This is a genomic window from Tabrizicola caldifontis (assembly GCF_004762095.1).
GTDB lineage: Bacteria > Pseudomonadota > Alphaproteobacteria > Rhodobacterales > Rhodobacteraceae > Tabrizicola > Tabrizicola caldifontis.
The window spans coordinates 280,603-333,208 of record NZ_SIJH01000001.1 but is presented as its reverse complement, the minus strand read 5'-3'; the positions used below and the strand labels follow the sequence as shown (position 1 = coordinate 333,208).

At 65.5% G+C, this 52,606-nt stretch carries 50 protein-coding genes and 2 tRNA genes; 31 read left to right on the top strand and 21 right to left on the bottom strand.

Going from position 1 to position 52,606, the window contains the following annotated elements:
* A partial coding sequence (locus tag EYB42_RS01575) for a YgjP-like metallopeptidase domain-containing protein (protein WP_205909941.1) occupies positions 1-493 on the top strand: 493 nt, incomplete at its 5' end.
* Between the two features lie 276 nt (positions 494-769).
* On the opposite strand, the gene EYB42_RS01570 is transcribed toward EYB42_RS01575, so the two are convergent.
* A tRNA-Ser gene (locus tag EYB42_RS01570) sits at positions 770-859 on the bottom strand.
* 183 nt (positions 860-1,042) lie between these two features.
* On the opposite strand from EYB42_RS01570, the gene EYB42_RS01565 reads away from it, so the two are divergent.
* From EYB42_RS01565 to EYB42_RS01535, 7 genes are all read left to right on the top strand, one after another.
* Positions 1,043-1,918 (top strand): DUF2059 domain-containing protein, encoded by an 876-nt coding sequence (locus EYB42_RS01565; RefSeq protein ID WP_167850877.1) that lies wholly within the window; start codon positions 1,043-1,045, stop codon positions 1,916-1,918.
* A gap of 185 nt (positions 1,919-2,103) precedes the next feature.
* On the top strand, positions 2,104-2,544 hold the full coding sequence (rplU, locus tag EYB42_RS01560) for a 50S ribosomal protein L21 (protein ID WP_135447414.1): 441 nt from the start codon (positions 2,104-2,106) through the stop codon (positions 2,542-2,544).
* A gap of 6 nt (positions 2,545-2,550) precedes the next feature.
* Positions 2,551-2,820 carry a 50S ribosomal protein L27 gene (gene rpmA / locus EYB42_RS01555; protein ID WP_135447412.1) on the top strand — a complete coding sequence of 90 codons (270 nt, stop codon included), beginning with the start codon at positions 2,551-2,553 and terminating at the stop codon, positions 2,818-2,820.
* Positions 2,821-2,997: 177 nt separating this feature from the next.
* The gene (locus EYB42_RS01550) at positions 2,998-3,549 is read left to right on the top strand and encodes a GNAT family N-acetyltransferase (RefSeq protein WP_135447410.1); all 552 of its coding nucleotides are present in this window, start codon (positions 2,998-3,000) and stop codon (positions 3,547-3,549) included.
* Positions 3,550-3,816: 267 nt separating this feature from the next.
* On the top strand, positions 3,817-4,839 hold the full coding sequence (obgE, locus tag EYB42_RS01545) for a GTPase ObgE (protein ID WP_135447408.1): 1,023 nt from the start codon (positions 3,817-3,819) through the stop codon (positions 4,837-4,839).
* Positions 4,827-5,957, top strand: coding sequence for a glutamate 5-kinase (gene proB / locus EYB42_RS01540; RefSeq protein ID WP_135447407.1), 1,131 nt, complete (start codon positions 4,827-4,829; stop codon positions 5,955-5,957). Before obgE ends, proB begins: the two co-directional genes overlap by 13 nt.
* Before the next feature lie 79 nt (positions 5,958-6,036).
* Positions 6,037-7,296 (top strand): glutamate-5-semialdehyde dehydrogenase, encoded by a 1,260-nt coding sequence (locus tag EYB42_RS01535; RefSeq protein WP_135447404.1) that lies wholly within the window; start codon positions 6,037-6,039, stop codon positions 7,294-7,296.
* On the opposite strand, the gene EYB42_RS01530 is transcribed toward EYB42_RS01535, so the two are convergent.
* Positions 7,286-7,882 carry a histidine phosphotransferase family protein gene (locus tag EYB42_RS01530; RefSeq protein WP_135447402.1) on the bottom strand — a complete coding sequence of 199 codons (597 nt, stop codon included), beginning with the start codon at positions 7,880-7,882 and terminating at the stop codon, positions 7,286-7,288. The two genes, EYB42_RS01535 and EYB42_RS01530, sit on opposite strands and share 11 nt — an antisense overlap.
* Before the next feature lie 50 nt (positions 7,883-7,932).
* Between EYB42_RS01530 and EYB42_RS17530 the strand changes: the two genes are divergently transcribed.
* The 3 genes from EYB42_RS17530 (at position 7,933) to EYB42_RS01515 (ending at position 9,816) form a co-directional block, all read left to right on the top strand.
* Positions 7,933-8,091: a DUF3553 domain-containing protein gene (locus EYB42_RS17530; protein ID WP_240783929.1), complete on the top strand. Its 159-nt coding sequence runs from the start codon at positions 7,933-7,935 to the stop codon at positions 8,089-8,091.
* A 121-nt stretch (positions 8,092-8,212) separates the two neighbouring features.
* On the top strand, positions 8,213-8,995 hold the full coding sequence (locus EYB42_RS01520; RefSeq protein ID WP_135447398.1) for a GNAT family N-acetyltransferase: 783 nt from the start codon (positions 8,213-8,215) through the stop codon (positions 8,993-8,995).
* Entirely contained in the window at positions 8,992-9,816 is an 825-nt protein-coding gene (locus EYB42_RS01515) for a lysophospholipid acyltransferase family protein (RefSeq protein ID WP_135447396.1), read from the top strand. The genes EYB42_RS01520 and EYB42_RS01515 overlap by 4 nt, the downstream gene beginning before the upstream one ends.
* Positions 9,817-10,000: 184 nt before the next feature.
* On the opposite strand, the gene EYB42_RS01510 is transcribed toward EYB42_RS01515, so the two are convergent.
* Positions 10,001-10,621 carry a thiamine phosphate synthase gene (locus EYB42_RS01510; protein WP_135447393.1) on the bottom strand — a complete coding sequence of 207 codons (621 nt, stop codon included), beginning with the start codon at positions 10,619-10,621 and terminating at the stop codon, positions 10,001-10,003.
* A 137-nt stretch (positions 10,622-10,758) separates the two neighbouring features.
* Here EYB42_RS01510 and EYB42_RS01505 point away from each other — a divergent pair, with 137 nt between their 5' ends.
* The 9 genes from EYB42_RS01505 to EYB42_RS01465 all read left to right on the top strand — a co-directional run bounded on the left by EYB42_RS01505 (position 10,759) and on the right by EYB42_RS01465 (position 20,390).
* Positions 10,759-11,496, top strand: a complete 738-nt coding sequence (locus EYB42_RS01505) for an RNA methyltransferase (RefSeq protein WP_135447391.1) — start codon at positions 10,759-10,761, stop codon at positions 11,494-11,496.
* 605 nt (positions 11,497-12,101) lie between these two features.
* Positions 12,102-13,343, top strand: coding sequence for a lytic murein transglycosylase (locus EYB42_RS01500; RefSeq protein WP_135447389.1), 1,242 nt, complete (start codon positions 12,102-12,104; stop codon positions 13,341-13,343).
* 247 nt (positions 13,344-13,590) lie between these two features.
* Entirely contained in the window at positions 13,591-14,760 is a 1,170-nt protein-coding gene (gene ctaA / locus EYB42_RS01495; RefSeq protein WP_135447388.1) for a heme A synthase, read from the top strand.
* On the top strand, positions 14,757-16,226 hold the full coding sequence (locus EYB42_RS01490) for a carboxypeptidase M32 (protein ID WP_135447386.1): 1,470 nt from the start codon (positions 14,757-14,759) through the stop codon (positions 16,224-16,226). Before ctaA ends, EYB42_RS01490 begins: the two co-directional genes overlap by 4 nt.
* Positions 16,227-16,319: 93 nt before the next feature.
* Positions 16,320-16,703, top strand: coding sequence for a winged helix-turn-helix domain-containing protein (locus EYB42_RS01485; RefSeq protein ID WP_135447384.1), 384 nt, complete (start codon positions 16,320-16,322; stop codon positions 16,701-16,703).
* 54 nt (positions 16,704-16,757) lie between these two features.
* The gene (gene modA / locus EYB42_RS01480; RefSeq protein ID WP_205909940.1) at positions 16,758-17,552 is read left to right on the top strand and encodes a molybdate ABC transporter substrate-binding protein; all 795 of its coding nucleotides are present in this window, start codon (positions 16,758-16,760) and stop codon (positions 17,550-17,552) included.
* A 2-nt stretch (positions 17,553-17,554) separates the two neighbouring features.
* Positions 17,555-18,223: a molybdate ABC transporter permease subunit gene (modB, locus tag EYB42_RS01475; RefSeq protein WP_135447382.1), complete on the top strand. Its 669-nt coding sequence runs from the start codon at positions 17,555-17,557 to the stop codon at positions 18,221-18,223.
* Positions 18,220-19,308, top strand: a complete 1,089-nt coding sequence (gene modC / locus EYB42_RS01470) for a molybdenum ABC transporter ATP-binding protein (protein ID WP_135447380.1) — start codon at positions 18,220-18,222, stop codon at positions 19,306-19,308. Before modB ends, modC begins: the two co-directional genes overlap by 4 nt.
* Before the next feature lie 194 nt (positions 19,309-19,502).
* Positions 19,503-20,390 (top strand): endonuclease/exonuclease/phosphatase family protein, encoded by an 888-nt coding sequence (locus EYB42_RS01465; RefSeq protein WP_135447378.1) that lies wholly within the window; start codon positions 19,503-19,505, stop codon positions 20,388-20,390.
* A gap of 144 nt (positions 20,391-20,534) precedes the next feature.
* Here EYB42_RS01465 and dddP read toward each other — a convergent pair whose 3' ends face one another.
* Entirely contained in the window at positions 20,535-21,902 is a 1,368-nt protein-coding gene (gene dddP, locus EYB42_RS01460) for a dimethylsulfonioproprionate lyase DddP (RefSeq protein ID WP_135447376.1), read from the bottom strand.
* Between the two features lie 136 nt (positions 21,903-22,038).
* On the opposite strand from dddP, the gene EYB42_RS01455 reads away from it, so the two are divergent.
* Positions 22,039-22,824, top strand: a complete 786-nt coding sequence (locus tag EYB42_RS01455) for a heme-dependent oxidative N-demethylase family protein (RefSeq protein WP_135447481.1) — start codon at positions 22,039-22,041, stop codon at positions 22,822-22,824.
* A 10-nt stretch (positions 22,825-22,834) separates the two neighbouring features.
* Positions 22,835-23,710 (top strand): alpha/beta hydrolase, encoded by an 876-nt coding sequence (locus tag EYB42_RS01450; protein ID WP_167850876.1) that lies wholly within the window; start codon positions 22,835-22,837, stop codon positions 23,708-23,710.
* A 219-nt stretch (positions 23,711-23,929) separates the two neighbouring features.
* Here EYB42_RS01450 and glnA read toward each other — a convergent pair whose 3' ends face one another.
* Together glnA and EYB42_RS01440 are read right to left on the bottom strand one after the other, a co-directional pair.
* Positions 23,930-25,339 (bottom strand): type I glutamate--ammonia ligase, encoded by a 1,410-nt coding sequence (gene glnA, locus EYB42_RS01445; RefSeq protein ID WP_135447372.1) that lies wholly within the window; start codon positions 25,337-25,339, stop codon positions 23,930-23,932.
* Positions 25,340-25,393: 54 nt separating this feature from the next.
* Positions 25,394-25,732 (bottom strand): P-II family nitrogen regulator, encoded by a 339-nt coding sequence (locus EYB42_RS01440; protein WP_135447370.1) that lies wholly within the window; start codon positions 25,730-25,732, stop codon positions 25,394-25,396.
* A gap of 169 nt (positions 25,733-25,901) precedes the next feature.
* Here EYB42_RS01440 and EYB42_RS01435 point away from each other — a divergent pair, with 169 nt between their 5' ends.
* A complete protein-coding gene (locus tag EYB42_RS01435) occupies positions 25,902-27,473 on the top strand; it encodes an NAD(P)H-hydrate dehydratase (protein WP_135447368.1) in 1,572 nt (523 codons plus the stop codon).
* A 30-nt stretch (positions 27,474-27,503) separates the two neighbouring features.
* On the opposite strand, the gene EYB42_RS01430 is transcribed toward EYB42_RS01435, so the two are convergent.
* From EYB42_RS01430 to EYB42_RS01410, 5 genes are all read right to left on the bottom strand, one after another.
* Positions 27,504-28,622: a serine/threonine protein kinase gene (locus EYB42_RS01430; RefSeq protein WP_135447366.1), complete on the bottom strand. Its 1,119-nt coding sequence runs from the start codon at positions 28,620-28,622 to the stop codon at positions 27,504-27,506.
* A 469-nt stretch (positions 28,623-29,091) separates the two neighbouring features.
* Complete coding sequence (locus tag EYB42_RS01425; protein ID WP_135447363.1) at positions 29,092-30,651, bottom strand: CRTAC1 family protein; 1,560 nt, start codon at positions 30,649-30,651, stop codon at positions 29,092-29,094.
* The gene (locus EYB42_RS01420; RefSeq protein WP_205909939.1) at positions 30,651-31,988 is read right to left on the bottom strand and encodes a vanadium-dependent haloperoxidase; all 1,338 of its coding nucleotides are present in this window, start codon (positions 31,986-31,988) and stop codon (positions 30,651-30,653) included. The genes EYB42_RS01425 and EYB42_RS01420 overlap by 1 nt, the downstream gene beginning before the upstream one ends.
* Before the next feature lie 52 nt (positions 31,989-32,040).
* Positions 32,041-33,414: an NAD(P)/FAD-dependent oxidoreductase gene (locus EYB42_RS01415; protein WP_135447361.1), complete on the bottom strand. Its 1,374-nt coding sequence runs from the start codon at positions 33,412-33,414 to the stop codon at positions 32,041-32,043.
* Between the two features lie 17 nt (positions 33,415-33,431).
* Positions 33,432-33,507, bottom strand: a tRNA-Ile gene (locus tag EYB42_RS01410).
* A 115-nt stretch (positions 33,508-33,622) separates the two neighbouring features.
* Here EYB42_RS01410 and purM point away from each other — a divergent pair.
* Positions 33,623-34,669 (top strand): phosphoribosylformylglycinamidine cyclo-ligase, encoded by a 1,047-nt coding sequence (gene purM, locus EYB42_RS01405; protein WP_135447359.1) that lies wholly within the window; start codon positions 33,623-33,625, stop codon positions 34,667-34,669.
* Positions 34,666-35,253: a phosphoribosylglycinamide formyltransferase gene (gene purN, locus EYB42_RS01400; RefSeq protein ID WP_135447357.1), complete on the top strand. Its 588-nt coding sequence runs from the start codon at positions 34,666-34,668 to the stop codon at positions 35,251-35,253. The genes purM and purN overlap by 4 nt, the downstream gene beginning before the upstream one ends.
* Here the strand turns inward: purN and EYB42_RS01395 are convergent.
* Positions 35,245-35,661: a YbaN family protein gene (locus tag EYB42_RS01395; RefSeq protein ID WP_240783918.1), complete on the bottom strand. Its 417-nt coding sequence runs from the start codon at positions 35,659-35,661 to the stop codon at positions 35,245-35,247. The two genes, purN and EYB42_RS01395, sit on opposite strands and share 9 nt — an antisense overlap.
* An 84-nt stretch (positions 35,662-35,745) precedes the next feature.
* Between EYB42_RS01395 and rnd the strand changes: the two genes are divergently transcribed.
* The gene (rnd, locus tag EYB42_RS01390) at positions 35,746-36,900 is read left to right on the top strand and encodes a ribonuclease D (RefSeq protein WP_135447355.1); all 1,155 of its coding nucleotides are present in this window, start codon (positions 35,746-35,748) and stop codon (positions 36,898-36,900) included.
* 87 nt (positions 36,901-36,987) lie between these two features.
* Here rnd and EYB42_RS01385 read toward each other — a convergent pair whose 3' ends face one another.
* Positions 36,988-37,446 carry a hypothetical protein gene (locus EYB42_RS01385; protein ID WP_240783916.1) on the bottom strand — a complete coding sequence of 153 codons (459 nt, stop codon included), beginning with the start codon at positions 37,444-37,446 and terminating at the stop codon, positions 36,988-36,990.
* A 120-nt stretch (positions 37,447-37,566) separates the two neighbouring features.
* Here EYB42_RS01385 and EYB42_RS01380 point away from each other — a divergent pair, with 120 nt between their 5' ends.
* Positions 37,567-37,980, top strand: coding sequence for a SufE family protein (locus EYB42_RS01380; protein WP_135447353.1), 414 nt, complete (start codon positions 37,567-37,569; stop codon positions 37,978-37,980).
* Here the strand turns inward: EYB42_RS01380 and EYB42_RS01375 are convergent.
* From EYB42_RS01375 to cobT, 3 genes are all read right to left on the bottom strand, one after another.
* On the bottom strand, positions 37,961-38,302 hold the full coding sequence (locus EYB42_RS01375; RefSeq protein WP_135447351.1) for a DUF427 domain-containing protein: 342 nt from the start codon (positions 38,300-38,302) through the stop codon (positions 37,961-37,963). The genes EYB42_RS01380 and EYB42_RS01375 overlap by 20 nt on opposite strands.
* A gap of 11 nt (positions 38,303-38,313) precedes the next feature.
* Positions 38,314-40,113 (bottom strand): aminopeptidase P family protein, encoded by a 1,800-nt coding sequence (locus EYB42_RS01370; RefSeq protein ID WP_135447349.1) that lies wholly within the window; start codon positions 40,111-40,113, stop codon positions 38,314-38,316.
* A 71-nt stretch (positions 40,114-40,184) separates the two neighbouring features.
* Positions 40,185-42,056 carry a cobaltochelatase subunit CobT gene (gene cobT / locus EYB42_RS01365; RefSeq protein WP_135447346.1) on the bottom strand — a complete coding sequence of 624 codons (1,872 nt, stop codon included), beginning with the start codon at positions 42,054-42,056 and terminating at the stop codon, positions 40,185-40,187.
* Positions 42,057-42,224: 168 nt separating this feature from the next.
* On the opposite strand from cobT, the gene EYB42_RS01360 reads away from it, so the two are divergent.
* Positions 42,225-42,830 (top strand): NADPH-dependent FMN reductase, encoded by a 606-nt coding sequence (locus tag EYB42_RS01360; protein ID WP_135447344.1) that lies wholly within the window; start codon positions 42,225-42,227, stop codon positions 42,828-42,830.
* A 65-nt stretch (positions 42,831-42,895) separates the two neighbouring features.
* Here EYB42_RS01360 and cobS read toward each other — a convergent pair whose 3' ends face one another.
* Both cobS and EYB42_RS01350 read right to left on the bottom strand, forming a co-directional pair.
* Positions 42,896-43,870: a cobaltochelatase subunit CobS gene (cobS, locus tag EYB42_RS01355; RefSeq protein ID WP_167850875.1), complete on the bottom strand. Its 975-nt coding sequence runs from the start codon at positions 43,868-43,870 to the stop codon at positions 42,896-42,898.
* Positions 43,871-43,972: 102 nt separating this feature from the next.
* A complete protein-coding gene (locus EYB42_RS01350) occupies positions 43,973-44,605 on the bottom strand; it encodes a DnaJ domain-containing protein (RefSeq protein ID WP_135447342.1) in 633 nt (210 codons plus the stop codon).
* A gap of 75 nt (positions 44,606-44,680) precedes the next feature.
* Here EYB42_RS01350 and EYB42_RS01345 point away from each other — a divergent pair, with 75 nt between their 5' ends.
* Both EYB42_RS01345 and EYB42_RS01340 read left to right on the top strand, forming a co-directional pair.
* The gene (locus EYB42_RS01345; protein WP_135447340.1) at positions 44,681-44,932 is read left to right on the top strand and encodes a BolA family protein; all 252 of its coding nucleotides are present in this window, start codon (positions 44,681-44,683) and stop codon (positions 44,930-44,932) included.
* A 221-nt stretch (positions 44,933-45,153) separates the two neighbouring features.
* Positions 45,154-47,352 (top strand): malate synthase G, encoded by a 2,199-nt coding sequence (locus EYB42_RS01340; RefSeq protein WP_135447338.1) that lies wholly within the window; start codon positions 45,154-45,156, stop codon positions 47,350-47,352.
* Here EYB42_RS01340 and EYB42_RS01335 read toward each other — a convergent pair.
* Positions 47,295-47,459, bottom strand: a complete 165-nt coding sequence (locus EYB42_RS01335) for a DUF2256 domain-containing protein (RefSeq protein WP_135447336.1) — start codon at positions 47,457-47,459, stop codon at positions 47,295-47,297. The two genes, EYB42_RS01340 and EYB42_RS01335, sit on opposite strands and share 58 nt — an antisense overlap.
* A gap of 327 nt (positions 47,460-47,786) precedes the next feature.
* Entirely contained in the window at positions 47,787-49,289 is a 1,503-nt protein-coding gene (locus EYB42_RS01330) for an FAD-binding domain-containing protein (RefSeq protein ID WP_135447332.1), read from the bottom strand.
* Between the two features lie 113 nt (positions 49,290-49,402).
* Here EYB42_RS01330 and pepN point away from each other — a divergent pair, with 113 nt between their 5' ends.
* Positions 49,403-51,967: an aminopeptidase N gene (gene pepN, locus EYB42_RS01325; protein ID WP_135447330.1), complete on the top strand. Its 2,565-nt coding sequence runs from the start codon at positions 49,403-49,405 to the stop codon at positions 51,965-51,967.
* Positions 51,968-51,972: 5 nt separating this feature from the next.
* Here the strand turns inward: pepN and EYB42_RS01320 are convergent, their stop codons facing one another.
* On the bottom strand, positions 51,973-52,488 hold the full coding sequence (locus EYB42_RS01320; protein WP_240783915.1) for a transglycosylase SLT domain-containing protein: 516 nt from the start codon (positions 52,486-52,488) through the stop codon (positions 51,973-51,975).
* Between the last annotated feature and the right edge of the window lie 118 nt (positions 52,489-52,606).

Genomic DNA, 52,606 nt, shown 5'->3' with positions numbered 1-52,606 from the left:
GTTCAAAAGTCCCATGTGGATCACTCCGTTGCCCCCGCCGCTCACCGCTCTGGGGGAAGGTTCACATGGCTCAATTCTCAGTGGAAATTATACGCCTACCCGGCTCAGTTCTGGGTGGAAATCAACACCAGCAGGCTCAACGACCGATCAGAAAGCACATTGGATGGCAACGTGGTACAGGTCGCAGCTGCGGGAAAAGGCAGCTCCGCGCATCGCGAAGTGGTCGGATCGGCTGGGCGTACTGATGCCGCGATGGGGCATCAGGTTGATGAAGACGAAGTGGGGCAGCTGCAATACCGAGAAGGGGCTGGTGTGGCTGAACCTCGACCTCGCGAAGAAACCTCTGGCCGCCCTCGATTACGTCATCCTGCATGAGATGGCCCATTTCGTGTCACCGCGACACGACGATCTCTTCCTGAGCACGCTTAATCGGCACATGCCGGGATGGAGGCAAATCCGAACCGACCTCAACGCGCTACCCCTGTCGGAATGAAGCCCGACGAAAAAGTTTGACTTCTGTTCCTTCTCGCGAACGCCACTGGCATCGAAGTGTTCAGGTGCTGCGAGGCGTCATCCCAATACTTTCATGGTGTTACAGGCTTTACACCTGAATCACGCAGTCGAGAGGTCCAGAGAATATCGGCCCCGAGAGACTGCTTTCAGACCTCGTGGCGCAGGAAGCAGTGCTCAGCGCACCCCACATAACCCTCGAAAACAACGGGAAAATCGTTGCCCCTTCCTACGCAGAGAAAAAACTCCAGCAGGCAAGTGGCGGAGAGGGTGGGATTCGAACCCACGGTAGGCGCAAACCTACAACGGTTTTCGAGACCGCCACGATCGACCACTCCGTCACCTCTCCGCGCTTCAGGGGTCGTCTATGTGGCGGGGTGGATACCCGGCTCTTGCGGGATGCGCAAGGGCCAAATCGAGAGGTTCGGGGCATTGCGCCGCCCGCATGTTCACGCCCAGTTGCGTCCGGGACGCTTGGCAAGTGCCGGGGCAGGGGTTACCTCTCGGACAGATCACACAGGAAGGGACGCGCATGCCGCTTCACCGTCTGGCCCTCATCGCGCTCCTGTCGCTGTCCGCGCCCGGCCATGCGCAGACCGCCGTTCCTCAGGCCGGGGAAGCGCCTGCGCAGTCCGAAGCCCCAAGCCGTGCAACCGAGGCGCTGCTTGAGGCGCTGAGGCTTGACGAGCTTCTGGCCGTGATGCGCGAGGAGGGGCTGGCACAGGCCGGCACCCTTCAGGCCGACATGTTCCCGTCAGGTGGCGGGACCGAATGGGTGCGGGCGCTGGACGGCATCTATGATGTCTCGCGTCTGCGCAAAGGTTTTGCGGCGGCGATCGAGGCAGAGCTGGGGGGTAACCCAGAAATCCTGTCCGAAATCCTTGCCTTCTACGCCACCGACCTTGGGCAGCGCGTCGTCCTGCTTGAGATCGAGGCCCGTCGCGCCTTTCTGAACGAGGCCGCCGAGGATGCCGCCCGTGTGGCGGCCGACAAGCGGCGTGCAAGCCGCGATCCGCGCGCGGGACAACTCGAACGGTTCATTGCGGCGGGCGATCTGGTAGAGATGAATGTTGCCGGTGCGCTGTCGGGCAATCTTGCCTTCATGACCGGCATGAACGACAGCGGCGCATATGGCGATGGTTTGCCACGCGACCAGCTTATGCAGGATGTATGGGGCCAGGAAGATCAGATCCGTGCCGAAACGCGGTCGTGGCTCGAGGCCTATCTCGGGCTTGCATACCAGCCGCTGGACGATGCCGAGCTAGATGCCTACATCGCCTTCATGGAAAGCCTGGCCGGAAGGCGGCTGAACGGCGCGCTGTTCATCGCCTTCGACCAGGTTTTCCGCCGCGTCTCCTACGAGCTTGGCCGGGCCGCAGGGGTTGCGATGCTTGGCACCGACATCTGAGGATCGCGCGCCGCCCCTTGACTTTGCCTTGGTGCCGCCCGATAAGCGCGCATCCCGGCGTGCGGCGACTCGCGCCGGGTCTGTGTTTTTGATGACGCCCGCAAGGGCGCGCTGTCCGAGGCGGGGAAACCCCGGGAACGCCCGAAAGGGGGCCACAGGGCGCGGAGCGAAGGAAGGAAAGACCCATGTTTGCGGTCCTCAAGACCGGCGGCAAGCAATACAAGGTGCAGGCGGGCGACGTGCTGCGCGTGGAAAAGCTTGATGCCGCGGCCGGTGACAAGATTCAGTTCAACGACATCCTGATGGTCGGCACGACCGTCGGTGCGCCCTTCGTGCCCGGCGCGGCCGTTCAGGCCGAAGTGATCGACCAGATCAAGGGCGAGAAGGTCATCCACTATGTCAAGCGCCGCCGGAAGCATTCCAGCCAGCGCACCAAAGGCCACCGCCAGCACCTGACGCTGGTGCGCGTGACCGAGGTCCTGGAAAAGGGCGCGGAAAAGACCGGCGTGAAACCGGCGATCGGCACTGTTGCCGCGCGTCGCGCCGCGCATGAGGCGCCAGGCGCCGCTGCCTCGAAGGCCGAAAAACCGAAGCGCGCCGCCAAGGCCGCCGCAGTTCAGGAGTAAGTCCCCATGGCACACAAGAAAGCAGGCGGTTCGTCCCGCAACGGTCGCGACTCGGCCGGTCGTCGCCTGGGCGTGAAGCTCTACGGTGGCCAGCATGCCATTCCCGGCAACATCATCTGCCGCCAGCGCGGGACCAAGTGGTTCCCTGGCCAGGGTGTCGGCATGGGCACTGACCACACGATCTTCGCCACGGTCGAAGGGCGCGTGACCTTCAAGAAAGGCCTGAAGGGCCGCACCTTCATTTCGGTGCTCCCCGTCGCCGAGGCAGCCGAGTAGGTCGAACCTTTACAATAAGATTGTAGATGGGGGATCGGCTGAAGGGCCGGTCCCCTTTCTCTTTCGCGCTGAGGGATTGTGGCGGTCCGCCGTCGGCACCGCCGCGAAAGGGCCAAGAAAACGGGCGATTGCATGAGTAACCGGCAATCCCCACATGTGCTTCAAAGGAGGGAAGCCATGCTTCAGGAAAAGATCGCCGCAACCCCGGTCACGATCGAGACCGAGCGGTTCACCCTGCGCCCGGCGCGCAAGTCCGATGCCGGACTATTCGCGCTTTACGCCGGCGACAAGCGGGTTGCAGAGGCGACGCAGGGCATCCCCCATCCCTTGCCACCCGGCGCGGCCGAGGCGTTTTGTGCCCGGGCCATGGCCTCCGGCGGCGATGAGGATATCTGGGTCATGGATGGCACCCGCTCGGGCCTGCCCGAGGTGCTGGGGGTGATCAGCCTGAAGAAGATGGATCGCAACCAGTCCGAGGTCGCCTTCTGGGTCGCGCCTGCCTTCTGGAACCTCGGCATCGCCTCCGAGGCGGTGCAGGCACTGGTCGATGCGAACCCGCAGCAGAACGCGACGATGTTCGCCGAGGCCTTCCAGGACAACCCCGGATCGGCGCGCGTCCTGGCCAATGCCGGCTTCCAGTATCTCGGCGACGCCGAAAGCTTTTCCGTCGCCCGCGGAGTGACCGTGCCGACCTGGACCTATATTCGCAAGCTCGACCCCAAGGGCTGACGGTGGCACCCTGCGGCGCGGCTTGCGCCGCAGGTCCATCCTCTCGTCGCCGGCCTGCGCGCCCTCCTCGGGGGGGCGGGGGTGTGAAGCCCGCTCCGCACGAGCCGGTTGGCCGGAACGGCCAGAGGCGAGACGCCGGCACGCGGCGCCAGCCGCGCCATTCCCGGACTGCTGGCCCGGCTGTACGTCGGGCCATGCCGTCGCTTGAGCATCGTCCCTGCTTCCTGTATCCCCTCTTCCCTGACCTGTCCCCGAAAGCGCCCCCCGATGAAATTCCTTGATCTCGCCAAAGTCTATATCCGCTCCGGCGGCGGCGGGGCGGGCTGTGTCTCGTTCCGACGCGAGAAATTCATCGAATTCGGCGGCCCCGATGGCGGCGACGGCGGCCATGGCGGCAGCGTTTACGCTGAAGCGGTCGAGGGCCTGAACACCCTGATCGACTACCGCTATCAGCAGCATTTCTTTGCAAAGAACGGTCAGCCTGGCATGGGCAACCAGCGCACCGGAAAGTCGGGAGAGGACATCGTTCTGAAGGTGCCTCTGGGAACCGAGATCCTCGATGAGGACGGGGAGACTGTGATCGCCGACCTGACCGAACCGGGGCAGCGCGTCTGCCTTGCCGAGGGCGGCAACGGCGGCTGGGGGAACCTGCGCTTCAAGTCCTCGACCAACCGCGCACCGAACCGGGCCAATCCCGGTCAGCCGGGGGTGGAGCGCACGATCTGGCTGCGGCTGAAGCTGATCGCCGATGCTGGCCTCGTCGGCCTGCCGAACGCCGGGAAAAGCACCTTTCTTGCCGCCGTCTCGAACGCCCGGCCGAAGGTCGCCGACTACCCCTTCACAACGCTGGTCCCGAACCTTGGCGTCGTGGGCATCGACGGCCATGAATTCGTCATGGCCGACATTCCCGGTCTGATCGAGGGCGCCTCGGAGGGCAGGGGCCTTGGCACACAGTTCCTGGCGCATGTGGAACGCTGCAAGGTGCTTCTGCACCTGGTCGATGGTACATCATCCACTGTGGTCAAGGATTACCGCACCATAGTGACCGAACTTGAGGCCTATTCCGCCGTGCTTGGTGACAAGCCCCGCATCCTGGCCCTGAACAAGACCGACGCCATGGACTCGCGTCAGATCAGTGACCGCCGCCGTGCACTGGAAAAGGCCAGCGGGGGGCCGGTGCATGTGATCTCCGGCGTTTCCGGCAAGGGGATCCCCGAGGTGCTTCGTGCGCTTTACGCCACGATCACCGCCGCAGAACCTGCGCAGGAGCCAGCGCCATGGCAACCCTGACTGCGGCCCGATCCGCGCCCGATGTGCGCAGCGCAAGGCGTCTGGTCGTCAAGATCGGCTCGGCACTGCTGGTGGATCGTCGTGCCGGGCTGAAACAGGCCTGGCTTTCGGCGCTGGCGCTTGACGTGGCAGAGGCGAAGGTCCGCGGCAGCGATGTCGTGCTGGTCTCTTCCGGTTCGATCGCACTAGGGCGCAAGATCCTCGGACTGCCGGATGGCGCTCTGACCCTCGAACAATCCCAGGCCGCCGCTGCCGTGGGCCAGATCCGCCTTGCGCGCGCCTATGAAGAGGTGCTGGCTCCGCATGGCATTACTACCGCGCAGGTGCTGGTGACGCTGGAGGATACCGGGGACCGCCGCCGCTACCTGAACTCCCGCGCGACGATGGAGACGCTGCTCTCCCTCGGCGTCGTGCCGATCGTGAATGAGAACGACACGGTGGCCACCGACGAGATCCGCTTCGGCGACAACGACCGGCTGGCTGCTCAGATCGCGGTGACGGTGGGGGCGGATCAGCTGATCCTTCTGTCCGACGTGGACGGTTTCTACACGGCGAACCCCAAGGAAGACCCCACCGCCACCCGCTTCGACGTGGTGGACCAGATCACGCCCGAGATCGAGGCGATGGCGGGCGATCCGATCAGCGGCCTGTCAAAGGGGGGGATGAAGACGAAACTCCTCGCCGCCCGCACTGCCGTTGCCGGCGGATGCGCCATGGCAATCATGGAAGGTTCGACCCTGCGGCCCCTGAAGGCGCTGGCTGAGGGCGCGCCGCGTACCTGGTTCGTCCCCACCGCCGATCCGCAGGTGGCGCGCAAGCGCTGGATCAACGCGATGAAGCCGAAGGGGGAACTGGTGCTGGATGCTGGCGCCGTCGCCGCGCTGAAGGCAGGGAAAAGCCTGCTGCCGGCGGGGGTGACGAAGGTCACCGGTAGCTTCGGGCGCGGCGAGCCGGTGGCGATCCTCAGCCCCGAGGGCGCGGTTCTTGGCAAGGGCCTTGTGCGCTACACTTCGGCCGAGGCGCGCAAGATCGCCGGTCACCGGTCTGGCGAGATCGAGGCGATCCTCGGCTATCAGGGCCGCGCGGCGCTGGTGCACCGGGACGACATGGTGATTTGAGGCACAAATTCCTTCATGAAGGACTTTGCCAGAATTCTTTCCCAAGAATTTTTGGCTTCCAGCAAGAGGACGTGAGACGATGGACGGCCAGTTCACCGACCTGATGACCGAGATCGGCACCAAGGCCCGCGCAGCAGCAGCCGAGCTGGCCTGCGCCTCCTCGGAACGCAAGGCCGCCGCTCTGATCGCGGCCGCAGACGCCGTCTGGACCCGGCGGCAGGAAATCTTCGACGCCAACACCCTTGATCTCGACGCCGCCGACCAGCGCGGCATCACGCCCGCGATGCGCGACCGACTGCGCCTGGACGAGAACCGCCTGCGCGGGATCGTCGATGCGCTGCGCATGATCGCGGAACAGAAGGATCCGGTCGGCCGCGTGCTGGCGGAATGGGACCGACCGAACGGCCTGCATATACAGCGCGTGGCCACCCCCCTCGGCGTGGTCGGCGTGATCTACGAATCCCGCCCCAACGTCACCGCCGATGCCGGTGCGCTCTGCCTCAAGTCGGGCAACGCAGTCATCCTGCGCGGCGGGTCGGAAAGTTTCCAGACCTCCGAAGCGATCCACGCCTGCATGGTTGCGGGCCTGCGCTCGGCCAATCTGCCCGAGGCGGCGATCCAGTTCGTCCCCACCCGCGACCGCGAGATGGTCACGGCCATGCTGCAGGCCACCCAGTACATCGACGTCATCGTGCCCCGCGGGGGCAAGGGACTCGTGGGCCTGGTCCAGCGCGAGGCGCGGGTGCCGGTCTTTGCGCATCTCGAAGGCATCTGCCACGTCTATGCCGATCGCGACGCCGACCTGGAAAAGGCCCGCCGCGTGGTGCTGAACGCCAAGACCCGCCGCCCCGGCATCTGCGGCGCGGCGGAATGCCTGCTGATCGACTGGCAGTTCTACACCAAACATGGCGGCGTCCTGATCGAGGATCTGCTCAAGGCCGGGGTCGAGGTCCGCACCGAGGGCGAGCTGCTGAAGATCCCCGGCACCAAGCGCGCCGCGCCGGACGATTTCGGGCGCGAGTTCCTGGACATGATCATCGCCGCGAAACTGGTGGACGGGGTGGACGAGGCCATCGCCCATATCCGCCGCTACGGCAGCCAGCATACTGAAAGCATCCTGACCGAGAACGACGCTACCGCGCAGCGTTTCTTCGACCGGCTCGACAGCGCGATCCTGATGCGCAACGCCAGTACGCAGTTCGCCGACGGCGGCGAATTCGGCATGGGCGCGGAAATCGGCATCGCAACCGGCAAGATGCACGCGCGGGGCCCCGTGGGGGCCGAACAGCTGTGCAGCTTCAAGTATCTGGTGACCGGCGACGGCGCGATCAGATCCTGAGACTGACCGAGGTCTCGCCGATCTCGGTCACCAGCCGCCGGCCCTGCCGCGCCAGTTCCTCGGCCACCAGCGCGAAATGCACCTGGCCTGCCTCGATTCCCGCCGGTGGGCGGGGTTCGGCCAGCACCTCCCACAGCGCCGATTCGATCTTCAGTCTCGGCGCCTCGGCCCGGATTGCCCAGCCCTCGGCTGTCTGTTCGACCTGCACCTTGCCGCCGTAGGCCAGTGCGCTTTCCAGGCAGTGCAGCAGCAGGAAGACCAGCCGCACGTCGCGGCGCGACAGGTCGCCCTGGCTGGTCCAGGCATAGCCGATGCGACCGGCCCGGCCGAGGTCGGTCAGGATCGACAGCACCTCGGTCCGCGCCACGCGCTGTTCGCCTCGCGCAGCGCCGAAACTGATGCGGAAGAAACGGATGCGCGCGTTGGCATGCGCCACGCTGTCGGCGATCAGCGCCAGTTCCGGCCGGGCCGCACCCGTCTCCAGCGTCAGAAGTTCCACCCCGTTGCCTATTGCCCCTATCGGACTGATAAGGTCATGGCAGATGCGCGATGCGATCAGGGCAGGAAGGTCGGGCTTGTCTTGCATTGGGAAACTTGCGGAAAGGGACGGACGTGACAGGATTGCTGCAGCCGGGCATGCTGGTGCGCCACCCGGATCGGGCCGACTGGGGCCTTGGTCAGGTGCAATCGGTGATCGGATCCCGGGTCACGGTCAACTTCGAACATGCTGGAAAGGTGGTCATCGACAGCAAGCGCATCTCTCTTGTTCCTGACTTCGGGGATTTTCGCCCATAGTGCGAATCTTGCCGCGAAACTCAACCTGTAATAGATGTGCCGCCTTGCCCTTTCCGGGTGACGGTTGCAATGGGTCCGGGCGGGGGATAAGTCAGGAAAGCCCCATGCCGAAGCAAGGACGATGACGGCCGAAGACTCGCCCTACGCCCTGCGGCTTGCCGCGACGGACGAGGATATCCTGTCCGCGCAGCGGCTGCGCTACGAGGTGTTCGTGGCCGAACTGGGCGGGGACGGGCCTCTGGTTGACCACGAGGCCCGGCTGGAACGCGATGCCTTCGATCCGTTCTTCGACCACCTGATCCTGGTAGATCGCCGCCGCGACCCGGCGAACCTTGACCATGTGATCGGTGCCTATCGCATCCTTCCCTGCGACCGACGTGCTGCAGCGGGGCGGTTCTATTCGGAAACCGAATACGACCTGACGCCCTTGCTGAATTCCGGCCGCAAGCTTCTGGAACTGGGGCGTTCCTGCGTGCACATCGACCACCGCGGCGGGGCGACGATGTTCCATCTTTGGAACGGCCTGGCCGAATATGTGCTGGAAAGGGGAATCGAGGTGCTGTTCGGCACCGCCAGCTTTCACGGCACCAACATTCCGGCGCTGGCCCAGCCGTTGGCCTATCTGCACCACAACCATCTGGCACCGCCCGAGATGCGTGTCCGCGCGCTTCCGCCCAACCGGCAGGAGATGGACCTGATCCCGAAGGATCGTCTCGACCGCCGCGCCGCGATGGCCGCGACGCCCGCGCTGATCAAGGCCTACCTGCGCCTTGGCGGCTTTGTCGGCGACGGCGCCTGGATCGACCGTGATTTCAACACCACCGATGTCTGCCTTGTGATGGACACCGGCCAGATGTCGGCACGTCACCGGGATTTCTACATGCGCAAGGCCGGGCAGGGATGAGCGACTGGCTGACGGCTCCGGTGCCGCCGGCGGTGCGCATCGGCCCGCTGGGCTGGCTGCGCGTCCTGTGGCGGGGCTCGCTGATCGGATCCTTCTGCTATGGCGGCCTTGTGTTCCTGCTGCTGGTGCGCCTTGTCGAATGGCCGCTGTGCGGTGCAGCCCGCCCTGTGACACCCTGGATCACCCAGGCGGTCTGCCGCGCCTCGCTTTCCGTCCTGCGCCTGCCGCTTCTGGTCCGGGGCCGGCCGATGACGGTCCCTGGCGCGATCGTGGCCAACCATTCCAGCTGGCTGGACATCCTTGTGCTGAATGCCGCGACCCGTGTCTATTTCGTCGCCAAGTCCGAGGTCTCGGGCTGGCCCGGCATCGGCTGGCTCGCCCGCGCGACCGGCACCGTATTCATTGCCCGCAAGGGAACCGAGGCGAAGAAGCAGCAGGAAATGTTCGAGGCTCGCCTTCAGGCCGGCCATCGGCTTCTGTTCTTCCCCGAAGGTACCTCGACCGACAGCATCCGCGTGCTGCCGTTCAAGTCCACGCTGTTTCAGGCGTTCTTTTCGCCCGCACTGGAACGGACGATGCATATCCAGCCGGTGACCGTGGTCTATCATGCGCCGGACGGCATGGACGCACGGCACTATGGCTGGTGGGGCGACATGGATTTCGCCAGCCACCTGCTGAAGATGCTGGCTACCCCGCGGCAGGGCAGGGTAGAGGTCATATTCCACCCCGAAGTGCCGGTGGATGCGTTCGAAAACCGCAAGACGCTGGCGCAGCACTGCGAAAGAGTGATCCGCACTGCCCATCCGAACGCCGAAGCGTAGGGTGAACTACAGCGCACCAAGCCCTGGCCTCATCCTTCGGGGCCGATGGCTGACGTTCGACTGCGGCTCCGCGCGCAGAGGGGGCATGACGAAGCGGGCAAGACCAGGACAAGGGACGCCGCCGATCGCCCGGATTGACACGTCGAACGCCAGCGGCCCCGCGTGTGGCACCATGCCCGCCCTGTCACCCCAGCGGTGCCATAAGGGACTTCAGCGCGGCAAGCGGATCTTCCGCGCCCCAGATTTCCTCGCCTACCGCGAAGAAATCGGTCACCGGCCCGAAGCGCGCGACCAGTTCGGCCGTCAGAGCGCCCTCGGCAACCACCGGAACCTCGATCACTTCCGTCCACCATTCGAACAGTTCGAACTCTGCCCGGCTGCCATCGCCCAGCCGCGTCTCGCCTACCGGCCCGAAGGCGATGTAATCGGCCCCCGCCTCGCCGGCGGTCATGCCCTCATGCTTGCTGGCCCGGCAGAAGGCGCCGACGATCGCATCGGCGCCAAGCTCCTTCCGTGCCTTTCTGACCGACCTTGCGCCATCGGTCAGATGCACGCCGTCCAGCCCCAGCCTTTCGGCCAGAATCAGGTGGTTGTCGATCACCACTGCCACATCGCGGGCGTGGGCGACCTCGCGCGCGGCATCGGCGGCGCGCATCAGCGTATCCTCGTCCTTCGTGCCCAGCGACAGCCGCAGGCAGGCGATCGCGATCCCATCCAGCACCCGGGCGATCCGGTCGGAAAAATTGTCGGGGTCGAAGCTGGGGGGGGTGATCAGGGTGATCTGCGGGTGATCGTCAGAGGGCATACAAGGGCTCCGGCGTCGGGGTTTTCGCCGCTCTACCAGCCTTTCGGTCGCTTGGCTACCGGCCGCGGGGCCTGTCCTTGCTTGCCAGCCTGCCACGCCTCGCCTATCTGGCCTGCAATCCCAGCAGGAGCCGTCGCATGATCCCGCCTGTCTTCATCCTTGTCCGGCCGCAGATGGGCGAAAACATCGGTGCCGCCGCGCGGGCGATGCTGAACTTCGGGCTGGAACGGATGCGGGTCGTGGACCCGCGCGACGGCTGGCCGAACCCCAGGGCTGTGGCCATGGCATCAGGCGCGGGGCGGGTGCTGGATCAGGCGGGGCTTTTCCCCGACCTGCCCGCCGCGATCGCCGATTGCGACTATGTCTTTGCCACGACGGCGCGGGGTCGCGAGCTGGTGAAGGAAGTCGTCACCCCGGAACATGCCATGGAATTCACCCGCGCAATGGCGGCCGAGGGCAAGCGGGTGGGTGTCCTCTTTGGTCCCGAACGCGCCGGACTGGAAAACGATGACATCATCCGGGCCAATGCCATCGTGACCGTGCCGGTAAACCCCGATTTCCCCTCGCTGAACCTCGCGCAATGCGTGCTGCTTCTGGGGTACGAATGGCGGCGGCACGGAGCCACGGTCGCGCCATCGGTGATGGAGCTTGCCCGGACGGATTTTGCCAGCCGCGAAGAGGTGAACCGGCTGGCGGACCATTTCGAGGAACGGCTGGAGATAGCGGGCTTCTTCTTCCCCGAGACAAAGGCCGAGGGCATGAAGGCCAACCTGCGCAACATGTGGGGCCGGCTTGGCCTGACGCGCGCCGAGGTACAGACCTTCCACGGCATGCTGCGCCAGATCGCCTGGAAGCTGAAGAAGCAGGGCGACTGACCGCCATATGGCACGCTGCCGGCATCCCGCCTCCCTCTCCCTCTCCCGCGAAGGGGAGGGACGGGCGAGTGGCCGCCTTGCGCAAAGGTTCGGCCTGGTCCGGGCGGCCTTCTGGGCCATGATCCCGCCAGAACACGATGCGGTCAGGGCCTGTAACGAGGCAGGATCAGAAGCCGCCCGGGGCAGAGGCCGCTACCCGGTGCGGGCCGCATCACAGCCTTGTCAAACGCCTGGCTACTTGCCCGACGGGCCGTCACCAGGAACGGCAATTCCGTGGCGGGGCATCATCCGCATGAACGATCCCTGCCTGTCGGGGGGCAGAGAGCCTGTCCGGGCCCCGACGTGCGCCCATGTCTCGGGCTGTAGCGCGGTTGAGGGGGTGACGTGGATCAGAATGTCGCGTTCCGTCGCACCAACCTTGCCGATCTCGTTATCGAGGCATTTCGCTCCAGTGCAACCTGGGTGATGAGCCTCTTCTCGGGCCCTTCCGGCTTCGATTGGGGGGCGCAAGCCCGCCGCCCTTGCTTCGAAGGACTTGGCCGGGGACACGGGGGCTGCTTATCATCGCCGCAGGAAAACAGAAACCAGGCAAGAGGCAGAAGGGCATGGATAAACTGACAAGACGCGGCCTGGTTCTGGCCGGTGTGGCGGCGCTTGCGGCGGGATGCGTGCCTTCGCGGCGGGAAGCCGGTGGCGGCTACCGGATGCCGGACCCCGCCCCGAGGCCCGTGCCGAATGCCGGATGGGATGCCTGGGTGGCCGGCTTCAAGGGGCGGGCCGCGGCGCGCGGCATCTCGCAAGGAACGATCGACGCGGCCTTTCGCGGGGCCGGGTTCCTGCCCGAAGTGGTCGAACGCGACCGCAACCAGACCGAGTTCCGCCGCACGCTAGAGGATTATCTGAACATTGCCGCCTCGGAGGAGCGGGTCAGCTTGGGCCGCCAGAAGTTCGCGCAGTATCGGGGAACATTGCAGGCCATCGAGGCGCGCTATGGTGTGGAATCCCATGTCGTCGCGGCGGTATGGGGACTGGAAAGCTTCTACGGCACGCGACGGGGGAACGTTCCGGTCATCTCGGCTCTTTCGACGCTGGCCTACGACGGACGGCGCGGAGAGTTCTTCGAGACGCAGCTCGTCGCGGCGCTGCGTATTCTGCAGTCTGGGGATGTGGCTCCCTCGGCGATGACAGGCAGCTGGGCGGGAGCGATGGGCCATACGCAGTTCATCCCGACCAGCTATCTGGAATTCGCGGTCGATTTCAACGGCGACGGGCGTCGCGACATCTGGAGCGAGGATCCTACCGATGCCTTGGCATCGACCGCGGCATATCTGAAACGCTCGGGCTGGACACCGGGCCTGCCCTGGGGGATGGAGGTGACGCTTCCGCCGGGCTTCGACACCGGGCTTCTGGGGCGCGGCAAGGGCAGGTCCGCGGTAGAGTGGCAGGGGCTGGGCGTGCGCCCCGTCGGCCCGGTGCCGTTGGCGGGTGGCTCGATCATCGCTGGCGGAAATACAGGGGGGGCGCCCCATTTCCTGCTGACGCAGAACTTTGCCACGATCCTGCGCTACAACAATGCGCAGAACTATGCCATCGGCGTCGGGCATCTGTCGGACCGCATCCTGGGGCGGGGGTCGGTGCAGGCGAGTTTCGGTCCGGATGCGACCGGTCTGACCCAGGCCGACCGGCAGGAATTGCAGCGGCTTCTGACTGCGCGCGGGTTCGACACCGGGGGGACGGATGGCGTGATCGGGGCCCGGACCCGCGCCGCAATCAGCGCGTTTCAGGCCAGTGTCGGCCTGCCCGTGACCGGTGAGCCTTCGCCTGATCTGCTGCGTCGCCTGCGATGAGGCCTCATCGGGCCGCACGCTGGGGATGAACCAGCCCGACGCTTTGTGCCGCCGTTGAAGGCGGGGGGTTCACACCCCAGCACCCCCCCCGTAGGATATTTCTGCAGAGAGAAAGGACCATTCTTGCCCTCTGGTTGCGGTGCCGGAGGCCGGCGCTTGCCCGGTCACGCGGTGAGGAGCATTGCCGCAGGGCCTTGAAGGCCCCGGGGTGCGGGCCTAGTGTCCGCCGCAGAACGAGGGGGTAGCGATGGCCGGAAAGCGCAGCATCTTCGAAGAGGTCGGCGAGGGGCAGAAGCCTGCTGCGATGCCCGCAAGCGGCGTGATCGATGCCAGGCCGAAGGGCGCGCGGGCCGGGGTGCGGCTGTGGCTGATCGCGCTGTTCCTGCTGGTTGCCACAATGATCGCGGTCGGCGGGATGACCCGGCTGACCGACAGCGGCCTGTCGATCACCGAATGGCGCCCGGTCACCGGTGCAATTCCGCCGCTGAACGAGGCAGCCTGGCTGGTCGAGTTCGAGAAATACCGGCAGATCCCGCAGTATCAGCTGGTGAACAAGGGAATGAGCCTTGAGGAGTTCAAGACCATCTATTGGTGGGAATGGGGGCACCGGCAGCTGGGGCGGCTGATCGGCCTGGTCTGGGCGCTGGGCTTCCTTGGCTTTGCCCTTGCCCGGCGGGTGCCGCCGGGCTGGTCGGGGCGGCTGTGGCTGCTGGGCGGCCTCGGCGGGTTGCAGGGCGCGATCGGCTGGTGGATGGTGTCGTCGGGCCTGACCGGAGAGATGGTCTCGGTCGCCTCTTACCGGCTGGCCACGCATCTTGGGCTGGCCTTCGTGATCCTGGGGGTCCTGGCCTGGTATGTCTTTCTGCTGGGCCGGTCCGAGGCAGAGCTTATGACGGCGCGGCGGGGGCGCGAGGTGAAGCTCTTCGGCCTTGCTACCGGGCTGATGCATTTCGCCTTCCTGCAGATCGTTCTGGGGGCGCTGGTGGCGGGTATCGATGCTGGCCGGGCCTTTCCGACCTGGCCCCTGATGAACGGCCAGTTCTTTCCCGCAGACGCTTTCTATGTGCCCGACGGGCAGGGGGGCAGCCTGCCAATGTGGCATGCGTTCTTTGAAAATCCCGGCCTCGTGCAGTTCATTCATCGCATGTCGGGCTATCTGCTGTTCGGCTTTGGGGTGGTGGTCTGGCTGAAGGGGCGCAAGTCCGGCTATCGGGCGACGCGCGCGGCCTTCGATCAGGTGATGGCGATGCTTGTGGTGCAGGTGGCCCTGGGCATTGCCACCGTGCTGACCGTGGCGCATGTGCACGTAGCGATCACCCACCAGATCGGGGCCGTGATCCTCTGGGTGCTGATCCTGCGGGCCAGGCATCTTTCGCAATACCCTGTGGCGGGTTCGATCCGGGAAGGGACAGCATGACAGCCTATGACGAACTGATGGCGTTCCAGCGTCAGACCGAGGCGCTGGCGCAGGTGGCCGGCCGGCTGGGCTGGGACCAGGAAACGATGATGCCCGAGGGCGCCGCCGCACAGCGGGCCGAGGAGATCGGCGCGCTGGAGGCCGTCCTGCATGCCCGCCGGACCGACCCGCGGATCGGCGACTGGCTGGCTGCGGCGGAAGCGCCCGATGCCGTGGCTCGGGCGCAGCTGCGGCAGATCCGGCGCAGCTATGCGCGGGCGATGAAGGTGCCGGCCCGACTGGCCGAGGAGATCGCGGCCACCACCTCGCTGGCGCAGGGGATCTGGGCCGAGTGCCGGTCCCGTGACGATGTGGCAGGCTTCCTTCCGACGCTGCGCAAGGTGGTAGAGCTGAAGCGGGCAGAGGGCGCGGCGCTGGCCGCAGGGGGCGACCCCTACGATGCGCTGGTGGACGACTACGAGCCCGGCATGACCGGCGCGGCCATCGCGTCGATGTTCAATGCGATGCGACCGCGGCTGGTCTCCCTGCGGGAGAAGGTGCTGGGCGCCGAAGCGCCGCACGGGCTTGTCGGGACTTTCGGTCATGATGACCAGCTGGCCTTGGCGCGCGAGTTGGCCACGGCCTTCGGCTATGACTGGTCGCGCGGGCGCATCGACCTGGCGGTGCACCCATTCAGTTCGGGCTCGGGCCACGATGTTCGGATCACGACGCGGGTCAGCGAGACCGATCCGTTCAACTGCTTCTATTCCACGATCCACGAGGTCGGCCATGCCGCCTACGAACAGGGGATCGACCCGGCCTATGCGCTGACGCCGATCGGGCAGGGCGTGTCGATGGGCGTGCATGAAAGCCAGAGCAGGTCTTACGAGAACCAGCTGGGTCGCAGCCGAGCCTTCACCGGCTGGCTGTTCGGGCGGATGCGCGAAATCTTCGGCGATTTCGGCATCGCGGATGCGGATGCCTTCTATCGGGCCGTGAACCGGGTGCATCCGGGCTACATCCGCACCGAGGCCGACGAGGTCCACTACAACCTGCACATCATGATGCGCTTCGATCTGGAACGCGCGCTGATCCGCGGCGATCTGGACGTGGCTGATCTGGAGGCCGCCTGGAACGATCGCTTCCGCGCCGATTTCGGGGTGGCGGTGGACCGTCCCGCGAACGGGATGCTGCAGGACGTGCACTGGTCCTGCGGGCTGTTCGGCTACTTCCCGACCTACACGCTGGGCAATGTCTATGCCGGCTGCCTTGTCAAGGCGCTGCGCGCAGAGGTAGCGGGGCTGGACGCGATGATGGCCAAGGGCGACGTCTCGGCGGCGACGGGCTGGCTGCGCGACCGGCTGCAACGACATGGTGCGCTTTACGAACCGCGCGAGGTGGTGCAGCGGGCCTGCGGGTTCGAGCCAAGCGAGGGGCCGCTGCTTGACTATCTCGAGGCCAAGTTCGGCGAGATCTACGGGGTCTGACGCAGGCTTTCCGGGGCACTTTCCCTTATCCGATGGCCCATGCATCGGTGACTTGAGGCTTGCCTTTGCAGGCGGGACTGGCATGGATAGGCCATGTGTAGCGCCACCTTGCATCCGACACTGAGCATCCGCATCCGCTTTGGCGCCACAGGGATGATCGGGCCGGGCAAGGCTGAGCTTCTGGATCGCATTGCGGCAACCGGGTCCATCGCCGCTGCCGCGCGCGAGATGGGGATGAGCTACAAGCGAGCGTGGACGCTGATCGAGACGCTGAATGGCATGTTTGACAGGCCGCTTGTTGAATCCACGCGGGGCGGGACAGGCAAGGGTGGCGCGGTGCTCACCGATCTCGGTCAGGCGGTCTTGGCCGAATACCGCGCGGTAGAGAAGGCGGCGCGCGACCACGCCGTGCAACACCTGGTCCGACTTCACGGTTGGCTGCGCGAGCCCGAAGGAAAGATGCGACCAGAGGATTGACGCGCGCGCGGACCTGAGGCGATATGTTTTCCGAAACATATCGGAGGTGCCCCCGTGATCCGTCGTCGCGTTGCAATTGCCCTGGGCCTTGTTGCATCCCTCTATGTCTGTCTGCCGCTCTCCCTGCCGGCTGCCGCCGAAGAGCCCCCGGTCATAGCAGCAGCGGCAGATCTGCAATTTGCCGCGACCGAGATCGCCGCCGCCTTTGCCGCCGAGACCGGGAAAGTGGTGAAGCTGTCCTTCGGCTCGACCGGCAACTTCGCCACCCAGATCCGCGAAGGCGCGCCGTTCCAGATGTTCATGGCCGCCGACCAGAAGTTCATCGCCGACCTTCATGCCGAGGGGCTGACCCGCGATGAGGGCACACTTTACGCCGAAGGCCGCATCGTTCTGATGGCGCCGCATGGCTCGGCACTGAAGCCGGACGAGGCGCTGGACAATCTCGCTGCGCTGATCGAGGAAGGTAAGCTGACGAAATTCGCCATCGCAAACCCCGAACATGCCCCTTATGGCCTGCGCGCGATGGAGGCCTTGCAGCATCGCGGCCTGTGGGAGAAGATTCAGCCTTACCTCGTTCTGGGCGAAAACGTCAGCCAGACTGCGCAGTTCGCGCTTTCCGGCAATGCCGAGGGTGGGATCATCGCTCTTTCTCTCGCGCGTGCCCCCGAAGTTGCTGCCAGGGGCGAGTTCGCGCTGATCTCGCACGACTGGCACGAACCGCTGTTGCAGCGCATGGTTCTGTTGAACAACGCGGGCCCCGTGGCCGAGGAGTTCTATGCCTACATCCAGTCGCCCAAGGCGCGCGCGATCATGGTGAAATACGGCTTTGTTCTGCCAGACGAGGGCTGACCTTGGACTGGACTGCCCTTACCCTTTCGCTGGAACTGGCCGCCTGGACGGTGGCGATCCTTCTGCCGGTCTCGGTCCTGGCAGGCCGCTGGCTGGCCTATGGCCGGTTCAGGGCCAAGGGCGCGGTCGAGGCGCTGGTGATGCTGCCCCTGGTGCTGCCGCCCACGGTGTTCGGCTTCTACCTGCTGGTGGCCTTCGGGCGGAACTCTCCGGTCGGGGCCTTCTGGCAGGAAACCTTCGGACACCAGCTCGTGTTTACCTTCGAGGGGCTGGTGGTCGCCTCGGTCATCTTCAACCTGCCCTTCGCGATCCAGCCCGCCCAGCGCGGGTTCGAGGCCATCGCGGTGGAACTGCGTGAGGCGGCGGCGACCTGCGGCATGTCGCCGTGGCGCAGCTTGTGGAAGGTCGAACTGCCACTTGCCTGGCCGGGGCTGATGACGGCGATGGTGCTGACCTTTGCCCATACGCTTGGCGAATTCGGCATCGTGCTGATGGTCGGAGGGTCCATCCCTGGCGAGACCAAGACCATCGCCATCGCCATCTACGACCGGGTGCAGGGCTTCGACATGCGCGGTGCCGGCATCATGTCGGCGGCGCTGGTCGCCATCTCCTTCACCGCCATCGCCATCACCTACTGGCTTTCGGCCCGCATCGGGCGGAGGCTGGCGTGACGCTCTCCGTGGCGCTTCAGGCCAAGGCGCCTATCCCGCTGGACGTGGCCTTCTCGGTCGTGCCGGGGGAACTTCTGGCGCTTGTCGGCCATTCCGGGTCGGGCAAGACCACGATCCTGCGCAGCATCGCCGGGCTGTGGCGACCCGCGACCGCCCGGGTCGCGGTGGATGGCGAGGTCTGGCTCGACACCGGATCCGGCATCGCCCTGCCCACGCATCGCCGGCATGTCGGTGTGGTGTTCCAGAACTACGCGCTTTTCCCGCACATGACGGCGGCGCAGAACGTGGCAGCCGCCATGGACCGCCCCGACCCGGCCGAAGCCGCGCGGCTTCTGGACCTCGTGAACCTCCACGGCCTGTCCGACCGCAAGCCCGCCCAGCTTTCGGGTGGCCAGCAGCAACGGGTGGCTTTGGCCCGGGCGCTGGCGCGGAAACCGGCGGCGCTTCTTCTGGACGAACCCTTCTCGGCGGTGGACCGGGCCACGCGGGAACGGCTGCATGCCGAAATCCTTGCCCTGCGCGCCCATCTGAAGATGCCGGTGGTGCTGGTCACCCACGACATGAACGAGGCGCAGCTTCTGGCCGACCGGATGCTGGTGATCGAGAAGGGCAGCGTCGTGCGCGAAGGCACCACCGCCGCCGTGATGGCCGACCCCGACGCCCTGCGCGCCATGGGCATCCGCGAGGTCGCGGCCCTGCTGCCCGCCATCGTGGCCGGCGAGGAGGAGGACGGCCTGACCCGTCTGACCACCGCCACCGGGCCGCTGTTCCTGCCGGGCATCGGCAGTCCGCCCGGCACGCGGCTGCGGGTGCGGATCATGGCGCATGAGGTGATCCTGTCCCGAACCAGGCCCGAGGGGCTGTCGGCGCAGAACATCCTGCCCTGCACCGTCACGACGATCCGCCCCGGCGACGGACCGGGCGTCATGGTCCACTTGGCCGTGGGGGCGGAAGAGATCCTGGCGCGCATCACCCGCCGCGCCGCTGCGCAACTGGCCCTGCAGCCGGGTGATGCGGCCCACGCGGTTCTGAAATCCCTGTCCGTCGCGCGCGACCACATCGCCGCCGAACGTGGTCGGGGCTGAGCCGGCATTGGGCCCTGTCTGCCACAGCCTTGTGGCAGACAGGCCGTCGGGGTGTTGACGATCCGCTGTCCCAGGCCATAGGCGACTAAGCCGCGTCTGGCGCGCAGCGCGACCGGTGCCGGGTATCAGGTTTCCGGGCGACCGGGCTGAACGAAGATGGCCAGACGGCAAGACAAGGCCATGAGAGCTTGAACATGGAAGACGAAGAGCATCCGATCCTGAATGCCTTGCTGCGGGCGGGCCTGGTTCTGTCGCTTCTTGCGCTGATTGGCGGGTTCCTGGGCGGGCTGCATCCCCTTGGCGATTCGCTTTCGGTGGGGCGGGCCCATGCGGCCGGGGCGCTGGTCGTTTTCGCGCTGCTGGCGATCTGGGCGGGTCAGCGCCACACGGCCTTCGGGGCGCTTCTGGTGGGTCTGCTTGTCGGGGGGCAGGTTGCCCTGGTCTATCTGTGGCCTGGGCCGCCGGGGCGCTTCCTGCTGTATCAGAAGAACCTTCGCTACGATAACGCCCGGCTTGTGGAACTGGAGGCCGACATTCGCGCCGCCGAGCCGCTGGCAGTCACGCTTCAGGAAGTTTCCGCTCCGAACCTGTCGCTTCTGTCGTCTCTTGCGGATGTCTATCCGCATCAGCACCACTGCCCGGGGCGCGCGGTCGGGGGGCAGGCCATCCTGACCCGGCTGACACCGGTCGCGGGCAGCGGCACCTGCGCCAAGGGCCTTGCCGCAGTGCAGGTGGAATGGCAGGACCACAGGATCTGGCTTGTGTCGCTGCATCTGCAATGGCCCTGGCCCTATGCCCAGGCCGAACATGTGGCCGAAATCCTGCCGGTCCTGCGCGGGCTGGATGGGCCGGTGCTGCTGGCCGGCGATTTCAATATGGTGCGATGGGCACACTCGGTCGAAGCGCTGGCCGAGGCGGCGCGCGTGATTCCGGCCAGCCCGACGCGCGGAACCTTTCTGGGCTTCGACCCGGTGCTGCGTCTGCCGATTGATCACGCCTTTGCACCCGCGGGCGGGCGGATCACGTTGCGGCCTGCGCTCGGGTCCGACCATCTGGGGATTCTGGCGCAACTGGAGCCCTGAGCATCGGTCGCAGTCCCTCGCCGCCGCGTCACCGTGGCCTTGGTCGCATGCAGCCGATCGCCGGTGGCTTCCGCACGCCCTGCTGGCGTCGGCTTAGCGCAAGGACAAGGTAATGCAAGCGGGAACCCGCCGGGCCAGATACGGCTAATGGCGTCTGTCGCGTGTGATCCCGGCCTGGCCCATAAGCCGCGGATCGAAGGGATAGGTGGTCAGCGTTTCGCAGCCCGTTTCGGTGATCAGCACCTGATCCTCAAGCTTGATCGAGAAGTCACCCCCTTCGGGCGAGACAAGCGCCTCGACACACAGCACCATGCCGGGTTCCAGCGCGGCATCGAAGGCGCCGGGGATCCAGCCGTCGGGGTAATGCACATAGGGCCATTCGTCGCAAAGCCCGACCCCGTGCATCTTGCAGGAATATTTCTGCGCCCAGTATTCCGGGGCAAGCTGGTGGCCCTGCATCACCAGCTCCTCGATCGTGACGCCCGGTTTCAGCCGCGCCTTGTGGTCGGCGATATGGTCCAGTGCATGGTGGAAGGCCGAGACCATCGCGTTCGATGGCCGAGCGTCGCCCACCCACCAGGTCCGGCTGATGTCGATGCAGAATCCATAACAGCCGATCAGGTCGGTGTCGAAGGCCACGATCTCGTTTTCCTGCACGATCCGCGGCCCGCATTCCTGGAACCAGGGGTTGGTCCGGGGCCCCGAGGCAAGAAGCCGCGTCTCGATCCATTCGCCCCCGCGCCGGATGTTGGCGGCATGCAGTTCCGCCCAGATCGCATCTTCGCTGACATTGCCCTTTGGCACGTTTTCCCGCGCGAAGGCCTCCATCTCGGCGACCGCGGCCTCGCAGGCGTGATGGGCGCAGCGCATGGCCAGGATCTCGTCCGGCGTCTTGACCGCGCGGACCCGTTCCGTCACCTCCTCGCCTTCCTCGACGGAGAAGCCCGCGGCCTCCAGCGCGCGCAGGCCGTGGACCATGATCTTGTCCACCGCGAGCCGCCGGTTGGTGCCCGCGTGTTCCCGCATCACCTCATCGACCTGCGCGGCAAAGCCCTTTGCCGCCTCCATCCCCCGGTCGCCGGTCGAGTTGTAGAAGAAGGTCGCGCCAGAGCGAATCTCCTTCACCAAGGGGTTGAAGGTCACGAGGAAGGGCGAGTTCTTGTATTCCCACATCACCATGTGGCCGTCGGCGCAGATCAGGCAGGCGCGGAACGGGTTGTGGGTGTTCCAGAGCTGCATGTTCGTCGTGTCGGTCGCATAGCGGATGTTCAGCGGGTCGAACATCAGCAGGCCCCCGTAATCCCGCGCCACGATCCCCGCGACCAGCCTTTGCCAGCGGTCGTGCCGCATCCGCCCCAGATCGGGAAGGCGCAGCCCTGCTGCCTCCCATTCCCGGAAGGCCAGTTGCGTCGGCCCGATCTCCACCCGGTCGTTGTCGTTGGGCGTCCCGTCCCCCAGCCGCGGCCCGCGCGAGGGGTCAATCTTCCGGCGGTCGCGGTGATAGTCGGTCATGCGGGCCTTCTCCCTGTTCGGGCAAGCATGCCGCCTTGGTCGAATCCGGCCTTGGCCAGCAGCGACGCCCCTGGTCGCAAACGTGTTGGTTGCAGCCGCGCGTGCGGCGTGGTCAAAGACAGCCATGGTCAATCCGATGCAAGACGCGCCGATCCTTCAGGACCGGCTTCCGCTACACCCATGGGCCGACCCGGTGACGCGGCGCCTGCCTGGCATCCAGCCGGTGCAGGGTCGCGACTGGTTGCGTGTTGACGAGGCCTATGCCGCCCAGATGGCGCTGCGTGACCGTCTGATCGCGGCGCAGCCCCAGGTCGTCCACGCCCTGCTGCCCGAAGCACGTCCGGCCGCGGACGAGCTTTACGTCACCGTGCTTGACTGGCTGCGCGGTGAACCGGGCTTTTCCGTGACCGACCACAGCGTTACCCGCCCCGATGGCGAGACGGTCGCCCTGGATGCGACTGAACCGCTGCTGACACTTGGGCGTCTGGTCCAGCAGGATCTTTGCTTGATGGAGGCGCAGGGCGACGAATACAGCCTGACGGGGGCGATCCTGTGTTTCCCCGCAAGCTGGACGCTGGCGCAGAAGATCGGCCGTCCCATGACCGGCATCCACGGCCCGGTGAAGATCTATGATGCCCAGCTTGCCGCCCGCGTTCATCGCCTGCTCAGCGCAATCCGGCCAGAGCAGCCGCTCTGGCGGATGAACTTCTTCACCTACGACGATTTCATGTTGCACCACCCGCGAGTGGAAGGCGACTGGCGACGGCAGCCCACCGGGCAATCCTATGTCCGCTGCGAACGTCAGACGCTTCTGCGCCTGCCGCAGACCCGGGCGGTACTGTTCGCCATACACACGATTGTCGTCGATGCACGTCAGATCAGCGCCGAGGACTACGCGGCGTTGCGCGCGGCGCTGCACTGAAGGACAGGCAATGCCCGGACTGATCCGCAGAACCCTTCTGGTCGGTGGTGCCGCAGCGGCGGCCGGTGGCCTGGCCCTGTGGCGCTGGCGGCCGGAACGGGCAGCCGAGGTTGTCTATGGCCCCGACCCCAGCCAGGTCATGGACATCACCCGGCCGCGTGGAACGGCGCCTGTCCCCGTGCTGGTGATGATCCACGGCGGGGCCTTCCGCACGGGCGACAAGGCCGATCTGCCCGTCTGGCCCGAGTATCTGGATTCCGGAATCGCTGTGGTGCGTGTCAATTATCGCCTTTCCGGCACCGCTCGCTGGCCTGCCCAGGGCGATGACTGCCTCGCCGCCGTTGTCCACTTGCAGCGTCATGGGGACCAACTGGGGATTGCGCCGTCCCGAATGGTGCTGCTGGGCCAGTCGGCGGGGGCGTTCCTGGCAGTCTCGACGGCGCTGAGCCTGGTCGAGGTGGGATTGCCGCCGAAAGGGGTGGTCAGTCTTTACGGGCCGATGGATTTTTCGACCATGGATCGTGACATGGCCACCTTGGGCCGAACGCCCGCCATGGGCTCCGCCGATGCAGCCGACAGCCCGGAAAGCCAGCTTCTGGGATATGCCGTGGGCGAAAACCGCCCCAAGGCGCGCGCGGCGGGGCCGATCGGGCGGCTCGACCGCCTGCGCGAGCCGCTGCCACCGCTGTTCATCCGGCACGGCGACGCAGATCCTCTGGTCGCCGACCTGCAATCGAAGCGCTTGCGCGAGGCCTGGATTGCCGCCGACCCGGATGCGCGCATCGACTACAGGCTTGTCCCCGGTGCCGGCCACGGTGGCAACCTGTTCGAGACCGATCCGGTGCGCGGCGAACTTGTTTCCTTCGTTCGCTCGGTGCTTGCCTGACTGGCCTCGGGGTCTTGCGGTCCTCTGGCCGGATCCGGCGAAGGTCTGGTGCCTTAGGTCATTCCGACCGCGCGGATTCCCAATCTCGTGCCTGCCGCACCATCTGGACGATGGGTCGGACGGTGTCGTCGGACCCATGTAGCAGGGTGGCCAGCGTCCGCATGCCTGAATGAAGAAAGGGCGCCCGAAGGCGCCCCTTTGCCCCTGTGTCCGAAGGACTTAGCAGGAGTAGTACATCTGGTATTCGACCGGGTGGGGCGTATGCTCGTAGGCGTAAACCTCTTCCCATTTCAGCGCCATGTAGGCTTCCAGCTGGTCCTTGGTGAACACATCGCCCACCAGCAGGAAGTCATGATCGGCTTCCAGCGACTCCAGTGCCTCGCGCAGCGAACCGCAGACGGTCGGGATTTCGGCCAGTTCTTCCGGCGGCAAGTCATAAAGATCCTTATCCGATGCCGGACCCGGGTCGATCTTGTTCTTGATGCCGTCCAGACCCGCCATCAACAGGGCCGAGAATGCCAGATAGGGGTTCGCCGACGGATCGGGGAAGCGGGCTTCCACACGCTTGGCCTTCGGGCTTTCGGTCCACGGAATACGGACACAACCCGACCGATTGCGGGCCGAATAGGCACGCAGCACCGGCGCTTCGAACCCGGGGATCAGCCGCTTGTAGCTGTTGGTCGAGGGGTTGGTCAGCGCGTTCAGGGCCTTGGCATGCTTCAGGATGCCGCCGATGAACCACAGGGCCTCCTGGGAAAGGTCGGCATACTTGTCGCCCGCGAACAAGGGCTTGCCGCCCTTCCAGATCGACATGTTGACGTGCATCCCCGAGCCGTTGTCGCCCTTCATCGGCTTCGGCATGAAGGTCACGGTCTTGCCGTAGGCGTGGGCCACGTTGTGAATGACGTACTTGTACTTCTGGATGTTGTCGGCCTGCTCCACCAGCCCGCCGAAGATCATGCCCAGTTCGTGCTGGCAGGTCGCGACCTCGTGGTGGTGCTTGTCCACCTTCATGCCCATCCGCTTCATGGTCGAAAGCATTTCGCCGCGGATGTCCTGGGCCTCGTCGATCGGATTGACCGGGAAATAGCCACCCTTGTGGCCCGCGCGGTGGCCGTAGTTGCCGCCTTCGGTCACGGTGTCGGTGTTCCAAGCGGCGGCCTCGGCGTCGATCTCGTAGGCCACCTTGCGCGGCGTCACCGAATAGCGCACGTCGTCGAAGATGAAGAATTCGGCCTCGGGGCCGAAATAGGCCGCGTCACCGATGCCCGAGGATTTCAGGTAGGCTTCCGCCTTCAGCGCGGTCTGGCGTGGACAGCGGCTGTAGGCCTCGCCGGTGTCGGGCTCGACCACGTTGCAGTGCACGGCCATGGTCTTTTCGGCGTAGAACGGGTCGATATAGACCGAGGCCGCATCCGGGATCAGCTTCATGTCGGACTGGTCGATCGACTTCCAGCCCGCGATCGACGAGCCGTCGAACATGAAGCCTTCCTCGAAGAAATCCTCGTCCACCAGGTCCGCGACCAGCGTCACATGCTGGAGCTTGCCCTTAGGGTCGGTGAAGCGGATGTCGACGTATTCGACCTCCTCGTCCTTCATCAGTTTCAGAGCCTTGGCAACGGCGCTCATCTGACTGCCTTTCACGATTGAGTGGTTGATGGTTCAGGCCCTTGGGGGGCCGGTTCAGACTGCATCGTCGCCGGTTTCGCCCGTGCGGATGCGGATTGCTTGCTCGATGGGCGAGACGAAGATCTTGCCGTCGCCGATCTTGTCGGTGCGTGCCGCGGAAACGATCGCTTCGATGGCGGTGTCCACCATGTCGTCCGACAGGACCACCTCGATCTTCACCTTGGGAAGGAAGTCCACGACATATTCGGCACCGCGGTAAAGTTCGGTATGCCCCTTCTGACGACCGAAGCCCTTGACCTCGGTGACCGAAAGACCCTGGATGCCGGCTTCCTGAAGCGCCTCCTTCACTTCATCCAGCTTGAACGGCTTGATGATTGCTTCGATTTTCTTCATTGGGCAGGCTCCCCCCGCTTGCGTCTTGCCCCTCTGATCACTTCCCAGCACGGGGGGCAATGTGACAGGGTTGCCGCAAAGGGCAGGGGCGGGGAATTCCCGAATATCTGCTATTTTTTTGTGCAGAACGCCCTTCAGTTGGGCAGAGTGAAAACGGTATGCCGCGAAAATGACCGAACTTCTGACCGCAGCGCAGATGCGTGCCATCGAACAAACGGCAATCTCTGAGGGCGAGGTTAGGGGCCTGGATCTGATGGAACGCGCCGGACGCGGCGTGGTCCAGGCGATTTTCGACGAATGGCCAGAACTGAAGGCCACCTCGCACCGGGCGGTGGTTCTGTGTGGACCGGGCAACAACGGTGGCGACGGTTTCGTTGTGGCGCGGCTGCTGCGCCAATGGGGCTGGGACGTGCGGGCATTCCTTTACGGCGATGCAGGGCGTCTGCCGCCGGACGCGCGCGCGAACCACGAAAGATGGACGGCCCTGGGAAGCGTGGAGCCGCTTTCCGCGCTTGACCGGTCGGCCTTTACGGATGCTGCCGTGGTCATCGACGCGCTTTTCGGCACCGGTCTGTCGCGGCCGGTCGAGCAGGCGGTCTGGGCGGTTCTGGCGATGGCGCAGCAGGCTGGAGCGCGCCTGGTGGCGGTCGATATTCTAAGCGGTATTTGCGCCGACAGCGGAAGGATCATCAGCCTGGGCGGTTTCGTCGAGACCTCCGCCGCGCTGACTGTCACTTTCGAACGCGCCAAGCTGGGGCACGCGCTGGCGGATGGTGCCATGCTGTCCGGTCGCCTCTGCATCGTCCCGATCGGCCTGGAAGGACAGATGAATGCGCTATGTGGCGGATCGCGCTCGGATGACATCGTGATGGTCGCGCAGGCGCCGATCCTGCGGCTGCGAAAGGCTCAGGGCCACAAATACACGCATGGACATGCCCTTGTCCTGTCTGGTCCCGCTGGCCGTGGCGGTGCTGCACGGCTTGCGGCGCGAGGTGCCCTGCGCATCGGGGCGGGCCTGGTGACAGTGGGTTGCCCGACACAGGCAAGCGCCGAGAACGCCGCGCGGCTGGATGCGGTGATGCTGCGAGAAGTGGCGGATGGCCCGGCCCTTGCCCGGACGCTTGAGGACGGGCGGATCAATGCACTTTGCCTGGGGCCGGGGATGGGCACCGGGGCGCGGGAGGCGGGGCTCGTGGCGGCGGCGTTGCAATGGCGGGCTTCGGACGGGCATTCGCAGCGCAGCCTGGTCCTGGATGCCGATGCCCTTACCATCCTTTGCCGGAACCCGGACCTTTTCGCCGCGCTGCACACCGGGTGCGTCCTCACCCCCCATTTCGGAGAATTCGCCCGGCTATTCCCCGATATTGCCGAAAGGCTGGCGGCCCCTGCTACCGAAGGGCCGGCCTATTCGAAGGTAGATGCCACGCGAGAGGCGGCACGACGTGCAGGGTGTGTGGTGCTTTTCAAGGGGCCTGATACGGTGATTGCCGAGCCCTCGGGGCGCTGTGCCGTGAATCCCGCCTGTTTCGACAGGTCGGCACCCTGGCTGGCCACAGGCGGGTCGGGTGATGTGCTGGCCGGGTTCATCACCGGACTTCTGGCCCGGGGCTTGCTGCCGTTCGATGCCGCCTGCACGGGGACCAGGCTGCATCTGGAATGCGCCCTGTCCTTCGGGCCTGGGCTCATCGCCGAGGATCTGCCAGAGACCTTGCCGAGCGTCTTCCGCTCACTTGGGGTCTGAATCAGCGCTCTGGCCCACAGACCGTTTCGATCAGGTCAGCAGCTTCCATGCCGCGACCAGCGCCATCAGGGCAAGGGCGATCCCCGCGCCAAGAAGATAGCCCTTGTTCGCTTCAAGAAAGCCGGGACGGCGCGCGGCTGCGATGTGCGCGGTGTCTGGCCGCGCCAACGGTTCGGGTGCGTGGGTAAACAGGCCCTTTTCACCCTGTTCTATCATGTCCAGCCATTCCTGGGCGCTTTGAAGCCGGTAGCGCGGCATCACGCGCATTGCCTTGTCGATCGATTCCAGAAAGCCGGCAGGATAGCCAGGGAAGCGGCCCGAAAGCGGCTGGCAGGGGTCGGACGAACCTTCCGCCACCATCGCCAGACGCCGCTGGCTTTCGGGCGCTGCCTTGCCACTGATCACATGGTAGAAGGTGGCACCCAGCGCATAAAGGTCGCTTGCCGGGCTTTGCTGCGCGCCCGACAGGTAGAATTCCTGCGGCGAATAGCCGTCCTTCACGACGCGTCGTCCTGTCAGCACCCGCGTGGCCCGCATGACCTGTTCGCTGGCCGCGCCAAAGTCGATCAGCACCGGGTTTCCGGTCTGGTCGATCAGGATGTTGTCGGGCGAGATGTCGCGATGCAGGATCCCCGCCTGGTGAATGAAATCGACCGCACTGAGTAACTTCTTCAACATCGCCACGGTTTCTTCCGGCGTGAAGGCCTGGTCGGTCGATTCCAGGATGTCGTGCAGATCCTTGCCGTTGATGAAATCGATTGCCATGTAGGCCGTGTCATTGTCCTCGAACACCTGATGCACGCCGACAATGTTCGGATGCACCAGGCGGGCAAGGCTGCGGGCCTCGTCGATGAAGCCCTGGACGAAGCCGCGGAAATCCCCCGAATGCTTGCGCGAGCGGGCGCGGACGATTCCGCCGGACCTTCGGCAGAGCGTGTTGGGGAAGCACTCCTTGATGACGACGGTGCGATCAAGCGAATCCTTGGCAAGATAGGTGATTCCGAAACCGCCAGAGTTCAGGAAGCCCAGAATTGTGTATTGACCATCCAGAAGCCTTGTGCCCGGTTTCAGATCGTCAGCAAAGACTTCCGGGCCGGCGTGATATCCGTCCGGGTCCAGGCTGGGGTCGATCCGTGTCGGGCCTTGCATCTTGTGTGGTCCGGTCTGCTTTATGTCCTGTCCGGCACTTGTAGCGAGAGCATCGTCCCGACGAACCAAGGGCAGTGCCCAGTGGGGACGTCTGCAATTGGCAATCAGGATACAGACCCGGCCGGTCCGCAGGAAACATGGCCTTGGCACTCCAATTGGCGCATCGCATTGCATCAGGGCGGCCGGATTTCGGCAGCGTCAGAGAGCAGAGTTTTTTCGATATCTGGTAACATTCTGTATCATATGAATAATTCGTTCGACTGGCCTGTCTGCCCATACCGGGCGGCTTCGCTATTGCGTCTCGGATCGGCTCCGGCATTGTTGCCTGAAATCAACAGCCTCCGCCGAAAGCCCTGTTGTGGCGGCGGCAAGCAGCATGCGCCCCGAATATTCAGGGTTGCAGGGGTGGCATGAGTTCAATCTGCAAGGGTGCCGCGCAGGCCGCGCGTGATGTTCGCCCTGATTCGCGTCAACCCGGCGTCCAAGGTCTGGCCCCTGTATCGGGGCCCAGGATGTGGAAGGTGCCGGCAGGAAGCGAATGCCAGTCGCCCGCCGTCCCGTCGGGCCAGATGACCCGCAATTCCGCCCGCTCTGCCGCGCCAAGACCGAAATGCAGCCAGCCGACAGAGCCCGAGACGTGCCCGCCCCCCGCGGCGATCTCGTGGCGCTCGACCGCAGCGCCACGACGGATTTCCACCACCGATCCGATGGCGTTGCGATTGGGTCCGGCCTGTTCCAGCCTGACCTGCACCCAGTTGCCGCCGGGTTCGCCGGTCTGACGCCAGACTTCGGCCGGGGTCCACCGGTTGACCACCACCAGGTCCAGAAGGCCGTCGAGGTTCAGGTCCACGACCTGTGCCCCGCGCGCAACGGACATGCTGGCGATGCCTGCACGGTCCCCGGCTTCGACGAAGGTGCCGTCCCCGGCGGAAAGCAGCAGGTTGTTCGGGTCGCGCTCGGCAAAATCCGGCATCTTCGCGACGTTGCCCTTGGCCACGAAAATGTCCAGCCGCCCGTCGTTGTTCACGTCGGCGAACTGCGGATGCCAGGCTGTCGAGGGGCGCAGGTCGCCCCCGGTATAGGGCCGATGGGCCGTGACGCCAGAACGGAAGGCCAGATCGGCATAATCGGGTTTGCCCGAGGCCGGATCCTTCAGGAACTGCAACTTGTTGTCGGCCATCGAGGTCAGGTAGTAGTCTGGGTAGCCGTCCAGGTTCACATCCGCCGTGGCGATCCCCATTCCCCAGATGCGCAGACGCTTCCAGCCCTCGGCCTCGGTATAAAGGCGCGGCGGCTGGCCCGGGTCGAGGTGCCACAGCTGTTCCTGCCCGCCCTTGTAATATTCGCGGTCGTTCGAAACCCGCAGCGCCCACTGGCCCGAGCGGTTCCAGTCGGTGAAGATCATGGACAGCGCGCAGAAGGATGGGGTCAGCGCAATCGGCGGGGCAAAACGGGTGCCGTCAGGGCGATGCAGCCAGTTGTCGGTGCAGGATCCCCAGGGAAACGCCTCTTCGTAACGATCGACGTAGTTGCCGATGGCGATGGTCGGCCAGTCCTGGCCCTTTTCCCAGATCGCGGCAAAGGCGGTGGACCAGGCATCGCCGCCATCAAAGCCCCAGGTCTCGGTCGCATCCTCGAACCGGCACTCGCCGAGCCCCCGCATCAGCCGGTTCGACCCGTGCCGCAGCACCACCAGGTCCATCATCCCGTCGCTGTCGATGTCCAGCGGATAGGCGCCCAGCACGGCATCCAGCGCGATGCTGTCCGTCTTTTCGAAAGTCAACGGACCGCCCTGCAGGCTGCGGTTCCAATAAAGGCCCGAAGGCCCCGCGCCACCGGAAAGAAAGACTTCGGGAAAGCCGTCACCAGAGCAGTCGAAGGTGGCCACACCACCGCCCACCATGTATTCCCAATCGCCCTGGTAAATCGTGGTCAGGCCCGCTGTTGCGGTCTCGTCGGCGAAGACGGGAACGGATGGCTCGGCCAGGGCAGGGCCGGCAAGGACCAGCAGGGCAATCGTGGTGCGCATCAGGACTCGGTCTTCAGAGCGGCGGCATAGGCCCCCACGGCGCGGCCCTGATCCAGGCCGCGTTCGTTGCCGAAGCGGAAATGGATGCCGCCGTAAAGCCGGGACATCGCAGCCTCTTCTGCCGCCGCGGCAAAGGACGGGAAGCTGCGGACCGGCAGGCCATCGTCCTCGTGCGTCGCGTCGTCGAAGGCGAACCCTTCGCCAAGAACCGAGGTCAGCACGGTCATTGCCGCCCCCGACTGCGTCGAATGGCCCGACGTGTATTCCGGGAACGGCGGGGTGATGAGAAAGGGTTCCCAGGAAGGGTCGATGTGGCGATTGATGTAGGTTACCGGCCGCAGCAGGTTGTACCTGAATTTCGTCGACCAGCACGAGATGAACGCATCCGCCTGCGCCACGCCCAGCTTTGCCAGCGTGGCCGAGATCGCTTCTGCCGGCAGGCTGTCGCGGTCCGCGATCTGCAGCACGATCGAGATCCAGTGTCCGGCCGGTGTCGGTGTCAGCATCGGGTCGTCCGACCAGAACCGCGCGATCAGTTTCTGGTCCTGGGTCAGGTTGCGGCTGGTCTCGTAGACCTCCAGCGCGGCGTCGTGGAAGGCGGATCCCGGCGCTTCGTCGTAATCGGGGTGCGGCGGCGCATCGCAGGCGTCCGAGTATGGCAGGGCAAAAGGCCGGCAATTCGACCACCCGGGCAGAAGAGGCGCCTGTTGCAGACGGATCAGGTTCGTAGGCACCCAGTCCTGCGGGCGGGTGCCGGGGGTGTAATTCATGGGAAAGCCCATGTTCTCGATCACCGCGCCGCCGTCGGCGGCAGCCCATGCAAGGATCCGCTCAGCAATGGCTTCCCCGTGCGCGACACTGCGCGCCACCACCGCGCCGTCGATCCCCGTGCTTGCGGTCTCTCCCATCTTGCGGCCCATCGCCTGCATGGCGCGCAGGCCGGTCGGACCTGTGTTGGCGAACAGTTCGCCTACGACCGCCTGAAGCGCGCCATGCAAGACGCAAGCTTCGTCATGGACGCCGCTTGCGCGTGCGGGCAAGGGGGAAAGATCGCTGAGCTGGCCGGCAAGACTGCGCAGGGCAGGGTTGCCGGATGACAGCGCCTCGTGCGCGGTGATGCCGACATATGCGAAGGCGCGGGCCGCCACCGGGGGCACATAGGTAGCGGTATGGCGGACCAGTTCCAGAACAAGCTTGTGCCAGGTCAGCAGAACCTTGCGCGAGACATCTGCCCTGTCGGCCGCAAGGGCGGGCGGAACGCGCAGCAGGGCTGGCGCGGCAAGCGCAAGGCCAAGAACCTGACGGCGGTGCATCGGCATCGTGTCCTCCCGTGCCATGGGGCCTTTCTGTCATGCGCCAAAGTGTCGGGCAACATCAACCCTTCGTGATCTACCCGCGCCCGGTCAGCCAGTTGCCCAGGGTTGCCAGCTTCGACGGCCCCGCGCCGGCCCGGTCCTCGCGCCTGTCAGCGGCGTTCAGCAGGGCATACATGCCGTGCACGCCAAGCCAGCGGAAGGGTTCCGGCTCCCAGTCCCTGACGCGGCGGTTCACCCAGGGAAGGTGCACAAGATCGGTGTCGCGCCCCAGCACCAGATCCGCCAGCGTGCGTCCGGCAAGGTTCGAGGTCGAGACGCCCACCCCGACATAGCCACCCGCCCAGCCAAGGCCGGTCGCCGGGTCAAGACCCACCGTTGCGCACCAGTCGCGCGGCACACCCAGGACGCCGCACCATGCATGGTCGATCCTTGCTTCGCCTGCATCGGGGAAATGCCGGCGCAAGATCGCGACCAGCCGGCGGATCGTTTCGGGGTCTGGCGCGCCGTTGGTGTCGAGACTGGATCCGAACCGGTAGGGCACCCCGCGTGCTCCCACAGTGATGCGCCCCTCGCGCGTACGCTGGCAATAGCAGTAGGCGTTGGCGAAATCGCCCACGATCTCGTGCCCTTGCCATCCTATCCGGTCCCAGAGCTCGACCGGTAGCGGTTCCGTCGCGATCTGGGCCGAGTTCATCGGCAGCCATTCGCGTTTGTGACCCGGCAGGCCTGCCGTGAAGCCTTCGGTGCAGCGGAGGATCAGCGGGGCCCGCACCATGCCCCGATCGGTCGTCACAAGGCCTGTTTCGTAAGAGGTGACGGCCGTCCCCTCGACCAACCGGACCCCGAGACGCTCTACTGCGTCGGCAAGGCCGCGCACCAGTTTCGCAGGCTGGATGCGCGCCACGTTCGTCACCACCATGGCCCCCAGCGCGCCAGGGATACGAATGCGCGCGGCAAGGTCGCGGGCGTTCATCTGGAAGACCCTGTCCTCTTCTCCCCAGTGCCGGCGATGCGCGACCTCGGCCTGCATCCGGGCGACCTGCGCGGGCTTTGTCGCCACCATAAGCTCGTCGGTGCGGTGGATGTCGGCGTCGATGCCCTCGGCCTCGGCCACGCGGATCACTTCGTCCACGGTGCCGTTCATAGCCTCGACCATGGCGCGGACCTGGTGTTCGCTGGATCCTTCCAGATAGCGCCGGTGGTTCCAGGCAAAGCCCCCGGTTAGCCAGCCGCCATTTCGGCCCGAGGCGCCGAAGCCCGCGAATTCCTTCTCGATCACCAGCACGTCCAGCGCCGGCTGAATTTTCTTCAGATAGTAGGCCGTCCACAGGCCGGTATATCCTGCCCCGATGATCGCCACGTCGGCCGTGGTATCGCCGGAAAGGGACGCGCGGCGATAGGGCAGGCCGATATCGGCATACCAGAAAGAAATGTCGCCGACCTTCATCGCCCCCCGCGGGTGAATGGTAGGCCCGGAGGGATTCGAACCCCCAACCAAGGCGTTATGAGCGCCCTGCTCTGACCGTTGAGCTACAGGCCCGTAGCATGTCCTGCCTAGTCAGATGCGGGCACACGGTCAAGCGGCGCGCGTTGCGCGGGCCGGGCCAATCGTCTATGCGGGCCGCAGGGGCGAATCCGGTGATGGGGGCTGGCAGATGACCAAGGGGCAGAACGGGCTGACCTATGCCGACGCGGGTGTGGACATCGACGCCGGAAACGCGCTGGTCGAGCGGATCAAGCCGGCCGCCAGGGCCACCAACCGTCCCGGCGTGATGGGCGGGCTTGGCGGGTTCGGGGCCCTTTTCGACCTGAAGGCGGCGGGCTACCATGATCCGGTCCTAGTTGCCGCGACCGACGGCGTTGGCACAAAGCTGCGCATCGCCATCGACACCGGCCATATGGATACGATCGGCATCGACCTGGTCGCGATGTGCGTGAACGACCTGGTCTGCCAGGGGGCCGAGCCGCTGTTCTTCCTGGATTATTTCGCGACCGGCAAACTGGAGGTCGATCAGGCCGCCCGCATCATTGCAGGCATCGCCAAGGGGTGCGCCGACAGCGGCTGCGCCCTGATCGGGGGCGAGACGGCGGAAATGCCGGGCATGTATCACCGGGGTGATTTCGACCTGGCGGGCTTTGCCGTCGGCGCGATGGAGCGTGGCGGCGAACTGCCCTCGGGCGTGCAGGCGGGTGATGTGATCCTGGGCCTCGCCTCGAACGGGGTGCATTCCAACGGCTACAGCTTTGTCCGCAAGGTGGTGGAGCTGTCCGGCCTTGGATGGGACGCACCCTCGCCCTTTTCGGACGGCAGCCTGGGGCAGGCTCTGCTGACGCCGACGCGGCTATACGTCAGGCAGGCGCTGGCCGCGATCCGTGCAGGTGGGGTGCATGGACTGGCGCACATCACCGGCGGCGGCCTGACCGAGAATCCGCCACGCGTGCTGCCGGAAGGGCTGGCCTGCGAGATCGACCTGTCGTCCTGGACCCTGCCGCCAGTCTTCCGCTGGTTGGCCACCACCGCGAACATGGCGGAAGCCGAACTTCTGAAAACCTTCAACTGCGGCATCGGGATGATGCTGGTCGTGGCCGCGGATCGTGCGGAACCACTTGCCGCCCAGCTTGCCGATGCGGGCGAAACCGTCACCGCCCTTGGTCGCATCGTCGAAGGGCAGGGGGTCATCTACCGCGGAAGGCTTCTGTGAAACGCGTTGCCATCCTGATTTCCGGGGGTGGCTCCAACATGCTGGCGCTGGTCCGGGACATGGTGGGCGACCATCCCGCCCGCCCCGTCCTGGTCGCCTCGAACGATCCGGCGGCCGCGGGGCTGGCCAGGGCCAAGGCGCTGGGCATCCCCACTGTTGCCGTGGATCACCGCGCCTTTCCCAGCCGCGAGGCGTTTGAAGAAGCCCTGGCGCGCCACATCGACGCCGCGCATCCCGACATCCTGTGCCTTGCGGGGTTCATGCGAATCCTGACCCCCGGCTTCATCCGCCGCTACGAAGGCCGGATGCTGAACATCCATCCCTCGCTTCTGCCGAAATACCCCGGCCTGCACACCCATGCCCGTGCCCTCGCCGCGGGGGATGCCGAGGCCGGATGCACAGTCCACGAAGTCACGGCCGAGCTTGACGCAGGCCCTATCCTGGGGCAGGCGCGCGTGGCGGTCCTGCCGGGCGACACCGAGGAAACCCTTGCCGCCCGCGTCCTCGCCATGGAGCACCGGCTTTATCCAGCGGTCCTTCGCCGGTTTGCCTTGGGCGACCGCAGCCCGGTGACACTAGCCTGACGGGCCGTCCGGCCGCGTCAGCACAAAGCCGCAGCCGACCGCGATCAGGGCGCCCTGCGCCAGCAGCCACGGCCAGGAAAGCCAAAGCAGCACCGATGCTGCCAGGACTGCCGCAATGCTGACCACGGCAAGCCGCTTTGCCGGACGCGAGATGGCGCCGTTTTCCTCCCAGTTCCGCAGCGGTGGGCCGAAGACCGGATGCGCTGCCAGCCAGCCGTGCAGCCTGGGCGAGGATCTGGTGAAGCAACCTGCCGCCAGCAGCACGAACGGGGTTGTCGGCACGACGGGCAGCGGCAACCCCACCAGACCCAGGACCATGAAGACCCCGCCCAGAAGAACCCGGAACAGCTGCATGTCCACCTGCCAGCTGCGTGGCGGTATCAACGCACGGTCCGGTGCGAGGCTCAAGCCCCAGACCCCTTTCCTTTTCGGTCATTGCCCCCTATAGCGGCGCGAAACCCTGCGGGATAACCCCGCGACGAAAGACGGCCCATGCGCACCATCACCACGACCGACGACCTCGCCGCCTATTGCGAGGCGGCCAAGGCAGCGCCTTACGTCACCATAGATACCGAGTTCCTGCGCGAACGCACCTACTGGTCGAAGCTCTGCCTTATCCAGATGGCGCTGCCCGGCCAGGGCGAGGCCGTGCTTGTCGATCCCATCGAGGGGCCCGAGATGTCGCTGGAGCCCCTCTACGACCTTTTCCGTCACGAAGGCACGGTCAAGGTCTTCCATGCCGCCCGTCAGGATCTGGAAATCTTCTTCGTCGAGGGAAAGGTATTCCCCAAGCCCCTGTTCGACACCCAGATCGCCGCCATGGTCTGCGGCTTTGGCGAACAGGTCGGCTACGAGACGCTGGTGAAGAAGATCGCCAAGGCCAACCTGGACAAGACCTCGCGCTTCACCGACTGGTCGCGCCGTCCGCTGTCCGAGGCGCAGAAGGACTATGCCCTGGCCGATGTCACCCACCTGCGGGTGATCTATGAATGGCTTGCCGCGCAGCTTGCGAAGAACGGCCGTGCCGACTGGGTGGCCGAAGAGCTTGCGATCCTGACCGATCCGGCGACCTATACGATCGATCCGGAAGAGGCTTGGATGCGCATCAAGACCCGCACCACCAGCGGGCGCTTCCTGGCCGTGGTCAAGGCGCTGGCCCGCTTCCGAGAGACCTATGCGCAAACTCAGAACATCCCTCGTTCGCGCGTGATGAAGGACGATGCGCTTCTGGAACTTGCCTCGACCCGGCCGACGACGATCGAGGAACTCGGGCGCTCGCGTCTGCTGCTTCGGGAAGGTCGCAAGCCTGAGATTGCCGAGGGCATCATTGCCGCCGTGAAGGAAGGGCTTGAGATGCGGCCCGAGGACATGCCCCGCATCGACCCCGGCCGAGAGCAGATGCAGGTCAATCCGGCGCTCGCAGATCTGCTGCGCGTTCTTCTGAAGGCCAAGTCGGAAAGTCTGGGCGTTGCGCCGCGCCTCATCGCCTCATCGTCGGAACTGGACCAGATCGCCGCGGGGGGGCGGGATGTGCCCGCGCTGTCCGGCTGGCGACGTGAGGCCTTCGGTGAAGACGCGATCCGGCTTTGCCGGGGCGAGATTGCGCTGTCGGCCAAGGGGAACGAAGTCCGGGTCGTCCGTCTCTGACCCTGCGCAACGCAATCATTTCTTGGGGCCGTGCCCGGCTGTGGCCTTGGCAAGGAAAAGACGAAGCTGCCCGACCAGCTGTTCGCGCTAGCGCCGCGCAGACCTTGCGTTGGTTGCGCCCTGCACCACGATCTCGCGCACGCGCTCCAGGCGAATGTCGGAAATGTAGATGGCCACATCAACCTGCCGGGACTGCGGCGTATTCACATCGGTCTTGGTCACTGGCGGCTGCAGCCGGAATTCATAGACCAGCACCTCGTTGTCGTCGATCGGCATTGGCACCAGCTCTGCCTGCCACCAGCCCTGTGTAGGCGTCTGTCCCCGGGCCCTGACTATGGCCCCGCCGGGGATTGGCTCGACCGACATCGACAGCACGACATCGACCAGCGGGCGTGTTTCCCTGTTTTCGGTGGGCAGAACGATCGTCTCTCGCGGCTTGGATCGCCCGAACCAGTTCCGAGGATTCAGGCGGCTGTCGCGGAACCCGCCACAGCCGGCAAGCGCGGCAACCATCGAAAGGGCAAACAGGCGGCGGGACAATGGCATGGCAGTCTTCCTGATCGGTTGCCACTTGGGTAGCCCATGGCACCGCGTTTGAAAAGCGCATCTTGGGCTGGACCTTTGCCGACCCGCGCCTTACCTGACTGCCATCAGCCGGAGCGGACCATGGCGACCGAAGCATTTGAAGAGATTGCCGAGACCTTCGAGTTCCTCGATGACTGGGAGGACCGTTACCGCCATGTCATCGAGCTTGGCAAGGCGATGCCGCCGATGGATGACAGCTTCAAGGTGCCGGCGCTGAAGGTTCAGGGCTGCGCAAGTCAGGTCTGGCTGCGACCGATCATCGAGAATGGACGCTTCGATTTCCAGGGCGATAGCGATGCCATGATCGTCCGCGGCCTGATCGCTGTGCTGCATGCGCTTTATGCCGGGTTGCCTGTCGAGGAAGTCGCCAAGGTTGATGCCACGGCCGAACTGGCCCGGCTGGGGTTGAACGAACATCTGTCGAGCCAGCGTTCGAACGGACTGCGCGCCATGGTGCAGCGCATTCGTGAAACAGCTAGCAGCGCCTCACGGTGATCTTGTCGGGATAGAAGGCGAGGTATCCTGCGATCGCGGCCATGCCGGGCAGTGGGGTCTCGTAGGACCAGACCGCGTTCTCCAGCAGGGTTGCGGGAAGAACGACCGAGTAATAGCTGGCCTCACCTTTCCAGGGGCAAGTCGTCCGGTGCCGGGTCTTGGTCAGTCGCGCCATGTCGATGTCCTGCCTGGGCACATAGATCACCGGTGGGGCGCTGCCTTCGCGCAGCTCAAGTGCACGGTGGCTGGTGCCGATGACGACCCCGGCCGCCTCGACAGTGACCGGGCCGAAAATCGGCGATACGGTGATGTGGCTGGCCATTGGCCCCCCTTTCAGATCGGCGCACAAGCCCGCCTCAGCCACGCAAGCGTATCCGCGCCGACCCTGCTGCCAAGCCTTTTCAGCACCCCTGCGTGATAGGAATCCAGCCAGTCGCGTTCCCCCGGGGCCAGCCGTTCGGCCAGGATCAGCCGGCGGTCGAAGGGCACCCACGTCAGGGTCTCGAAGCCGAGATGCGGCCGGTTGTCGCCCATGGCGGGGGCCTCCTCGACCACGATCAGGTTTTCCAGCCGGATGCCGAAGTCGCCCTCGCGGTAATAGCCAGGCTCGTTCGACAGGATCATGCCGGGCTCCAGTGGCACCTCGGACAGGCGCGAGATCCGCTGCGGTCCTTCGTGCACCGAGAGGAAGGCGCCCACGCCATGGCCGGTGCCATGGTCGTAATCCTGGCCCGCCAGCCAAAGGGGGTAGCGGGCGAGCGCGTCGATGTCGCGCCCGGCAAGTCCCTTCGGAAAGCGTAGACGGCTGATCGCAACAAGGCCCTGAAGGACACGCGTATAACATTCCCGCGCCTCGTAGCCGGGGTCGCCGATGGCGATGGTGCGGGTAATGTCGGTCGTGCCATCCGCATACTGCCCGCCCGAATCGACCAGCAGAAGCTCGCCCGCCCTGACGGGGCGGTTGGTCTGCTCGGTCACCCTGTAATGGATGATCGCCCCGTTCGGCCCCGCGCCGCAGATGGTGTCGAAGCTGATGTCGTGCAGGGCATTGGTGGCGCGGCGGAACCCTTCAAGGGCCTGTACCACGTCGATTTCCGTCAGCCCTCCCTTCGGCGCCTCGCGGTCCAGCCAGAACAGGAATTCGACCATTGCTGCGCCGTCGCGCAGGTGCGCCTCGCGTGTTGCGGCGATTTCGGCAGCGTTCTTTCGCGCCTTCGGCAGCCTGCAGGGGTCATCGCCCCACTGCACCTCGACCCCCGCTTCCCGCAGGATGTTCGCCACCGCAAGCGGTGCCGAACCCTTGTCCACCCGAACCGGACCGGTCATCCCGCGCAGCGCGAACGAGAAGTCTTCCGGCGGATGCAGCGTCACCTCTGGCCCCAGATGCGCCCGCACGGCAGCGTCGAATTTCGCGGGGGTCGAGAACAGCTCTGCCCGAGCGTCGTCATGCAACAGGAGAAAGCCGTGTACGACAGGATTCCTTGGCACATCCGCCCCCCGGATGTTCAGCAGCCAGCAGATCGAATCCGGCAGCGTCAGCACTGCCGTGCGCTGCCCAGCTTGCCGCAGCGCCTCGGCCAGGCGCCGGCGCTTGACGCCGTGGCTTTCTCCGGCCAGTGCCTCCGGCTGGACAAAGACCCTGCCCAAAGGCGCCGCAGGCTGGTCCAGCCAGATCTGGTCAACCGGATTCGTCCTTGTAGGGCAAATTCCTGCACCGGAATCCTTCAGTGCCTTCTCAAGCTTTTCGACCTCATCAGCCGTGTGTAGCCAAGGGTCGAACCCAACCAGGCCCGCGGTCAGGTTGTTCCTGATCCAGTCTCCGGGCTGAACTTCTGGCCAGTGTACCGGCGTGAAGGCCGCAAGGTCCACCTGAGCCTTGACCTGGGTGCGATAGCGTCCGTCGATGAAAAGGCCGGCCCGGTCGGGCAGCACGATGCAGAACCCGGCCGACCCGGTGAAGCCGGTCAGCCATTGAAGCCGTTCGTCCCTTGGTGCGACATACTCGCCCTGATGCGCATCCGCGCGCGGCACGATGAAGCCCTGAAGCCCCATCTCTGCCAGCCTTGCCCGCAACAAGGCCAGACGAGGTGGGCCCTGATCAGGCGAAGAATGGCTTTCAAAGCTTTGAAACATGACCCTTTTCCCTTCGCCAACATCCTGGTGCCCAGGCCCTGGCCTGACCCCCGGCTGCGGCAGGCCGCGCCCTATCCGGCCCGCCGCAGCCCCAGCGCCCGGGCGCGCTTTTTCGGATCGACCTCGAACAGCGAGGCAAGCTGTTCCGTCATTGCGCCAGCGAGCTGTTCGACATCGGTGATCGTGACCGCGCGCTGATAATAGCGGGTCACGTCATGGCCGATGCCGATGGCGATAAGTTCCACCGCACGGCGGCGTTCCACCATGGCGATCACGTCGCGCAGGTGCTTTTCCAGATAGTTCGCAGGGTTGACCGAAAGGGTCGAATCGTCAACCGGCGCCCCGTCAGAAATGACCATGAGGATCTTGCGCGCCTCGGGCCGCATCAGCATTCGGCGGTGCGCCCATTCCAGCGCCTCGCCGTCGATGTTCTCTTTCAGCAACCCTTCCTTCATCATCAGGCCGAGATTGGGCCGCACCCGCCGCAAGGGGGCATCGGCCGACTTGTAGATGATGTGGCGCAGGTCGTTCAGGCGCCCCGGCATCTGCGGGCGCCCCTGCGCCAGCCAGCGTTCGCGGCTTTGCCCGCCCTTCCAGGCGCGGGTCGTGAAGCCCAGGATTTCCACCTTCACGTCGCAGCGTTCCAATGTCCGCGCCAGCACGTCGGCGCAGATCGCGGCGATCGAGATCGGGCGTCCGCGCATTGAGCCAGAGTTGTCCAGCAGCAGCGTCACCACCGTATCGCGGAATTCGGTGTCCTTTTCCCATTTGAATGACAGGGGTGTGGTCGGGTTCGCCACCACACGCGCAAGGCGTCCTGCGTCGAGGATGCCTTCCTCCTTGTCGAACTCCCAGCTGCGGCTCTGCTGGGCCTGAAGCCGACGCTGCAACTTGTTGGCCAGACGGCTGACCGCGCCCTTCAGGGGTTCCAGTTGCTGGTCCAGATAGGCGCGCAGACGTTCCAGTTCTGCGGGCTCCGCCAGCTCTTCTGCACGGATTTCCTCATCGAAATCCGTGGTAAACACGGTATAGTTCGGGTCGGCATCCGAATGAGGGGCGGGGGGAGGGGGCTCCAGCGGCGCCTCGCCCTCTGGCAGTTCCGCCTCGTCGCCCTGTTCCATGTCGGCGCTGTCCTCCATCGTGACCTGCGCCTGGGATTGGTCCTGCTGTTCCTCCTGGCTCCGTTCCGGCGAGGCCTCGGCCTCCTCCGACTCTTCCTGTTCCTCGCCTGCGGTGTCGGGGGCGTTCTGATCCTCTTCCGCCTGATCGTCACCGGCCTCTTCTTCCGGCGCGTCCGGGTCGTCGCCCAACTGGTCGCCATAGCCGAGGTCGGCGATCACCTTCCGCGCAAGTCTTGCGAAGGCCGCCTGATCGCCAAGCACATCGTCAAGGTTGGCCAGCGTCTCGCCCGCCTGTTCCTCGACGAAGCCGCGCCACAGATCGGCGGCATGCTCGGCCGATTTCGGCAAGGCCCGCCCCGTTGCCATCTGCCGCACCAGATAGCCTGCGGCCACCGGCAGCGGTACTTCGCTGGCCTGCGTCACCTGGCCATAGCCCTTGCGGTCGGCCTCATGCTGGATCTTGGCGTCGATGTTGCCGGCGGTTCCCGGCATGTCGCGGGCCCCCACGGCCTCGCAGCGGGCGTTCTCCATCGCCTCGAAGATGTCGCGCGCCATGGGGCCGACCGGCGCGTAGCGGGCTGCCACCGCATCGTCGTGATACTTCCGCCGCAGCGCGAACGAATCTGCCGTGCCCCGCGCCAGCAGCACCTCTTCCCGGGTCATCCGGCGGCTGACCTGCGGCAGGCGCACGCCTTCGGCATTCATGCCGGACGGGTCGACCGAATAGGTGACCGTCATCTCCGGGTCATCCGCCATGGTGCGGGTGGCTTCGGCCAGGGCCTTCTTGAACGGATCGGCGGGGTTGTCGCTGCGGTTGGTCATGGGCGCAGACTAGTGCGTCCCGCGCGGCTCTGCCAGAGCCCAGTTCGCCCCCTGGCGCCGTCATCGTGCGCCCTTGCACAAAAGCGGCGCGGCGCTGCGGAGTTGGCATGGCTGGTCCGGTCGCCAGATAACGAGGTACCGCATTCAACCTTGCAAGGAAGCTGAGCAATGGCCAACAAGCCCAAGATCGCGATCATCGTCTCGTCCACCCGCCCGACCCGTTTCGCCGATGTGCCCACCGCCTGGATCAAGGCCCAGGCCGAGGCGCGCGGCGACATGGAGGTCGAAGTCGTCGATCTGCGCGACTATCCGCTGCCCTTCTTCGACGAGGTCGCCTCGAACGCATGGGCACCCAGCCAGAACCCTGTTGCACAGAAATGGCAGAAGAAGATCGGCGAGTTCGACGGCTACATCTTCGTCGTCGCCGAATACAACCGCTCGATCACCGGGGCGCTGAAGAACGCGCTCGATCAGGCCTATGTGGAATGGGCGCGCAAGCCCTTCGGCGCGATCGGCTATGGTTCGATGGGCGCGGCGAACGCGCTGGGCCACCTGCAGAACATCGGGGTGGAGTTGCAGATGGTTCCCACCCGCAACAACGTCCGCATCGGTGGCAGCGACTTCTTCAAGGTGCATTCGGGCTTCGGCGGTTCGGGCAACCTGGCCGACATCGAGGCCACGATCGCCCCGGCCGCCAAGGCGATGCTGGATGATGTGGTCTGGTGGGCGCGCGCCACGATGGCCGCAAGGGCAGAACCCGCCAAGGCGGCCTGATCCCATCCCGAAACGGGACTCCGCACGGCCAGAGCCTCCGGCTCTGGCCGCTTCCATTCGGGGTGTTACCGCATCGCCATGCTGGCGGCGCTTTCCGGCAGTTCCTCGTTGAAGCAGCGCTGGTAGAACTCGGCCACCGTCTGCCGTTCCAGCTCGTCGCACTTGTTCAGGAAGGTCAGGCGGAAGGCATAGCCCACGTTGCGGAAGATCTCGGCGTTCTGCGCCCAGTTCAGCACCGTCCGGGGGCTCATCACCGTGGACAGGTCGCCGTTCATAAAGGCCGTCCGCGTCAGGTCCGCGACCGTCACCATCTGGCTGATCGTCTTGCGGCCCTTTTCGGTGTTGTAATGCGGGTTCTTGGCCAGGATGATCGCAGCCTCTGCGTCGTGAGACAGATAGTTCAGTGTTGCGACCAGTGACCATCTGTCCATCTGCGCCTGGTTGATCTGTTGGACGCCGTGGTAAAGCCCGGTCGTGTCGCCAAGCCCCACGGTGTTCGCGGTCGCGAACAGACGGAAATAGGGGTTCGGCGTGATGATCTCGTTCTGGTCCAGAAGCGTGAGCTTACCGTCATGTTCCAGCACGCGCTGAATGACGAACATCACGTCCGCGCGCCCCGCGTCGTATTCGTCGAAGACGATGGCCACCGGGTTACGCAGCGCCCAGGGCAGGATCCCCTCGTGGAACTCGGTCACCTGCTTGCCGTCGCGCAGCTTGATCGCATCCTTGCCGATCAGGTCGATCCGGCTGATGTGGCTGTCGAGGTTCACCCGCACACAGGGCCAGTTCAGCCGCGCGGCCACCTGCTCGATGTGGGTCGATTTCCCGGTGCCGTGATAGCCCTGGATCATCACCCGGCGGTTATAGGCAAAGCCCGCAAGGATCGCGAGCGTGGTATCGGGATGGAACTTGTAGGTCGGGTCGATTTCGGGCACGCGGTCGGTTCGCTCGGCAAATCCCTTGACGCGCATGTCGGTGTCGATCCCGAACATCTCGCGGACCGAAATCTCCTCGGTCGGTTTCATCGCCTGATCCAGCATCGCCTGCGTCCCTGGTAGCCGCCCGCGCCCCATTGCGCGTGGCCCGTCATCCTTGGAACATATCGCGAGGGGGTTCAAGGGGAAGGCAGGAGCCGCCCGACGTCAATCCCGGAAATACCGGCTGTCCTTAAGCTGTTCCCATGCCCAGACGACTTCCTGCAACTGTTCCTCGTGGCTGCGGTCGCCGCCATTCATGTCGGGGTGCAGGATCTTGATCAACCCCTTGTACACCTTGCGGATTTCGGTCTTCGTCATCGTGTCGCGCGCATCGAGGATCTCGATTGCCTTCCGTTCCGTCGGTGGCAGCTTGCGCGTTGCTGTCGGCGCGACCCGACCGGGGTTCTGTGTCGCCTTCTCGCCCAGAAGCGCCATGGGGTCGTCCACCCCCAGCCGCGCCCAGGCATTGCCGTCGCCAAGACGGCTGAAGGGCTTGGTCTCCCGCTCCCAGACGCGGTTCTTGTCAAGGAACTTCTGGAATTCCTCGTCCGTGGTTCCCTGGAAGAAGTTCCATTTCAGATTGTATTCGCGGATGTGGTCCTTGCAGAACCAGAAATATTCGTCCAGCAGCTCGGGTGACTTGGGGGCCCTGTATGCACCCTTCTCCTTGCAGCCCGGATAATCGCAGGGACGGTCGACCGTGTCGAAGGCACCAGACATGCCGCGACGGCCCGCCTTCTTGCGCTTCTTGTCCGCCGAGACGCGGATATCGAAATCGAAGGGCGGGCGGTTGGTCATGCGAAGGGGGCCTTTCCGACTCGGGGCCACGAGTTTAGGGATTTTACCGGCGGATTGAAGGGGGGTGACGCTGACATGGCGGTGAAGGACGAGATCGAAAGGCGGCTGATGGCGGCCTTCAGCCCCTCGGTGCTGGAAATCGTGAACGAAAGCCATCGTCACGCGGGCCATGCCGGCGACGACGGTTCGGGCGAAAGCCACTTCCGCATCGTGATCCGTGCGCCTGCCCTGGCGGCGATGAGCCGGGTCAACCGGCATCGTGCGGTTCAGAGGGCACTGGGCGACCTGAACAGTCGCATCCATGCGATTTCGCTGGATATCGGCTAGCCTGCCCACAACGGCTTGAGGGGCGGGGCACGCTGTGGAACGCGGCCGGCCATGCGGCGCCGGCTTTGGCGGGCATTCGATCCGGCAATCTGTCAAGCCGTCAGTCTTTTCTGCATTGCCCGAAACTTCTTCCCCCGAATGTGGAAAGTCGGCATCTCGCCGTTCCTTGCCGTTGCGGCCGGCCTTGTCCTATCCTTCCCGCGATCATCGGAGGATAGTGGATGCCAGACCGCAGGGAACGCTTCGGGCTTCAGGTCGATGCGACGCTTGACCGTTTCATCACGGACGAGGCTCTGCCCGGCACCGGAATTGCCCCATCGGTCTTCTGGGAAGGATTCGCGGAACTGTTGCGCGATTTCGCTCCGCGCAACCGTGCTCTGCTGGCCAAGCGCGACGAGCTGCAGGCACTCATCGACGCCTGGCACGTGGCGCGTCGTGGCCAGCCGCATGACCATGCCGCCTACAAGGCCTTTCTGTCCGAAATCGGCTATCTCTTGCCGGAAGGCCCCGATTTCACCATCGAAACGACGAACGTCGATCCCGAGATCGCACGGATCCCCGGCCCGCAGCTGGTGGTGCCGATCACCAATGCCCGCTATGCCCTGAACGCGGCCAACGCGCGCTGGGGCAGCCTGTATGACTGCCTTTACGGCACCGACGCGATGGGCAGCCCGCCGCCCACCGGGGGGTATGACCGCGGCCGCGGCGCCCGGGTCGTGGCGCGGGCGCGGGTGTTCCTTGACGAGGCCTTCCCGATCGCCGGGGCAAGCCACGCGGATGTGCGCCGCTATTTCGTGAAGGACGGCCAGCTTCTGGTGGATGACCTGCCGCTGGTCAGCCCCGAAAAATTCGCCGGCTACCGCGGCAATCCGAAGGCGCCTGATGCCGTCCTTCTGCGCAACCACGGGCTGCATGTCGAACTGGTGTTCGACCGTGCTCATCCCATCGGCAGCCGCGACCAGGCGCTTCTGGCCGATGTCCAGCTGGAAAGCGCGCTGACCGCGATCATGGACTGCGAGGATTCCGTCGCCTGCGTCGATGCCGAGGACAAGGTGGTGGCCTATCGCAACTGGCTGGGGCTGATGCGCGGCACCCTGTCCGAAACCTTCGAAAAGGCGGGCCGCAGGGTCGAGCGCCGATTGCACCCTGACCGCGAATATCTGGACCCCAATGGCAGCCCCTTCACGCTGAAGGGGCGGGCGCTGATGTGGGTAAGGAACGTGGGCCACCTGATGACCAACCCGGCGATCCTCTTGCCCGACGGGTCAGAAGTGCCCGAGGGGCTTCTGGACGCGATGGTTACGGTAGCGATCGCGATGCACGATCTGCAGAAGGCCGAAGGGATGCGCAATTCGGTCACGGGGTCGGTCTATGTGGTGAAGCCCAAGATGCACGGCCCCGAGGAAGTGGCCTTCGCCGACGCGGTGATGGCGCGGGTCGAGGACATCCTCGGCCTGCCCCGCAACACGGTGAAGCTCGGGATCATGGACGAGGAGCGGCGGACCTCGGTCAACCTCAAGGAATGCATCCGGGCAGCGAAGGCACGGGTCGCCTTCATCAACACGGGCTTCCTCGACCGGACGGGGGACGAGATCCATACCAGCATGGAGGCCGGGCCCTTCAGCCGGAAGGATTTCATCAAGCGGAAGGCCTGGATCACCGCCTACGAAAATCTGAACGTCGATATCGGGCTGGAATGCGGGCTGTCGGGGCGCGCCCAGATCGGCAAGGGCATGTGGGCAATGCCCGACATGATGGCGGCAATGCTGGACGAGAAGATCGCCCATCCCCGCGCGGGGGCCAGCACGGCCTGGGTGCCATCGCCCACGGCGGCGACGCTGCACGCGCTGCACTATCACAAGGTCGATGTTCTGGCGGTGCAGGCGCGGCTGGCCAAAGGCGGCCGGCGGGCCCATGTCGATGGCATCCTCGACATTCCCCTGGCCAGCTTCCGGGCGTGGACGCCGGATCAGGTTCGCCGTGAGGTCGAAAACAACGCGCAGGGCATTCTGGGCTATGTGGTGCGCTGGATCGACCAGGGGATCGGTTGTTCCAAGGTGCCCGACATCAACGACGTCGGCCTGATGGAGGATCGTGCAACCTGCCGGATTTCGGCCCAGCACATTGCCAACTGGCTGCATCACGGGGTGGTGACGGGCCAGGAGGTGATGGAAGCGATGCGCAAGATGGCCGCCGTGGTGGACCGACAGAACGCTGGCGACCCGGCCTATCGCCCCATGGCGCCGGGGTTCGACGGGGCCGCCTTCCAAGCGGCTTGCGATCTGGTGTTCAAGGGGCGAGAGCAGCCTTCCGGCTACACCGAGCCCCTGCTGCATGCCTGGCGTCTGAAGGTGAAGGCCGGTCAGGGCCGAGGAAGCTTCGCGGCGGCTTTGCCGGCCCGGCATCTGTCAGAGCAATAGCGGACCTCTTCCCAAGCCTTTTCCCATTTCTTGCGCCAGGTGAAGGGCTTGCCGCAGGTTGCGCAGGTCTTTTGCGGCAGGTCGGCCTTTTTCACCCCGCGCGGCATGGTATCCCCTTTCCGTTCCTGGCCCGGTGTCCTGTCTTGGGCGCAGGGCTGCGCGAACGCCACCTGGCAGCCCGCCTGAGGCAAGGGATCTGCGTTGCCCGGCATGGGCCCGCCAACCAGGCGCAGATCCTGACCTCATCGTACGGTTTCACGGTCTTGCCCCCCATGTTCCCGTCCTCTTCGCTTCGTCTCTGTGCGCCGGGATCGAACGGTATTCTCCCCCTTATGCGCGGCGTCCGGCCAGGCGATCCGGCCTGTCCAGCACCCCCATCCCCTCCCCGTCAGGGCGGGAGGGGCGGCGCTTTCCCGGCCCGCCGCAGGAACCGGTCACAGATCCAGTGTAAGTTGCGCCGCATGCGATTGCCGCCGCGGGGTCCGGTCGTTGACGAAGCGCGGGTCTGCGCGGCTGGCATGCCGCTGGACGATCCGGGCCGCCTGCGCGGCAAAGGCGGGGGTCTTGCGTGCCGACCAGATCGCCTCGCGCGCTGTGCGGGCGGCGGTGGCAATGTCGATGATCGGCTCGGGGTAGCGCCGGAACAGCAGGCGCCTCGCCTCGGGCCATTTCCAGGGTTCGTGCAGGAAGACATCCGGTACCGGGGCCAGTTCCGGCACCCAGGCGCGGATGAAGGCGCCGGTCGGATCCTGATCCTTCCCCTGTTTCACGGGGTTGTAGATGCGGGGAATGTTGATGCCGGTGGTGCCGGACTGCATCTGAACCTGCGGCCAGTGGATGCCGGGTTCGTAGTCGGTGAACTGTCGGGCAAGATGCTGCCCCGTCACGCGCCAGTCGAGCCAGAGGTGATAGGAGGCGACCGAGGTCACCATCGCCCGCATGCGGAAGTTCAGCCAGCCGGTGGCGCGCAGGTAGCGCAGGCAGGCATCGAGGAAGGGCAGGCCCGTTTCGCCCGTGGCCCAGGCCGCAAGGCGCACTGGGTCGCTGTCGCGGGGGCGCGGGATGGCCAGGGGGTGAAGATCCTGCGTCTCGATCGATGGCTGATCCTCTAGCTTCTGGATGAAATGGTCGCGCCAGGCGAGGCGGGACTGGAAGCTGGCGAGCGCGCCCCCCCAACGCCCACCGGGGCGACCCGCCTGCCGGGCAGCGGCGGCCTGCACGACCTCGCGCACGGAAAGGGTGCCCCAGGCCAGATGCGCCGACAGGCGCGAGCAGGCGCGCTCGGCCGAAAGGGGCGAGGACATGGCGCTGCGGTAGGGTTCGCCCCGCCGCGTCAGGAAGCTGTCAAGCAGGTCGAGGCCGCGCTGCCGCCCGCCAAGCTGGCGGTGGGGGCAGGGGTCATCAGGCAGCTTCAGGCTGCGGGCGGTGGGAATCTGCCCCGGTTCAACCCCGGGAACGGCCGCCATGGCCGGGACGGGAAGCAGCGGCGCGGCCATGAAGCCGTCGCGCGCGGCGGCCCAACCGTCGCGGCTGGCAAGGCGTCGAACCACGCCCGATTGCGGCAGTTCGGTCCAGCGGATGCCGCTGCCCTTGGCCCAGGCAGCCACGGCACGGTCGCAGGCGTAGGTCGCCAGGTTGCCCGTCTCTTCATGGCTGATGATGCAGCCGATGCGGTGCTGACGGCAGAGGCGGGCGAGCACCTCGACCGCCTCACCGACGCGGACGACCAGGGGAAGGCCGAGGGCCGCGAGATCCGCCCCCAACTCCTCGAGGCATTCTGCGACAAAAGCCCACTGCCGTGCCGAGGCATCCGGCCCGGACCAGACCGAGGGTTCGACGACATGGACCGGCAGGACCGGGCCGATCCCGGCCGCCAGTGTCAGCGCCGGGTGGTCGGCAAGGCGCAGGTCGCGTTTCAGCCAGACTAGAACATTCATGGAACATAGATGTAGCCGCGTCAGGGGATTCGTAAAGCCGCAAAAGACTGTTCCGATCCGTGACCTTGCGCTTGCCGCACAAGGGCTTAGCTTGGCAGGCAAGGGAGTCCCGCATGTCAGACAGCCAGAACGCCGTTCATCTTTCCGATTACCAGCCCTTTACCCATTGCGTCGATCAGGTGGATCTGACCTTCCGTCTGGATCCGGCGGCGACGCGGGTCACCGCGAAGATCGGCTTTCGCCCGAACCCGGACCGACCGGGCCGGCATGACCTGCGACTTGATGGCGAGGGGCTGAAGCTGATCTCCTGTGCGCTGAACGGGAGGAAGCTGGCACCGAAACTGGATGCCGCGGGCATGACGATAGCTGCAAGCGATCTGCCCGAGGGGCCCTTCACGCTGGAGACCGAGGTCGAGATCGCGCCCGAGGGGAACACGGCACTGGAGGGGCTTTACATGTCGAAAGGCATGTATTGCACCCAGTGCGAGGCCGAGGGTTTCCGCAAGATCACCTATTACCCTGACCGGCCGGACGTGATGGCCCGTTTCCGGGTGCGGATCGAGGCCGATCTTCCGGTGCTGTTGTCGAACGGCAACCCGGTGGGAATGGGAGAGGGGTGGGCCGAATGGGATGACCCTTGGCCCAAGCCCTCGTATCTGTTCGCATTGGTCGCAGGCAACCTGCGTGCCCATTCGGAACGGTTCACCACGGCCTCGGGAAGGGCGGTCGATCTGAACATCTGGGTCCGCCCAGGCGACGAGGATCGGTGCGCCTTTGCGATGGACAGCCTGATCCGCAGCATGAAGTGGGACGAAGATGTCTATGGCCGCGAATACGACCTGGACGTGTTCAACATCGTCGCCGTGGACGATTTCAACATGGGCGCGATGGAAAACAAGGGGCTGAACATCTTCAACAGCCGCTACGTTCTGGCCAGCCCGGAAACCGCGACCGATGACGACTTTGCCCGGATCGAGGCGATCATCGCGCATGAATATTTTCACAACTGGACCGGCAACCGCATCACCTGCCGCGACTGGTTCCAGCTGTGCCTGAAAGAGGGCCTGACGGTCTTTCGCGACCATCAGTTTTCCGGAGACATGCGATCAGCCGCAGTGCGGCGGATCGAGGATGTCGTGGTCCTGCGCGCCCGGCAGTTCCGCGAGGATGCAGGGCCGCTTGCCCATCCGGTGCGGCCGGAAAGCTTTGTCGAGATCAACAACTTCTATACCGCCACGGTTTACGAGAAGGGCGCCGAGCTGATCGGCATGCTGAAAACCCTTGTTGGGGATCAGGGTTACAGGCGGGCGATGGACCTGTATTTCCAGCGCCACGACGGCCAGGCGGCAACGGTCGAGGACTGGCTGAAGGTGTTCGAGGATGCAACTGGGCGTGATCTGTCGCAGTTCAAGCGCTGGTACACCCAGGCCGGAACGCCGCATCTGAAGGTGGCCGAAGATTGGTCTGACGGCGTCTATACCCTGACTTTCACGCAGACCAACCCGCCGACGCCGGGCCAGCCGAAGAAGGATCCAAAGGTCATTCCGATCAACGTGGGCCTGCTGAACCCCAACGGTGACGAGGTCGTTCCCACGATCATGCTGGAAATGACGCGGGCGAAGCAGTCCTTCCGGTTCGAGGGGCTGTCGGCAAAGCCGATCCCGTCAATCCTGCGTGGCTTCTCGGCACCGGTGATCCTGGACCGGAAGGCCCCGCCCGAGGAACGAGCCTTCCTTCTGGCGCATGACACCGACCCCTTCAACAAGTGGGAGGCGGGGCGTGCCCTCGCCAAGGAGGTCATGGCAGAGATGGTGCTGAAGGGCGCGCCCGTGTCGCGGGCCTGGCTGGATGCCCTGGCGGCGGTGACTTTCGACGACAGCCTTGATCCTGCCTTCCGGGCGCTGTGCCTGCGCCTGCCGGGCGAAGACGACATGGCGCATACGATCCATGCCATGGGTCGGGTGCCCGATCCGATGCGGATCCACGCCGCCCGGCGCGAGATGGCCGGGGCGCTGGCGGTCCGGCTGGGCGAGGGATTGCTGCGGCTTTACGAAGGGCTGGATGACGGGCTGCCCTTCACCCCGTCGGCGGCGCAGGCGGGGAGGCGTGCATTGCGGCTGGCGGCGCTGGCCCTGCTCACGCGGCGCGACGGCGGCAGGCTTGCCACCCATGCCTTCCATGAGGCGCGCAGCATGACCGAGGAAGTCGGCGCCTTGTCCGCGTTGCTGGACATTGGCGAGGGGCAGCCACAGCTGCGCGCGTTTGCGGCCCGCTGGGGCCATGACCACAACGTGATGGACAAGTGGTTTGCGCTGCAGATCTCCCATGCCGACCCGGACGAAGCGGCCGCCGTCACCGACCGGCTGACCCAAAGGCCGGATTTCGACTGGAAGAACCCGAACCGCTTCCGTTCGGTCATCGGGGCCCTTTCGGCCAATCACGCGGGCTTTCACCACCGGTCGGGGGCGGGCTACCGGCTGGTGGCCGACTGGCTGATCCGGCTGGATCCGCTTAATCCGCAGACGGCGGCCCGCATGTCCACCGCTTTCGAGACCTGGCCGCGCTATGATGCCAGGCGCCGGAGGCTTGCGAAGGCCGAACTTGGCCGCATCCTCGCCGCCCCGGGCCTGAGCCGCGACCTGCAGGAGATGGTCGAAAGGATGCTGGCGGCCGGATAGGCCGCTCAGCCTGCCTTGCAGTAGGGCTGTTCGCGTGTCCAGGCCGCCATCTGGGCGCGCTTCTCGCCGCTGCGCAGCGGCGCCCAGTCGCGCCCGATGCCGTGCGAGCCGTTGCCGGCGACCACGCCATCCTTTGCGACCTGGGTCGACATGATCTCGACCGCGCATTCCAGATTGGCTTCGCCGTCCTTCAGTTCACCCGGCGAGGTTGCCTCACAGCCGTAATTCGCGGCCGACCGGGGTGAGATCTGCATCAGCCCGATCCAGCGCCCGCCACCGCCGGAAGCTTTCGGGTTCCAGGTGCTTTCATAGCGCGCCACCGCTGAAATCAGCCCGGCCCAGAAGGCACGGCGTTCTTCGACCGGGGCTTCGGCATAACCGGGGCACCAGGTTTCGATGTCGGCCGGAACGCGCTCGGACAGGACTGGATCCTTGGTCGAAAGCGCAATCAGGGTTGATTCGGTCCATTCCTCGGCCTGGGGATGGTGGTCCCATTGCATCGGGGGGGCGACGAAGGACATTTCGTCCCTGGGTTGACTGCCCACGCAACCTGCCAATGCAACCGATCCCAAGAACAGGCACCCAAGCCGCGCAAGACCCGCGCAACCCTTTGCCATGTCATCCGAAATCCACTGCAAT

Excerpts from the sequence above, each read along its gene's own strand:
- EYB42_RS01320 (WP_240783915.1), bottom strand. The coding sequence starts at position 52,488 with ATGTCCTTCGTCGCCCCCCCGATGCAATGGGACCACCATCCCCAGGCC.
- EYB42_RS01515 (WP_135447396.1), top strand. The coding sequence starts at position 8,992 with ATGAGCGACTGGCTGACGGCTCCGGTGCCGCCGGCGGTGCGCATCGGC.
- EYB42_RS01520 (WP_135447398.1), top strand. The coding sequence starts at position 8,213 with ATGACGGCCGAAGACTCGCCCTACGCCCTGCGGCTTGCCGCGACGGAC.
- EYB42_RS01340 (WP_135447338.1), top strand. The coding sequence starts at position 45,154 with ATGCCAGACCGCAGGGAACGCTTCGGGCTTCAGGTCGATGCGACGCTT.
- EYB42_RS01505 (WP_135447391.1), top strand. The coding sequence starts at position 10,759 with ATGATCCCGCCTGTCTTCATCCTTGTCCGGCCGCAGATGGGCGAAAAC.
- glnA (WP_135447372.1), bottom strand. The coding sequence starts at position 25,339 with ATGAGCGCCGTTGCCAAGGCTCTGAAACTGATGAAGGACGAGGAGGTC.
- dddP (WP_135447376.1), bottom strand. The coding sequence starts at position 21,902 with ATGACCGACTATCACCGCGACCGCCGGAAGATTGACCCCTCGCGCGGG.
- EYB42_RS01455 (WP_135447481.1), top strand. The coding sequence starts at position 22,039 with ATGCAAGACGCGCCGATCCTTCAGGACCGGCTTCCGCTACACCCATGG.
- EYB42_RS01500 (WP_135447389.1), top strand. The coding sequence starts at position 12,102 with ATGGATAAACTGACAAGACGCGGCCTGGTTCTGGCCGGTGTGGCGGCG.
- EYB42_RS01435 (WP_135447368.1), top strand. The coding sequence starts at position 25,902 with ATGACCGAACTTCTGACCGCAGCGCAGATGCGTGCCATCGAACAAACG.
- EYB42_RS01330 (WP_135447332.1), bottom strand. The coding sequence starts at position 49,289 with ATGAATGTTCTAGTCTGGCTGAAACGCGACCTGCGCCTTGCCGACCAC.
- EYB42_RS01530 (WP_135447402.1), bottom strand. The coding sequence starts at position 7,882 with ATGCAAGACAAGCCCGACCTTCCTGCCCTGATCGCATCGCGCATCTGC.
- EYB42_RS01370 (WP_135447349.1), bottom strand. The coding sequence starts at position 40,113 with ATGTTTCAAAGCTTTGAAAGCCATTCTTCGCCTGATCAGGGCCCACCT.
- obgE (WP_135447408.1), top strand. The coding sequence starts at position 3,817 with ATGAAATTCCTTGATCTCGCCAAAGTCTATATCCGCTCCGGCGGCGGC.
- EYB42_RS01375 (WP_135447351.1), bottom strand. The coding sequence starts at position 38,302 with ATGGCCAGCCACATCACCGTATCGCCGATTTTCGGCCCGGTCACTGTC.
- EYB42_RS01490 (WP_135447386.1), top strand. The coding sequence starts at position 14,757 with ATGACAGCCTATGACGAACTGATGGCGTTCCAGCGTCAGACCGAGGCG.
- cobS (WP_167850875.1), bottom strand. The coding sequence starts at position 43,870 with ATGCTGGATCAGGCGATGAAACCGACCGAGGAGATTTCGGTCCGCGAG.
- rnd (WP_135447355.1), top strand. The coding sequence starts at position 35,746 with ATGCGCACCATCACCACGACCGACGACCTCGCCGCCTATTGCGAGGCG.
- proB (WP_135447407.1), top strand. The coding sequence starts at position 4,827 with ATGGCAACCCTGACTGCGGCCCGATCCGCGCCCGATGTGCGCAGCGCA.
- rpmA (WP_135447412.1), top strand. The coding sequence starts at position 2,551 with ATGGCACACAAGAAAGCAGGCGGTTCGTCCCGCAACGGTCGCGACTCG.
- EYB42_RS01380 (WP_135447353.1), top strand. The coding sequence starts at position 37,567 with ATGGCGACCGAAGCATTTGAAGAGATTGCCGAGACCTTCGAGTTCCTC.
- purM (WP_135447359.1), top strand. The coding sequence starts at position 33,623 with ATGACCAAGGGGCAGAACGGGCTGACCTATGCCGACGCGGGTGTGGAC.
- pepN (WP_135447330.1), top strand. The coding sequence starts at position 49,403 with ATGTCAGACAGCCAGAACGCCGTTCATCTTTCCGATTACCAGCCCTTT.
- EYB42_RS01425 (WP_135447363.1), bottom strand. The coding sequence starts at position 30,651 with ATGCGCACCACGATTGCCCTGCTGGTCCTTGCCGGCCCTGCCCTGGCC.
- rplU (WP_135447414.1), top strand. The coding sequence starts at position 2,104 with ATGTTTGCGGTCCTCAAGACCGGCGGCAAGCAATACAAGGTGCAGGCG.
- EYB42_RS01430 (WP_135447366.1), bottom strand. The coding sequence starts at position 28,622 with ATGCAAGGCCCGACACGGATCGACCCCAGCCTGGACCCGGACGGATAT.
- EYB42_RS01345 (WP_135447340.1), top strand. The coding sequence starts at position 44,681 with ATGGCGGTGAAGGACGAGATCGAAAGGCGGCTGATGGCGGCCTTCAGC.
- EYB42_RS01350 (WP_135447342.1), bottom strand. The coding sequence starts at position 44,605 with ATGACCAACCGCCCGCCCTTCGATTTCGATATCCGCGTCTCGGCGGAC.
- EYB42_RS01335 (WP_135447336.1), bottom strand. The coding sequence starts at position 47,459 with ATGCCGCGCGGGGTGAAAAAGGCCGACCTGCCGCAAAAGACCTGCGCA.
- EYB42_RS01415 (WP_135447361.1), bottom strand. The coding sequence starts at position 33,414 with ATGAAGGTCGGCGACATTTCTTTCTGGTATGCCGATATCGGCCTGCCC.
- EYB42_RS01440 (WP_135447370.1), bottom strand. The coding sequence starts at position 25,732 with ATGAAGAAAATCGAAGCAATCATCAAGCCGTTCAAGCTGGATGAAGTG.
- EYB42_RS01385 (WP_240783916.1), bottom strand. The coding sequence starts at position 37,446 with ATGCCATTGTCCCGCCGCCTGTTTGCCCTTTCGATGGTTGCCGCGCTT.
- ctaA (WP_135447388.1), top strand. The coding sequence starts at position 13,591 with ATGGCCGGAAAGCGCAGCATCTTCGAAGAGGTCGGCGAGGGGCAGAAG.
- EYB42_RS01485 (WP_135447384.1), top strand. The coding sequence starts at position 16,320 with ATGTGTAGCGCCACCTTGCATCCGACACTGAGCATCCGCATCCGCTTT.
- cobT (WP_135447346.1), bottom strand. The coding sequence starts at position 42,056 with ATGACCAACCGCAGCGACAACCCCGCCGATCCGTTCAAGAAGGCCCTG.
- EYB42_RS17530 (WP_240783929.1), top strand. The coding sequence starts at position 7,933 with ATGCTGGTGCGCCACCCGGATCGGGCCGACTGGGGCCTTGGTCAGGTG.
- EYB42_RS01550 (WP_135447410.1), top strand. The coding sequence starts at position 2,998 with ATGCTTCAGGAAAAGATCGCCGCAACCCCGGTCACGATCGAGACCGAG.
- EYB42_RS01565 (WP_167850877.1), top strand. The coding sequence starts at position 1,043 with ATGCCGCTTCACCGTCTGGCCCTCATCGCGCTCCTGTCGCTGTCCGCG.
- EYB42_RS01360 (WP_135447344.1), top strand. The coding sequence starts at position 42,225 with ATGGCCAACAAGCCCAAGATCGCGATCATCGTCTCGTCCACCCGCCCG.
- EYB42_RS01420 (WP_205909939.1), bottom strand. The coding sequence starts at position 31,988 with ATGGCACGGGAGGACACGATGCCGATGCACCGCCGTCAGGTTCTTGGC.
- EYB42_RS01450 (WP_167850876.1), top strand. The coding sequence starts at position 22,835 with ATGCCCGGACTGATCCGCAGAACCCTTCTGGTCGGTGGTGCCGCAGCG.
- EYB42_RS01465 (WP_135447378.1), top strand. The coding sequence starts at position 19,503 with ATGGAAGACGAAGAGCATCCGATCCTGAATGCCTTGCTGCGGGCGGGC.
- EYB42_RS01510 (WP_135447393.1), bottom strand. The coding sequence starts at position 10,621 with ATGCCCTCTGACGATCACCCGCAGATCACCCTGATCACCCCCCCCAGC.
- EYB42_RS01535 (WP_135447404.1), top strand. The coding sequence starts at position 6,037 with ATGGACGGCCAGTTCACCGACCTGATGACCGAGATCGGCACCAAGGCC.